The organism is Belliella filtrata (assembly GCF_022549775.1).
GTDB lineage: Bacteria > Bacteroidota > Bacteroidia > Cytophagales > Cyclobacteriaceae > Belliella > Belliella filtrata.
The window spans coordinates 1-43,376 of the sequence record NZ_JAKZGP010000044.1 but is presented as its reverse complement, the minus strand read 5'-3'; the positions used below and the strand labels follow the sequence as shown (position 1 = coordinate 43,376).

35 protein-coding genes and 2 pseudogenes are annotated in these 43,376 nt (G+C 38.0%); 11 read left to right on the top strand and 26 right to left on the bottom strand.

Going from position 1 to position 43,376, the window contains the following annotated elements; genetic code table 11:
• Positions 1–95: 95 nt before the first annotated feature.
• From MM239_RS15020 to MM239_RS14990, 7 genes and pseudogenes are all read right to left on the bottom strand, one after another.
• Positions 96–1,508, bottom strand: a complete 1,413-nt coding sequence (locus MM239_RS15020; RefSeq protein WP_241349073.1) for a PKD domain-containing protein — start codon at positions 1,506–1,508, stop codon at positions 96–98.
• Between the two features lie 269 nt (positions 1,509–1,777).
• Positions 1,778–2,173: a hypothetical protein gene (locus tag MM239_RS15015; protein WP_241349072.1), complete on the bottom strand. Its 396-nt coding sequence runs from the start codon at positions 2,171–2,173 to the stop codon at positions 1,778–1,780.
• Positions 2,174–2,868: 695 nt separating this feature from the next.
• Complete coding sequence (locus MM239_RS15010; RefSeq protein ID WP_241349071.1) at positions 2,869–3,810, bottom strand: PorP/SprF family type IX secretion system membrane protein; 942 nt, start codon at positions 3,808–3,810, stop codon at positions 2,869–2,871.
• 105 nt (positions 3,811–3,915) lie between these two features.
• Positions 3,916–10,899 carry an Ig-like domain-containing protein gene (locus MM239_RS15005; protein ID WP_241349070.1) on the bottom strand — a complete coding sequence of 2,328 codons (6,984 nt, stop codon included), beginning with the start codon at positions 10,897–10,899 and terminating at the stop codon, positions 3,916–3,918.
• A 69-nt stretch (positions 10,900–10,968) separates the two neighbouring features.
• Complete coding sequence (locus MM239_RS15000; RefSeq protein ID WP_241349069.1) at positions 10,969–11,511, bottom strand: phage tail protein; 543 nt, start codon at positions 11,509–11,511, stop codon at positions 10,969–10,971.
• Positions 11,512–12,045: 534 nt separating this feature from the next.
• Positions 12,046–12,376: pseudogene (locus tag MM239_RS14995) on the bottom strand (ISL3 family transposase); the annotation flags it as partial.
• Between the two features lie 242 nt (positions 12,377–12,618).
• Positions 12,619–13,014 (bottom strand): hypothetical protein, encoded by a 396-nt coding sequence (locus MM239_RS14990; RefSeq protein WP_241349067.1) that lies wholly within the window; start codon positions 13,012–13,014, stop codon positions 12,619–12,621.
• 544 nt (positions 13,015–13,558) lie between these two features.
• Between MM239_RS14990 and MM239_RS14985 the strand changes: the two genes are divergently transcribed.
• Positions 13,559–13,894, top strand: coding sequence for a helix-turn-helix domain-containing protein (locus MM239_RS14985; protein ID WP_241349066.1), 336 nt, complete (start codon positions 13,559–13,561; stop codon positions 13,892–13,894).
• A gap of 31 nt (positions 13,895–13,925) precedes the next feature.
• On the opposite strand, the gene MM239_RS14980 is transcribed toward MM239_RS14985, so the two are convergent.
• From MM239_RS14980 to MM239_RS14930, 11 genes and pseudogenes are all read right to left on the bottom strand, one after another.
• Positions 13,926–14,387: a hypothetical protein gene (locus tag MM239_RS14980; RefSeq protein ID WP_241349065.1), complete on the bottom strand. Its 462-nt coding sequence runs from the start codon at positions 14,385–14,387 to the stop codon at positions 13,926–13,928.
• A 283-nt stretch (positions 14,388–14,670) separates the two neighbouring features.
• Positions 14,671–15,405, bottom strand: a pseudogene (locus MM239_RS14975) (hypothetical protein); the annotation flags it as partial.
• A gap of 12 nt (positions 15,406–15,417) precedes the next feature.
• On the bottom strand, positions 15,418–15,735 hold the full coding sequence (locus MM239_RS14970) for a hypothetical protein (protein WP_241349063.1): 318 nt from the start codon (positions 15,733–15,735) through the stop codon (positions 15,418–15,420).
• 293 nt (positions 15,736–16,028) lie between these two features.
• Positions 16,029–16,625, bottom strand: a complete 597-nt coding sequence (locus tag MM239_RS14965; protein ID WP_241349062.1) for a hypothetical protein — start codon at positions 16,623–16,625, stop codon at positions 16,029–16,031.
• A 126-nt stretch (positions 16,626–16,751) separates the two neighbouring features.
• Positions 16,752–17,174 carry a hypothetical protein gene (locus MM239_RS14960; RefSeq protein WP_241349061.1) on the bottom strand — a complete coding sequence of 141 codons (423 nt, stop codon included), beginning with the start codon at positions 17,172–17,174 and terminating at the stop codon, positions 16,752–16,754.
• A 167-nt stretch (positions 17,175–17,341) separates the two neighbouring features.
• Positions 17,342–17,959, bottom strand: coding sequence for a hypothetical protein (locus tag MM239_RS14955; RefSeq protein ID WP_241349060.1), 618 nt, complete (start codon positions 17,957–17,959; stop codon positions 17,342–17,344).
• A 135-nt stretch (positions 17,960–18,094) separates the two neighbouring features.
• Entirely contained in the window at positions 18,095–19,627 is a 1,533-nt protein-coding gene (locus MM239_RS14950) for an RHS repeat domain-containing protein (protein ID WP_241349059.1), read from the bottom strand.
• Entirely contained in the window at positions 19,603–20,427 is an 825-nt protein-coding gene (locus MM239_RS14945; protein WP_241349058.1) for a hypothetical protein, read from the bottom strand. Before MM239_RS14945 ends, MM239_RS14950 begins: the two co-directional genes overlap by 25 nt.
• 45 nt (positions 20,428–20,472) lie before the next feature.
• The gene (locus MM239_RS14940) at positions 20,473–21,021 is read right to left on the bottom strand and encodes a hypothetical protein (protein ID WP_241349057.1); all 549 of its coding nucleotides are present in this window, start codon (positions 21,019–21,021) and stop codon (positions 20,473–20,475) included.
• Positions 21,022–21,071: 50 nt separating this feature from the next.
• Positions 21,072–21,380 carry a hypothetical protein gene (locus MM239_RS14935; RefSeq protein ID WP_241349056.1) on the bottom strand — a complete coding sequence of 103 codons (309 nt, stop codon included), beginning with the start codon at positions 21,378–21,380 and terminating at the stop codon, positions 21,072–21,074.
• 635 nt (positions 21,381–22,015) lie between these two features.
• Entirely contained in the window at positions 22,016–22,675 is a 660-nt protein-coding gene (locus tag MM239_RS14930) for a cyclic nucleotide-binding domain-containing protein (protein WP_241349055.1), read from the bottom strand.
• A gap of 329 nt (positions 22,676–23,004) precedes the next feature.
• Between MM239_RS14930 and MM239_RS14925 the strand changes: the two genes are divergently transcribed.
• Complete coding sequence (locus tag MM239_RS14925) at positions 23,005–23,472, top strand: MauE/DoxX family redox-associated membrane protein (RefSeq protein WP_241349054.1); 468 nt, start codon at positions 23,005–23,007, stop codon at positions 23,470–23,472.
• 214 nt (positions 23,473–23,686) lie between these two features.
• A complete protein-coding gene (locus MM239_RS14920; protein ID WP_241349053.1) occupies positions 23,687–23,965 on the top strand; it encodes a hypothetical protein in 279 nt (92 codons plus the stop codon).
• Positions 23,966–24,030: 65 nt separating this feature from the next.
• On the opposite strand, the gene MM239_RS14915 is transcribed toward MM239_RS14920, so the two are convergent.
• The 6 genes from MM239_RS14915 to MM239_RS14890 all read right to left on the bottom strand — a co-directional run bounded on the left by MM239_RS14915 (position 24,031) and on the right by MM239_RS14890 (position 31,297).
• Entirely contained in the window at positions 24,031–25,416 is a 1,386-nt protein-coding gene (locus MM239_RS14915; protein ID WP_241349052.1) for a RagB/SusD family nutrient uptake outer membrane protein, read from the bottom strand.
• A 91-nt stretch (positions 25,417–25,507) separates the two neighbouring features.
• A complete protein-coding gene (locus MM239_RS14910; RefSeq protein ID WP_241349051.1) occupies positions 25,508–28,690 on the bottom strand; it encodes a SusC/RagA family TonB-linked outer membrane protein in 3,183 nt (1,060 codons plus the stop codon).
• A 1-nt stretch (position 28,691) separates the two neighbouring features.
• On the bottom strand, positions 28,692–30,287 hold the full coding sequence (locus MM239_RS14905) for a TlpA family protein disulfide reductase (protein WP_241349050.1): 1,596 nt from the start codon (positions 30,285–30,287) through the stop codon (positions 28,692–28,694).
• Positions 30,284–30,445, bottom strand: coding sequence for a hypothetical protein (locus tag MM239_RS14900; RefSeq protein WP_241349049.1), 162 nt, complete (start codon positions 30,443–30,445; stop codon positions 30,284–30,286). The genes MM239_RS14905 and MM239_RS14900 overlap by 4 nt, the downstream gene beginning before the upstream one ends.
• Positions 30,446–30,505: 60 nt before the next feature.
• Positions 30,506–30,655, bottom strand: a complete 150-nt coding sequence (locus tag MM239_RS14895; protein ID WP_241349048.1) for a hypothetical protein — start codon at positions 30,653–30,655, stop codon at positions 30,506–30,508.
• Positions 30,656–31,090: 435 nt separating this feature from the next.
• Positions 31,091–31,297, bottom strand: coding sequence for a hypothetical protein (locus tag MM239_RS14890; RefSeq protein WP_241349047.1), 207 nt, complete (start codon positions 31,295–31,297; stop codon positions 31,091–31,093).
• A 424-nt stretch (positions 31,298–31,721) separates the two neighbouring features.
• Here MM239_RS14890 and MM239_RS14885 point away from each other — a divergent pair, with 424 nt between their 5' ends.
• From MM239_RS14885 to MM239_RS14875, 3 genes are all read left to right on the top strand, one after another.
• Entirely contained in the window at positions 31,722–31,982 is a 261-nt protein-coding gene (locus MM239_RS14885; RefSeq protein WP_241349046.1) for a helix-turn-helix transcriptional regulator, read from the top strand.
• A gap of 490 nt (positions 31,983–32,472) precedes the next feature.
• Positions 32,473–33,039 carry a hypothetical protein gene (locus tag MM239_RS14880; RefSeq protein WP_241349045.1) on the top strand — a complete coding sequence of 189 codons (567 nt, stop codon included), beginning with the start codon at positions 32,473–32,475 and terminating at the stop codon, positions 33,037–33,039.
• A gap of 3 nt (positions 33,040–33,042) precedes the next feature.
• Positions 33,043–33,420: a hypothetical protein gene (locus MM239_RS14875; protein WP_241349044.1), complete on the top strand. Its 378-nt coding sequence runs from the start codon at positions 33,043–33,045 to the stop codon at positions 33,418–33,420.
• A gap of 353 nt (positions 33,421–33,773) precedes the next feature.
• Here the strand turns inward: MM239_RS14875 and MM239_RS14870 are convergent, their stop codons facing one another.
• A complete protein-coding gene (locus MM239_RS14870) occupies positions 33,774–34,928 on the bottom strand; it encodes an IS91 family transposase (protein ID WP_241349043.1) in 1,155 nt (384 codons plus the stop codon).
• The gene (locus tag MM239_RS14865; RefSeq protein WP_241349042.1) at positions 34,918–35,754 is read right to left on the bottom strand and encodes a tyrosine-type recombinase/integrase; all 837 of its coding nucleotides are present in this window, start codon (positions 35,752–35,754) and stop codon (positions 34,918–34,920) included. The genes MM239_RS14870 and MM239_RS14865 overlap by 11 nt, the downstream gene beginning before the upstream one ends.
• Positions 35,755–36,456: 702 nt before the next feature.
• Between MM239_RS14865 and MM239_RS14860 the strand changes: the two genes are divergently transcribed.
• The 5 genes from MM239_RS14860 to MM239_RS14840 all read left to right on the top strand — a co-directional run bounded on the left by MM239_RS14860 (position 36,457) and on the right by MM239_RS14840 (position 43,331).
• Positions 36,457–37,419 carry a hypothetical protein gene (locus MM239_RS14860; protein ID WP_241349041.1) on the top strand — a complete coding sequence of 321 codons (963 nt, stop codon included), beginning with the start codon at positions 36,457–36,459 and terminating at the stop codon, positions 37,417–37,419.
• Positions 37,420–38,165: 746 nt separating this feature from the next.
• Entirely contained in the window at positions 38,166–39,287 is a 1,122-nt protein-coding gene (locus MM239_RS14855) for a hypothetical protein (RefSeq protein WP_241349040.1), read from the top strand.
• A 150-nt stretch (positions 39,288–39,437) separates the two neighbouring features.
• Positions 39,438–40,001 (top strand): hypothetical protein, encoded by a 564-nt coding sequence (locus MM239_RS14850; RefSeq protein ID WP_241349039.1) that lies wholly within the window; start codon positions 39,438–39,440, stop codon positions 39,999–40,001.
• A gap of 979 nt (positions 40,002–40,980) precedes the next feature.
• Positions 40,981–42,345: an IS110 family RNA-guided transposase gene (locus tag MM239_RS14845; RefSeq protein ID WP_241349038.1), complete on the top strand. Its 1,365-nt coding sequence runs from the start codon at positions 40,981–40,983 to the stop codon at positions 42,343–42,345.
• A gap of 41 nt (positions 42,346–42,386) precedes the next feature.
• Positions 42,387–43,331: an RNA-directed DNA polymerase gene (locus MM239_RS14840; RefSeq protein ID WP_241349037.1), complete on the top strand. Its 945-nt coding sequence runs from the start codon at positions 42,387–42,389 to the stop codon at positions 43,329–43,331.
• Positions 43,332–43,376 lie beyond the last annotated feature (45 nt).

Below are 43,376 nucleotides of genomic sequence, written 5' to 3'. Positions count from 1 at the left end.
TGCATGTGACTCAGGTTCAGTTATATAGGATTTTTTACGTTCCTTTTGAATAGCCCGAAGATTAATTCTTAAGCATAGTTGTAACAACCTAACAATCAACTTGAAAATTTATGCTCGGAATTGCTGCCTCTTGAAGTTATTGTTGACCCTGCATCAGATGTTATGTCCACATTAAAAGTAGCAGAAGAAGATGTTACATTTGATACACTCAAATTATTCATTCTTGGAACATCTGCTATATATAAATTGACGAAATCAAATTTAGGATCGCAAATACCTTCAGCTGTTATTGTATACTTAAAAACATAATGACCATTAATTAAACCTGTTAAATTTAAAACAGCATCCGATTGACTCAAATTTGGAGTGTTAGGGCCAGAAACTATAGACCAAGATGGAACTCCAGAAGCTGGTGAATTTCCAATTAAAGATGTAGAAGTAGATCCAGGTTGTAAAAAAACATCATCACCAGCAAAAGCTGTTGACGCAGATGGAGAGATTTTAAAGTTTCGACTGTAGGTCTTAATTTCACCACTTTCTAATCCTAAAGTAACAGTGACTACATAATCTCCAGAACTTGAAAAAGATTTATTAAGGATAGAATTTGAAATTGAAGTTGTCCCATCAGAAATAGTCCATGAATACGAAATAACAGGATCTTGAGAATCATTGTAAACAACTCTAAAATCTACAGAATTATTTTCTTCACACAAATTTCCAGAAACATCTATACCTCCACTTAACCAATTAATTGAACTCAGGTATAATTCCAACATATTAGGGTCATTTATATATGGATTACTAGATCCATAAACACCTACTGTATGATCAAAAAAAACAACTCTACCTCTTTCAAGCTCTCTAAAAACTACAGATGGGGAGTCACCACTATTAAACGGAGAAGTCATCAAAACAGTAACTTCTGATATTAAATTTGCAGGAATTCGACCAGGACTTCTACCATAAGCAGACGAGGTAGAAAAATTACTTGGCAAATTATCCGTAATAGGATGAGATAAATTAGAAACTTTGTTAAATGTAAGAATTTGAGTTACACCACTTAATCTTTCTAACAAAATTAAATCATGCATAATGGTGTGTGAGCTTCTTTCAAAAGATAACCATTCACCTCCTAAATAACCTCCACCGCTATTAACAAAATCCATCAAAGCTGTTTGACCAGCAGATGGCATAGGAGTTCCATAAGTTTCACCATTCATATGAACTACAACTTCATAATCATTCAGGGTTTTAGGAATACCTCCATTAACATTAAATGTACCTCCAGAAAATTGATGCTCTAAAAAATCACTGAAATCAACAATCATTCCGTTTGATTCTAAATGACTTTTAAGAGCTGTAACACCAACATGAATGTTGGTCTGATCTTTTAAAATTAAAACTCTTTGGCCATGAACAACAGAAGAATAGAAAATTAATAGAATAAAGCTGAAAAAAATAATTTTTTCCAACTTAGAATTGAATAGTTTAATTTTGAAATTTCTCATATTTAAATACTGTAAGTGGTTGCCTTTTTAGACAGTTTGTAAATATATTTTATGAGTATTCGCAATATTACACGTTATATATGAAGTAGCTTTATTAAGCTCTGAATACTCATCATTAGGGAACAATTCCCTTAAGCAGAATATCAAATTGCTAATCCAATAACCTAATAATTGGCTACGTGCAAGAAAGTGGACAGTCATGTATATTTTATTGAATTGAAATTTGCAAGGTTCAATTGAAACGGAAGTGGGCTCAGCTGGGGAGCAACTCACCAGGGATAAATTGAACCGACGAGAATGGTTGGAAGGTGTTCGGATAACGAATTTCCTGATCCGCTTTCAATTATCAATCTATTGATTGGCAATCCAAAGTAACTGCCATCATCAACAAAGAAATAGTGTGACTCTCTTGGGGGAGAATAGTCTAAAACCAGGATATTTCCTATTTTCCCTCCACTCGAATTAACTCCATAGATATTATAGGTAATGCCTGGGATATTAATTGAACAGGCATCGCCATCAGTCAATGTATTTCCATGAAATCCTACTTCTGTTAAATTTAAAGTACCAGCCTGCCCAAAAGCTTGCATCGGAAAAATGAAACCTATAATTACCAACAATATAAAAAGTGTATAGAGACCATTCTGAAGTATTGAACGTTTCATGTATTTATAAGGACTTTTTGAAGTGCCCCATAAAATCTCTGACGAATTCATAAAATGAAATTTAGTGAGGGAAGAAATATTTGAATTATTTATCGTAAATAACACCATTCCTAAGTCATTTTTCAACTTTTACATGTTTCAAAAACCGTTTTTGAAACACAAAGTCAGAGAAGTCCAATTATGCAGAATTGAAATGCAAAAAGGAAGATTTGAAAAATAGGCTTGTTTAAAAAATTTTTTAATGTGAATTGAAATACTTCTTTAAATCTTGCTGCTTTGTTTACTTTATTCAACTTTTCGTTAGTCAAAAATGAAAAAATCTGAAGCTAGAAGCTTCAAATTTTCAATTGTAGAGTCCCTATACTTTAGCTAAAAAAATTACGGTTTAAAAAGTTTTCTCTTTTGAAAGCGATTCGAAAACCTGTCTGGTTTCGACTCAAACTTTTCTATATGACAATCATTTTGAAAAACCTGCTAGGTTTCTATATCAAATACTAGCTTCAAAAACCTGCCAGATTTCGAACGATGACATTTATCATTACAATCTTTTCTTTAAAATCTGGTAGGTTTCTACATCAAATGACACCTCACTAAAACCTGTCAGGTTTTGAACAATAACATTTATTTTGACTAATCTTATTTAAAACCTGGCAGGTTTCTAATACTACATCTCTTTCTAAAACCTGTCAGGTTTCTTACCAAATCAAAACCTCTCTCCTGTCTGACCGGATGTTTTTCTTGAACAATGGAATCACAGCTAAGAACTCATGTGTAGTATTTGGCAAGAGGTAAGATTTGTTCATTGGCAATTCATAGACATAGCCTATCCTGATCATTGGAAACAAGACTCCAAGCTGGAAATTGTTTGCATAATCGATCCTATGTCCTCCACCTAGCCATATTCTATCCATCATTAATACTTTGAAATTGAACTCAATGTTATCTGGCAAATCTTGCTGTGTTCTATACATGAAGTTTGTTGCCAAAGCCAAGTTTTGACTCAATGCATTCCTGTAGCCCGCTTGGAAGATTCCCACTCTTGGTTTTCTTTCCGTGAATACGTCTCCTGAGTTGATAGCTCCTTTGTTTACATTTGAGACGGCATAGGAAACATAATAATTTGGATGGGTTAGTGCCATACCGATATTGAAATCTAACACTTGCATGTTGGCAAAGCTGTTCAAGTATTGCCCTATAACTGGATCGCTAGCTTGCTCTGTGGTCAGGCTGTTACCGTCTAGCCTCACTTGATTGTAGCTCACACCCATACCCAAACGGATAGCTGTCTTCTCTCCTACTTGAATCCTAGAAGCATAGGAACCTATCATCTCGGTCTCTACAAATGCCCCATATTGATCATGGAGCACATTGAACCCTAAAGCATTCTTATTTGGATCTGCACCTTTGGAAAAGTCTGCAATGTCAAACTCCAAACTCCCAAAATATGTCATCGGAGCTCCTTCAAACCCCACCCATTGATTTCTGATCAAACCACGGAAATTCGACCCTTCATAGCCTGTTAATGCAGGATTGAAATAACTCTGCATGTGGCTAAACTGAGACACATATTTTCTTGATTGAGCAAATGATGACATGCTCATTGTAATTGCAATAAAGAGTAGGTATATTTTTTTCATGATCAATCTTGTTAAACGTTAAATGTTAGGCGTTAAAATGTTGTTGATTGTGAAAAAGAAGGAAGGGATATTTCATCCTTCTTCCTTCGTCTTTCATTATTTCTATTACTTTCTAAATAGATTCAACATGCCCTTTCTCACTTCTCCCGTCTCTTTCACTTCTACTGTCCAGTAGTAAGTACCTGTAGGTAACGCTATGGTTTCAAAGAAACCATCCCATTTGATATCAGGGTTTTGCGTGTAGAACAAGCGCTTACCACTTCTCTCGAACACTTGGATCACCACGCCACTGTAATACCTCAATTCTGGTACTCCCCAAGTATCATTGGTACCATCACCATTAGGGCTGAAAGAGTTGTAAATTTCAATTGCGGAAACTGATTCTCTTGTTCTTTCGATCGTGAACACCTTCTCTATCACATTGCCATCTCTATCTGTGACTCTGATGAGCACTTCGAAGGTTTTCTTCCCTTCTACCCTTGCGGTGGTGTTCCAGTACAAGGCATTGTTGATGATTGCAAAGAAGCTACTTTCATAGGCGCCCTGTACCAGCTCGATGCTATGTACATTATCTACAGGGTCTACCACACTAAGTCCCCCTACCCTAACCTGATAGTTTTTACTATCGGCTCTGAAGGATAAGTTATCCAATAGCAAGTCTTGCGGTGCTGGTTTTGGTAGTACTGTTACCGTCACATTAGCCATCAATTCCATAGGATTTGTGTAGCCTTCTGATAGGTTGATCACTGCTTCGAGTGCGTAATCTCCTCTTGCGTAGATGTTCAATGGTGATAGGTTCCAAGTAATCGGGAATGATAATACTTGACCATCAGCAGTCATCACCCCGATACTTGAAGGTAAAGCTGGTTCCTGACCCCATGCGGTTTCTACATTTGCAGGCTGGAATACCATGTCTATTTCAGAAGCTGTGATTGTTAAATCTGCTGAAACAAAGTTGATGGTATAATTCGCTCCTGCTGACAAGCTTCCTAGGCCTATAGCATAGCTACCAGGCTCCTCACCAACTGCTCTCTGAAGAGAACCAGTTATGGTTGCCAGTTGATCACCATTTACTAATCCTGACACTTGATAAGTCAAGGCTGGATCTTCAACCCCAAATGGTTTGATTTGGCTATCTGCTGTGATTGTTAGCGTTGCTTTTGTCACTTCCAATGCTCCTGCTACCAAAGTGATCTCATAGTTATCATCTTCGCCACCTGTCAAGGTGATTGGATAGGTTCCAACTGCTGAACTTGCTGTTGCTGAGGTGCTGATACTTGGTTCTGTTGTCACTTTGGTATCTCCATTTACTAATCCATCATAGCTGAAAGTCAAGGATGGATTTGCTGTACCATATACCTTGGTCTGATCAGCTGCTGTGATGGTCAATTGGGCTTGCGTGATGTGGAAATCTACTTCATTAAATAAAATGGAATAGTTAGCCCCAGCATCAAGTGATCCTTGCGTAATCGCGTAGCTTCCTACATGCTCTCCTGCAACCCTTACAATTGAACCTGTTAAAATTGCTTCATCATCTCCACTACCGAAACCAGTAGCAGTAAAGGTTAGCATTGGGTCACTTTCTCCGTAAACTTTCCCTTGATTTAGCGTAGGGTTAATTTCTAACACAGCAGGTGTAATGGTCAGGTCAGCTGTCAAAACCAACGACGTGAAGTTGTCACCAGTGATCGTTGCAATAGCCTCCTGTGTTCCTATATCTGTTCTGGTATTGTTATCATAAGCTACAGAAGTGCCTGCTGGTAAAGTGCCAGTGATTTCAAGTGACCTCTCTGTTCCGTCAAAGACAAAACTTCCATCCTCAAAAGTAACACCTGTGATTGTTGCTGGAGTGATCGTCAGATCAGCTGTCAGTACCAAGGTGGTATAATTGCTTCCTGAGATCGTTGCAGTAGCTCCCTGCGTTCCTACATCAGTTCTGGTATTGTTATCATAAGCTACAGAAGTGCCTACTGGTAAAGTGCCAGTGATCTCTATGGATTTCACTGTTCCGTCAAAGACAAAACTTCCATCCTCAAAAGTAACACCTGTGATTGTTGCTGGGGTGATCGTCAGATCAGCTGTAAGCACCAAGGTGGTATAATTGCTTCCTGTGATCGTTGCAGTAGCTTCCTGTGTTCCTACATTTGTTCTGGTATTATTTTCATAGGAGACAGAAGTGCCTGCTGGTAAAGTGCCAGTGATTTCAAGAGATTTTTCTGTGCCATCAAAGACAAAATCACCGTCTTCGAAAGTGATGCCTGTGATTGTTGCTGGAGTGATCGTCAGGTCAGCTGTAAGCACCAAGGTAGTATAATTGCTTCCTGTGATCGTTGCAGTAGCTTCCTGTGTTCCTACATTTGTTCTGGTATTATTTTCATAGGAGACAGAAGTGCCTACTGGTAAAGTGCCAGTGATCTCTATGGATTTTTCTGTGCCATCATATACAAAACTTCCATCTTCGAATGTAATACCTGTGATTGTTGCTGGAGTGATCGTCAGATCAGCTGTAAGCACCAAGGTGGTATAATTGCTTCCTGAGATCGTTGCAGTAGCTTCCTGTGTTCCTACATCAGTTCTGGTATTGTTATCATAAGCTACAGAAGTGCCTACTGGTAAAGTGCCAGTGATCTCTATGGATTTTTCTGTTCCGTCAAAGACAAAACTTCCATCTTCGAATGTAATACCTGTGATTGTTGCTGGAGTGATCGTCAGATTAGCTGTAAGCACCAAGGTGGTATAATTGCTTCCTGAGATCGTTGCAGTAGCTTCCTGTGTTCCTACATCTGTTCTGGTATTGTTATCATAAGCTACAGAAGTGCCTACTGGTAAAGTGCCAGTGATCTCTATGGATTTTTCTGTTCCGTCAAAGACAAAACTCTGATTCTCGAACGTGATGCCTGTGATTGTTGCTGGAGTGATGGTCAGATCAGCTGTCAGTACCAAGGTGGTATAATTGCTTCCTGAGATCGTTGCAGTAGCTTCCTGTGTTCCTACATCAGTTCTGGTATTGTTATCATAAGCCACAGAAGTTCCTGCTGGTAGTGTACCAGTGATTTCAAGTGACTTCTCTGTTCCGTCAAAGACAAAACTTTGATCCTCGAATGTGATGCCTGTGATATCAATTGCTAATACTTCAACAATTGCAGTTGCAGTAGTTGAATTACCATTTGTATCCGTAACTGTAACAGAGATGATATTTTCTCCAATATCATTGCTATCAAAGTCGGTTTGGCTAGCAGTAGTACTTGAGACACCACATGCATCTGTACTTTCGAAAACAAGATCAATTGCATTTATACTTGCACTTCCTGATGTATCAAGCTGGATACTTATATTTTGAGTTGTAACCTCAGGACCAGTAACATCTTCCACCGTAACTATTGCAGTTCCTGTTGCTTGATTGCCATTGTTATCTGTAACTGTTAGGGTCAATGTGTTAGGTCCAACATCGCTACAATCGAAGCTAGTCTGGTTAACCGAAACACTAGCTATACCAAATCCATCAATACTGTTATTATCAACCTGACTGGCTAAAATACTTGCCGTACCATCTACTCCCAACTGAACAGTTAAATCCTGAGTTTGAACCAATGGAGGTCTAGTGTCTACCAGATAATTGTTTGAATCAGTAGCACCTATCCCCGTATTACCCGGCACATCTTGGTAGCCAGTATTGTCCAAGGTAATTAAATTGGTCGCTTGCTCCGTATTTATTGTGGGCGTCAATGTCGCAGTATAAGTAATATTATCATTAGTACTCAAGCTCGTCAAAATCCCATTGGATACTGAGAAATCTGCAAGGGTTAAGCCTGTAACAGCTTCGCTAAATATAATTGTAACTGAAGTTGTTTCTCCTACTGTCAATTGATCATCAGCTACTGTTATGGTTGCAGTAGGTCGCTGCGTATCAATTGCATAATTATTGGAATCTGTAGTTCCTGTACCTGCATTTCCTGAAACACTTTGATAACTTGTATTATCAAGCGTAATCACATTTGTCGGATTATCCACTCCATTGCTCGGCGTCAAGGTTGCTGTCCAAGTGATCCCACCATCGGAAGATGTCAAACCGCTCAAAACTCCATTGGCTACTGTAAAGTCAGAAATTACCAATCCTGTTACTGCTTCGCTGAATGTAATGGTCAAGGTAGTGGTTTCTCCAATTATTAGCTGGGTATCACTTATAATGAGCGTAGCTGTGGGTGTGGTGGTAATCACAGCATAATTATTGGAGTTGGTGATTCCTACGCCTGTATTACCAAAAGAATCCTGAAATTCAGTATTATCTAAGACAATCACATTAGTTGGATCATTCACTCCATTATCAGGAGTCAATAAAGCAGTCCAAGTGATTCCTCCATCAGCGCTACTTAAATCACTTAAGATTCCATTCGCTACAGAGAAATCAGTCAGTGTTAGGCCTGTGACTGCTTCACTAAAGGTGATGGTCACCACGGAAACATCCCCAATAATAAGTTGAGTATCGGCCACTACTATGATTGCAGTAGGTCTCTGGGTATCAATTGTATAGTTATTAGAGTCAGTTGTTCCTATACCTGTATTACCAGCAAAATCCTGAAAACCTGTGTTGTCTAAGGTTATTACATTGGTCATATCATTCACTCCATTATCTGGAGTCAATAAAGCGGTCCAAGTGATTCCTCCATCAGTAGTTAACAAATTACTCAGACTTCCATTTGCTACAAGAAAATCAGCCAGGGTTAGTCCCGTTATTGCTTCACTGAAAGTTATGGTAACCAAAGGTGTATCTCCAATCGCAATTACATTTTCTGCAATTGCGACGGTAGCTGTAGGTCGCTGCGTATCAATTGCATAATTATTGGAGTCTGTAGTTCCTGTACCTGCATTTCCTGCCAGGTCTGTATAGCCTGTATTATCAAGGGTGATAAGATTGACCGTTTGTTGCACATTACTTGAAGGGGTAAATGTTGCTGTCCAAGTGATCCCTCCATCTGAGGAAGACAAGCCAGATAAAGTACCATTAGACACAGTGAAATCATTAGTTTCTAGCCCAGCGATTCTTTCGCTAAACACCACTGTAAGTGTTCCCGTTTGTCCAATTGCATAAGTGGTATTGCTCAAACTCAAACTGGAAACGGTTGGCCTAACCCCATCCACCAAAACTTGAGCTGTACTACCTATTGCATTCAAGGTTAGGTTAGCATTATTATCAGCAAAATCCCTTATTGTCCCACCATTAAGAGAAAGTGTTCCAGCAAGGATTCCATTCAAATCAAGGTCTCCGCTTTGAACGGTATATCTGAATACCAATGCATTGGTACCTGAACCAGAAATGTAAGTTGCTTGTCTTGTTGTAGACCCGATTGTCAGACTGAGCTGGGGTGAACCGTTGACAGTCACTACTTCAGAAAAGTTCAAGGTGAAATCCAAATTTTCACCTATAGCGTACACACCGTCTGATGGTACAGTTACCGAAGATATTACAGGAGCAACAATGTTCACATTGATTAATACTTCATCAGTTGCCGTTAGTGCACCACCTGATCCGGAGAAACCCTGGTCATCGCTGGTGATTGTTAGCGTTGCTGATCCACTGAATCCTGAAGTTGGAGTGAATACCATCCCCTCCAAAGCCACATTAATATTAGTAATTGAGCCTTCAAAAACCATGGTAGAATTATTTACTCCCGTCCCTGAGGTAAAATTTAAACCTGTGGATCCTGATAGTGTTAAAACACCATTGGTGACTGCTAAGGATATTTTAATGCTTGCTCCACCAGCGTCTACATCGCTTACACTAATCGGGTTGCCATTGGCACTTGAAAACACAAGAGCGCTATTCTGATCAACTTGTTGAGTTCCTGGTACTGAATTAACAGGAGCATCGTTCACGGCTGTGACTTGGATGTTAACACTTGCCTGATCAGTTAGCGCTCCTCCTATACCAGAATGGCCATTATCGTTGATAATAATTGTCAATGTTACATCAGAGGTAGCATTCAAGGCTGTGGTAAATATCAAATTACCTGCTGAAATGAAATCATTAATATCTGAAAGACTTCCCTCCAATTCCAAGTTGTCCGAAGAACCTGTTACCGTCACTCCATTTGCTGACGTTGCGGCAAGACTTCCACTATCTACAGTAAAAGTTGCTGTTACTGGATTAATTCCTGAATCAGGATCAGAAAATGAAATTCCTGTTAAAGCCTGCGCTTGATCTTCAAAAACTGAGATCGTCAAAGGCGCAATTACAGAAGGATTTTCATTGACATTTAATACACTTATTGTAAACAGTTTTTCAAAAAACAAACCGCCTGAATCTATCACACGAATACGGATATTATATGAACTTTTAGTCTCAAAATCAAAGACTTCGGCTGTCCTAAGTTCATTCCCTATAATGCTGAATGAACTATTATCCTCATCGCCAGCACCCGATACCAGACTAAATGTAAAAGTATCCCCTATATCTGGATCTTCAGCTGACAACAGCCCTACTAAGGAGCCTACAGCTTCGTTTTCAGCTACACTAGAATTATCCAATAAAATATCTGTTGGAGCGATATTATCTACTGGATCGATAGCAGAACCATAAGTGAAATCATCTATAGCTACAAAAAAATCATCTGCTTCAATCTGAATTTCATCTACATCAAAAAAATCAGGGTCATCTGAAAAATCCTGTACCCCATTGAAGCTAATAGGTTTACTAGCACCTGTCGGAACTCCTTCTTTATATCCTGTAATATAACCATCCAATGATCCAAAACCTCTTTCTTGAATATATATGCTACTAAATTGAAAACCTTCTCCATTATCTCTAGAAATTGTCCAGATAGTCAATCCACCAACTTCTATATTAGTATCAACCAAAACTGTGGAATTGTTTGATCCTGATAATTCTGGAAGATTAGTTAAGAAACCAATATAAGTATTGTTAGTCAAGGTTGCAGCAAATGTAAAACCATCAACTGAAATGGATTGAACTGCACCAATACTAGGCGGATTCTCAAAATCAATTACTATATATTGTGAAAAACCAGAGGAAACCCATGAGAAATTTACAATTAGTAGAGAAATTAGGTAAATAAGTAAAGTTTTTTTCATATAGATGGGTGATATGGGTAACAAACAAAGAAGTCCTGTTCACACATTGAAGTAAACAGGACTTAGGTTTTAAGGCCTACTTGGGTAAATCCCTACTAAGGCGATTACGAAATTGATAGCTAAATAGGGACTTCTGTTATCAAAAGGAATTCCACTACCTGTAGCTGATACTGCTGCTGGGTTTAAAGTTGCATTAGGAGAACTTCCATACGCATTGACATTCACCATAGGGCTTTGCCTATCTATTTGAAATTGTGGTGCTGCTGGAAATCCACCAGCTGGACTTTGAGTAGTTGCAGCCTGATTGCTCACACTGACCATATGATTGTGAGGGGGTAAATTTGAAGTGTTTAAAGTGACCTCTTCCGTACCACCAGCCTGTCCTTGAATAACTGGTGCCAACCCTGGCCCATTACCAAAATGAATTGGCCCTCTACCTCTCAAATCGGGGAGTGCAAATGTAGATTTCCCATCTCCACCATAGGTAGTCCCAATGAGTGCGAATAATGCCTGATACTGAGAAATAGGGAGGATTTGTCCTCCGCAGAATGCCCATCCACGAGGTGCAAAGTCACCGGCGAACATCATGATTTGTCCAATAAATGGTTCCATTTTTTATTAAATTAAAATTGAAAATAAATAAGACTATTGTGGAAATTGAAATCAAATAGTTGGTCAAGTAAATCAAAAGTTTATTAACTGTATCTTAGAATTAAAGATTATATATCACTAGAATTCAATCAAACACAATATTTTAACCTGTAATTTTTATTAAGAATAATTAATTTTAATCGTTGTAAATATTGTAATTAAACAAATAATTAAAAAACTATTTCGACTTTTTTTCACCAAAAAAAAGCACAAAAAAACAAAATACATTTTAACAACTATAAAATATAATTTTAAGATCTCAAAATATAACTACCTAATATTCAGATATAAATACAATACTCTCTTAAATATGAAATGCTCTAGTTAGTGGTCACTAATTTTAAAAATGTAATTCTTGAATGATTCAAATCATTGAGAAAAATGATTTAAAGGTTCATAGCCAGTGTTCATTCTAGTGTTAAACATTATATAAAAATTAAATTAACTCAATCTTTCATCTAACTGCTTATTGGCTTGATTTTCTAGATTCAGGCTCTATGTGGAATATAGTGGGTAGTCGAATTTGAGTTTCCCAGAGATAAAGTAAATCATATTAATGAAATTGGATATATTCCTGTAACCTCTAGCTCTTTTTTTTGCTATTTGAATATATTCCTTCAAGAACACCATTTGTTAAATTAGTTTCTGTGTAAGTAATAATACCAAACCAATGTGTTTGAATTGTCTTAGCCGCTTCAATAAAAGGGAATATACCTGATTCCTTCACTAAATCGCACCAGTATGCCAGGTAAGCTGTGGCTTGTTCTGTGTCCTTGAAAGTCCAGAATTCATTGAACAACTCTTTCAATCTGTAGGCATTGGATATTCCGGAGCATGTTGACCCCTCTAATCCGGAATATCCACTTGATGGTAAATACTGATATAAATTCTTATGACGGCTCACTGATGAAACAGGTAAGAGCCATTGAAGCCCTGAGCGATCAAGAATAGAAAACCGACTTTTCTATCGTGGACGCTTTAGTGGAAAAAAAAAATTAAAGGACGCTCTCTCAAACGTCCTTACTGATTTAAAATAACAAAAGCCATGGATTTCTCCGTGGCTTTGATTTATACTAAATTGTTTTCTATTTCTGTCTTACGTTTAAAATAAAGTTCTAACGCTCCGGGTTCTCTATCCACTATTTGTTCATTATGGTTTTCATTAAAGCATAATTCATAATAGCCCCACATAGCTTCTTTATCGAATGGAAAAATTCCATCATCTTCACTATACAATTTAAAATGCCAACGAGTACTTATTGATGCATCCGTAACTTCAAATAGTTGATAAGGAAAAAAACTTGGCCTGCTCTTTTCGTCTACAAGATACCAAAGCTGTTTTTTAGCCAGTACGATGCCCATTACCAAATATTCCTTTTCTAATTCAAGACCAAAATTGAAGCTATTAGGAACGCTTGGTGGAACATTATCTGGGTCATTGTATTTGCATAAAACTTTCATCACGGAGTAATAAATTTTAAAGTCATCAATAGATATAATTCTCCCATTTTTTTAAGCGTTATAGTGTATTTCTATTCCGTGTGCCGTTTTGTTGGTCATTTTACTCCATCCACTCCAACGTGGGTCACTCAATGATTTTTAATGATTTGACCTGCTGAAGGATTAGACAATATTTCCTTCATTGCCAGCTTCTCTGTGAGATTCGCAGCTGTGGTACCTCAGGTAGAACCTAATCCTAAAGACTTTAACAAGTTCGTACTCCCCTTAGCGGCAACTACTTCAATCTTTGTATCCTATTCTTATACTGTGAGCTCTAAACTCCTCAGCTTTGCGATTTTCTTATCCTGCTTATTTGCGTCTATCTGCTTTAACAATTCATCCCTATTGGTTATAGTGCCCTTCAAGCTTTGTAGCCATTTGTTCATATCAATATTCCATATATTGAATGATTTAATATCCCAACTTTTTTTATTGATTTGTTCCAATACGTTTTGAGCTTCTTCATCTTTGCCACATTATTTAATTTAGTGTAGTTTTCAATACAATTATGAAGTCAATTAGCTTTGGTAAACGGCTCACAGAAGTGAGAAAAGACAAAAAAATGTCGCAGGACGAAGTGGGCAAACTCGTAGGTGTTCACGGTGCTGTGATTGGTAGGTATGAGCGTGATGAAGTAAAACCATCTATTGAGATGGCCACGCAGTTGGCCGAAGCTCTCGAAGTGTCTTTGGATTATTTGGTAGGCTCTACCGATGTACTACTGGAAAAAAGTATTGTAAACCGTGTTCTTGATATACAAAAACTAAAAGAGAGCGAAAAACAACACGTCTTCGCTCTCCTTGATGCTTTTATTAAGCAAACTAAGTTTCAAAGTATTATGTAGTAAAAAAGCCCGATTTAATCGAGCTTTGTGGTTAAATATCAGGTAACTTTTCAGGCTTTAGCCAAAGCGATACAAACTCTTTATCATCATCTATAACTGCAACGCAGTTATTTATAAACTCGACTGCATTACCTTTCTTTTCAGGGTTTCCTATGCACACCCAACCGCTTTGAACATTGATGCATACAGGATATTCATAGTTATCATCATCATTTACTCCATAGGCAAAGCCATAGTTTAAATTATGCTCAACTCGTAAACAGCCCTTTTTATATTCGGGAACTTGGTAGTTTGATTTCATTGATTTGTCTAATCCACAAAAGCCAGTTATTTGAACAATAGTATCATCAATAACCGACAGACTTATTTTGTTTAGTATCAGCTCAAAATCACAACTTTTCACAAATGGCTCCATATCAAAAGAGTATTCTTCTTGAATATATGTTAGAAGTCGTTGCTCTACAGGATGTCCGTATTCAATAATAAATTTCATAACACAACCTATTTAACTGTTTTGAAAAGAAAATGATAGATTGTATTAGTCTGAGGGTTAATGCCTAACTCCCAAACTCCTTGCGAACCATTAAACGTTCCAGGTACTTTGTAATTCATTCCCCCTTTAAAGTATGCATCAGGTACACCCTTACCCTGTTTCATAATATTGGTAATAGTAGAGGGAGAGTTCATATACGGTCTTGAAGCTAAATGCTTAGCAGCAGTCTTCGTAAAAGCATAGTTCCCAGCTTCTATCGCCTTAATGCCCCCCTTAGCGGCAACTACCTCCCTTTTAAAACACCACTGGTAGCCATTCCTCCAATAACCAAGGATTCTATTGAATAATTGGGGTTAATTGCACCTGTGGAAAGAGGTAAATTGTTTGCTATAAACATTTGACCACCTTTAGTGACCCATAGCTCATTTAACAAATCGTTGGTCTTTCCCCACAACCAAGGGATCTTCATTTGCTTTCCAACTACAAGAACTTCTCCAAGTAATATATCTACCTCATTTGGCTCTGGCTCGTAAATACTCGATATTTTTGCAGGATTATTTCTCCTCTGCATTCTCCAGCCTCCCATAACCGCACCTAGACCAACAGATCCCAAACTTAATGTTTCATTTGGAATTCCACCTGAAAATGCACTACCTGAAAACGAACCTAAAGTACCTCCCATAAAGTATGATGCATTTATCCCTAGTCCCGCAGCATTCAATCCTGCAGCAAAGGTATAGCTAGCACCAGCAGTCAATCCACCTGTTAATGCCCCTTTCCCGATTTGGCTTGCAAATTGTCCCCAATCCCAACTATTTCCGGCAGTCAAGCTTGAAGCATAGAATAAGGCACTTTGCGTAGCTCCTGCTGCCATAGCCCCCAGAACAAGTCCTGCCAACTCCCCATCGGGATCAATCATCATCATTGGGTTATTCCCCATTGCTAAATACGGAGAAGCAAATTGATCCTGTGGGTCTACTCCAAACCATCTCACAAGCGCTGGGTCATACTGCCTGGCATGAAAGTCATACTAACCTGTAAGTTCTTCATAATTCTTCCCCTGAAATAAATCTTTCGTCTCTTTATCGCTAGTCCTGACGTTGTTATTGGCTATCAAGCCAAATGGATAATAGTCGATCTGCTGAACGATATAAGACTGTGAAGTCATGATCGTAAAGTCATCAATGAACGCTTCTGACCCTGTATTGGAATCGTTAGATAGGTAAATATAAAAATATCCAGGCTCTTCTGCTACAACTTCTTGAAATAACCTTTCGTGTGGAACATTGGATCCGTCCTCTCTTGCACTATTGGACATTTGCACGAACCCTCCATATTTATAATTCATCTCACGATCAAAAAAGAGATAGTTTAAGTAGGTTGGAGGAGGAAAGTGAGGAAATAGGGTATTTCCTGATCTCTAATTTGATAAGCCTAACCCAGAACTAAAAGCAATTCTTGAAAACTGGAATTACTCCTGACAACTGTAGAGAATCCAGAAATAAAAAAGTCTAACTGCAATCAATCTACACCTAGTGCCATCATTATTCTTCGCTCAGCCGGGGATCGTTAAAGGCTCTCAGCTTCCAATTTGGGAAAATTTATGAAATTCACCTTCTAGAAACGAAAAAGAATAAGGCATTATCTTCTCTTTAAAAGTAACAAAAAAATCAAGCCCAACAATAACAGGTTAATAACCACTATGCAATAAAGTAAAAATAATGGCTTGTCGATATCGTTATCGGTTTCAATTCCATGTTTCCAATCAAGTTTTTTTCTACCCAAATATGATAACTCCATCTGAAAATCATAAAGGATAATCATTCGGTTAGTATGCATCCAATTTTGGTACGAATTCTCATCAAGATCAACTGAAGATGGTTCTGGTAAATACAGGTTACTTAAACCTATGGGATTCGAGAAATTTTTGGCTCCACCGCACTCCTTCAAAACCATATCACCATTTTCTGACTTGTAAAGATAGACCAACCACAAATCGTCCAATTTTAACTTTTCGAAAAATGTAGGAATTAAAACCATGACATCTTCTTTTACTTCTCCCTTAAATGTTTCATATATCTTGAATTGAACTGAATCCGCAGTCAAATCCTTCACCGTACCAATGAAGATCAATTCAGCAACCTCACTGTTTTCCACGTAGTTTACAATAGGACAGTCTATTGCAGATGCTGTCTGGAGAGTAAAAACCAATATCAAAGTAAAAATTGTGTTTTTCATTTCTGTTTATAAAAACCTCTAAAAGCTCATATTCAAAACTTTATTCTTTGGTTTCAGTAAATCTATAAATCTATTCACTAAAAACTTTAACACAATTGAACGTGTCTTTCCTAACTATAAATTGATTCATGTATCCTTTTTTTTTAAGAAATTTAGTGCCCTATTTATAGTCCATAATAGGTTTGTTTGACATTTTTCTAGAAATATACTTCTTTCCGTTCTCAATACTTTCAAACTCTTCTTTGATTTGAAAACAATTTCCATTCTATTCACAAGTTCCTGCTCACAATCAAGATCCTCTTCTTGTTCCGAAACATGAATTTTGTCTGAACAAACAGCATACTTTCCAAAATTGTAATCCAATACTTCCGCATCTAAATGATAAGCATAATCCCCCTCCTCCGTGAAGTGTAACTCAACATATAAACCATCTTCAAGACATGATGCCCAACTTCCTATTAACAATTCTTTGGATAAATTGGCTTTATCTTTAGGTTTACAATTTCCTATTGCTAATAAAATTGAAAGAAAAAACAAATTATTTACCATACCAAATATAATTTTGGGCTCTTAACCAATAATCATAACCATGTCTATTATAATGAATTGAACCAATTATTTGAAACTTCATATACTTAGGACTGTCAAAAAACACCGATACTGTATTTACTGTTTTCCGTGTCAATATCTCTAACTCGTATTGAGATCGCTTTCGGTCAAAATTCTCTTGCTTTAATCTTCAAAACCATGGGGTAAAATATTTCGACAACAATAATCATTCTCACTAATGGATCATTCAATTTTTCTTTATTGTATAAGAACCCCTCAATAAATAATATAGGATTCTCTACATTATTTAATTTGGCAACTATATATTCCTGTATAAAAGGATCTTGCCCTTTTGATTTGGCAAGAGCATACAAATATGCACCATCTTTGTTAAAGTATATCATCGAGTTTAAGTTCGGAAAATCTTCGAGAGTCTTATCTGATTCAGTTTTATCCAAGCCTTCAGCATCTTCAAATGAAAGCAAATCTTTAAAGTCCTCATTTAATTCTGTTGAATCTACAGCTTTAGAATAAAATTTCTTGAGATTTATCAATTCTCCAATATCATAAAATCCTTTATATCTTTCTCCAAAATAGAGATAAATTTCTTTTCGCATTCCCGACTTCTCCATTTCAACAAATGATTTTTCCCCTTGAATACTTTGAAGCTTTTGTTCGAGCATAACACTCTCTCCAATTAAGGCTTCTAAGAAATCATTAATCTTTTGAATTGATCCACTATTTTCTTCAACACTATCTCCTAAGAATAAATTAAATGTTTTCATCAGATTCTTTATTGGTTGAGTATTTTCCTCTCCAAGAACTGAATAAAAACAATCCAACTGGGAATCTGAACGTGACTGCCCTTTACACCCGAAGACCAAATAAAAACTCAATATAAGTAACAAAAACCTCATGATTTACCTATTTATGAAATTGACAGCATTCAGCCACAAACTATGGGAATGTCTATGATAATGTATCCAACTTATCTGATGTGCAGCCCAATATTTGGAATTATCATAAAGTGTAAGTCGGTGGGAAACTCTAAGATCAACATCTCCAATATTAAAAGATTTGGAATCTAACCGAATATCAAAATCTTTATGCTTATACATGTATATTTTCCCAATTTTTTCTCCACTCAGATCACTCCAACCTCCTTTTCCAACTGTAATGGTCGAATAATCAAACAAATCCTGTATTCTAAAACCATCTGGGAATTGTTCATACAAAAATGGAACTTTGCCACGATTGTACAACCGTGCCACTCTAAATCCTTCCACTAAACCTTTATATGGATTTTCACTCAAATCAATCGGACTCCATCCGTTATTCTGAATCTTCCGCAGAACTGCACGATCTTTCAGTCCTTCTATTCCAGCATGTGTTAAATGATTCAACCCTGCAACAGTAGCACCTACAGCAGCACCCCTCCAAAAATCTCCCCCAGTTAATTCGGCTCCAAGCCCCCCAGCCAATGTTGAACCTGCAATTTGCTCAACTGGACTCAATCCATGCGCAGCAGATCCAACTAGAGAGCCAATACTTCCTGCTGCAAAAGAGGATAAACTTGGAGTTAGTCCAAAAGCCGAACCAACCATCATATTTGCTTGGCCATGCATCATTGCTCTTTTAACTTCCCCTGCTACACCTTGACTACCCACTGGCCCCATTATTGATCCAATTCCAAATGACACAACTCCTGAGACAGCTCCCATACCTAGCGATTTGCCAAACTGACTCCAACTCCAATTGTCAAAACCACCTTTGCTGAATGCAACATTTGCTGTATACCCTGCACCACTAATCGCTGCTCCAATTCCCAATGTGGCCAGAAAAGCCAACTCCCCATCGGGATCAATCATCATCACTGGGTTATTCCCCATTGCTAAATACGGAGAAGCAAATTGATCCTGTGGGTCTACTCCAAAATATCTCCCAAGCGCTGCGTCATACTGTCGGGCATGAAAGTCATACCAACCTGTCAGTTCTTCATAATTCTTCCCCTGAAATAAATCTTTCGTCTCTTTATCGCTAGTCCTGACGTTGTTATTGGCTATCAAGCCAAATAGATAATAATCGATCTGCTGAACGATATAAGACTGTGAAGTCATGATCGTAAAGTCATCAAAGAACGCTTCTGACCCTGTATTCGAATCGTTAGATAGGTAAATATAAAAATATCCAGGCTCTTCTGCTACAACTTCTTGAAATAACCTTTCGTGTGGAACATTGGATCCGTCCTCTCTAGCACTATTGGACATTTGCACGAACCTTCCATATTTATAATTCATCTCACGATCAAAAAACAAATAATTTATATATGCCTCAGGAGCATCTCCTTTATCATCCTTTCCAGTCATCAACCCAGCAAGACTGGCATTATTATTTGTACTGGTACGCATTGTAGTGGATATTCCTCCATCTACCCCATTGAAATTGGGTCGCATGCAGTTATGGCCATCAAAATCGCCATAATTGCAGGATCCTTTTTAGCTTCACCAATATCTATATATTTGCCAAAGACTTCCATTCTTACCGTATCACCCGGTAATACAGAAACAGACTTGGCAAGTCCAATATTCTCTCCATATCCTCCCGTCAGGCGCATTGCATAGGTTGATTCTTTTCCTTCTGTATGGTTAAGCATTTCAGCAGAAATCCTAACCATATCATCATAGCCTATAAACTGGCTAGATTCACTTTCAATAGATTCAACTTCAAAGCCAGCAGAAGCAACAAATACACCTGGATCTTCTTGGAGGACAACCCTGGTATTACCCAAGTAATCAACCAAATAATATTGATATTTAAACCCATCATTGGCTCTTACCCGACCTAAATCATGATAAATATCAGTTAAAACCCCGTCTTCAAAAACCAATTCCCCTACGTAATCCAATGTTCTTGTGGGCACATTATCAGAGCTGTTATAATATGAAACATTCAAAAGAGATCCATCACCACCATATGCATATCGGATGTTCTCGCCTGTATCAAATGTGATTTGCACAGGCCTATCCATTAAAGTAAAACTAATACTGGTAATCTTTTTGTTTGCATCGCTTATTAAAAAACCATTGGCATTGTATAGATAGTCTGTTCCAGTGGGATTTCCATCACTAAAACCTTCAGCACTTTGCCCAGCTGGTGCACCGTCGGAAACGGAAGTCAATATATTTCCATTGTATGTATATGACAATAAATCAATTTGTTGTGCGCTACCTGACATATCTTTGTTTCTGGTCAATCCAATATTGTTACCATTGGCACTATAACTTATCCCCTCTTCGGTCTACAATTGATTTGGAATCCAGCTAGTCCCATTATATTCTCTATAAGCAGAACCAGTCAACCTCTTTGGCAAATCATAGGTATAATTGTATGCTTGGATGTTTTGAGATTCATAGTTTCTCCATTGATTTGATGTAATCATACCATCCAATCTAGTTTCATTTGAGGTACCACTTACTTCGTTATAGTCGAGCTTTTGATTAAAAACCAACACATTGTTGGAAAATTGATAGGTGACTTCTTCAAGCCATCCTTGAATAGAATTCGTATTGTTTGTTTGATACAAAAAACTCCCACCATCATTTCTACTATGATGGACAGAATTGATCACGTGTCCAAGCTGGTTGTATTCATAGGCACTCAATAAAACCTCTGGTGATTCATTTACTTGGTGGTAAACCCTCAAGGGTCGACCTGCATGATCATAAGTAAACCTTCGTTGGATAGTTGTAGTCAAGTTTGAGCCATAACTATAGGAAATGATATTTTTTTGAACCTCTCCCGAAAAAGCATATTGATTGGTGGATCGTACTATCCCATCAACACCCATATGGTGCGATGAAACAATTTGGATAGGTTGATAGTATTCATCTTAATAACTTACACTATATTTCCAATCACTATTATTACCAAGATTTTTTTTGTCCCCGTTGACAAGCCCTTTACTCCTGTTTCATATGTGACAGGGGTAAAACCCGTAATACTCTGGAACTCCATATTTGAGCCAAAATTTAATCCTCCAGTATTTTCCAAAAATGAATAATCATCAAAGAATGAAATAGCCAATACATTTTCTATGGTTACATTTGTAGGATAAGATGAATTTAAGCTGTAGCCTACATCATTGTTGGCATAGGATTCAAACCTTATTCCTGTAGAGTTCTCAACTTGGTCTCTTAGAGGCTCCAAGGTTAAATTTTCCTCAAATGTCCCTATTATGATTGGCCTGTTGTGAATATCATATTTTACAAAGGTCCATTCTGGGTTTTGTCTTTTTAAAAAAGAGCGAACTTATTAAACAGACTTGCTTGATTTGCATGCACTGAAATTTAAAAATTCGAGATTTTCAGGCTAAACCCCTACCCTATTCTGAGTTTTTCGATACAATTTTCATTTTAACACTTAGCAACTTCTCCTAAAAAATCCCAGAATATCAAAACCCAATTTTATACAACTGCTTGTATAAAAGCCTGTTTTGTACAACTCCTAAAGGGTGCATCATTGATAAATATGTTTCAAAGGGTTAAATTAAAGAAAAAGCCTAATGATGAAACAGACCTTCTATTTGGGAAAAGAAAATGAAATGATGCGTCATGAAATGGTTGCTTGCTTTGGGAAAATTAAATATCCTTCTGAAGCAACCGCATGGCTAGTCTTTTATAGGTACTATTATTCTTTTGGAAAAAGGGGTAAATTCGTTCGTGACCAACTCTTAGAACTCAACTGTTACCATTGCAAGTTTTGTGGATCATGGCATTTAGGTAGGCAAAGAGCTTATAAATACAACAAAAGACTTAAGCTAAAAAGTAACTCATCATAGCAAGCTAATTCGTATCCTCATTTTTTTGAATACCAAAATTTTTGATCGCCCATGTTAGGATGGCTTTAGAAAGACCATTTTGAGAGACATTCATAAACATGGCCAAATACTTTCTTGTAATATGAAATATAAACGGATTAGTTTTGACCAAAAAATCCAATTTGTCACTTAAAGTATCATGCTCGTGTATTTGCTGGTAATGGCTGTAATCGGATTTGATTACTTTTTTGATATGTTTGCTTAGTTTATCTCGGGCACCATCAACAGACTTCAAAGATTCCATTAAATAGTCAATTGGAATAGCAGTTAGAGACACCTTATTAACAGCAACCCATTCATGAGTATCCACTTTCTTTTTGAAATAGCCAGTTGGGTCAGTTAGAAAAATAGATTGCATCAATTTTATTGATTTGTAAACTATCTTTTGCTCATGGGATAGCGTTCCCAATACAGCACCTTCATGTACAAAGATCAGGTGAGGGACATCCGCATAGGGGAATTTGATTTGCTCTCCTTTTAGAAAAACAACTTGTTTTGCATGTTCAAAGACCTCTCGAAAAGCTGCTCTAAAAAGCAGTCCATGCCTACGAGCGTAAATGCCAATGTCCAATATATATTTTATATTATCACCCAACAATTGATAGCTTAAGTCTATAATTAACATATTAATTTAACAAACTATCAGCAAAAAAAGTAGAACTACAATTTTTTATTTGGGAAATCAGTCCAACAAAACGCCATTTTATCAAACTAGGGAATCAAAACGCCATTTTATCAAACAGCTGACTATCTGCCATTTGTAAAAATTAAAATCGCTTTCTAGCTTTGATATGAACGAAGCACGAAATAAAGCTGCCCGATCCTATGGGAATGGATGCATGAATACCAAGTCCATTCCCCGGCAGTAAAGTTAGGCTACTCCAACAGATGACTAACAAAAATTGATCAAAGGATCGGTAAAAAACTAAGTCAATATATCAACCTCCATGGCACATGAGAAAGGACATGCAAAACATATGGAAAGGTAAGTATTCACCGATCATTGTCCCTGTGATTGCATTTCTAGTCAGCTTGCTTTGGACATATACTGGCCTAGACAAACTGCTAAACTGGAAGAAAAGCTGGAATGCATTTCATAACCAAACTTTCCCTTCCGACTTGGCTGACAGCTTAGCCTATGCTGTACCAATACTAGAGTTGATCTTAGCACTCATGTTGGTCTTCCAACTGACTCGGTGGTGGGGCATGATAGGCTCACTCTTACTCATGACCATCTTCAACACCTATGTAGGTCTTGTCTGGCAGGGAGCATTTCCAAGAGTACCCTGCAACTGTGCAGGATTATTGGAAAGAATGAGTTGGCAAAGTCACTTCTGGTTCAACAGCTGCTGCATAATCATTATCATCCTAGGACTATGGTTCTGGGATCAAAGAAATAACAACTCCGTCAAGGACGCTTGATGCGTTGTTATAAAGTCTACCCTATCTCACAGAGGCTTGGCAGTGAGGCAAGCCTAGCAAAAGGTAGCATGCGGGAATATAGTATGATCGATCTACTAAGGATTCCCAATCCCTGAAAAGGGACACTTAAATTAATTCAAACCACTGGAGCAATCTCAAGATTTGGGATATATGCTCTGGTACAAAATTTACAAAAATGAAAAAAGTAACCTCGTTGCTTCCAGCACTCGGATTAGTGCTCGGAGCAACAATGGCACTGGCTTTTAGCCTGCCACAAATTGAAGATGAACCAAGGTATGGCACGCCAGACAATGGTGTAACATGGTACGATGTGACTGAAGTAGATCACGGAGGAAGTGCAAACCAGTTTCAATGCGACTCCGAAGTATCAGCTACTTGTTTGTATTCAGAGCCTGATTTAGATTTCCCAATCCTAGGTGAGTCCGGAAACTTTGCACCTGGTTCGCAATTAACCCCAATTCCGCCGATGTAAATCATGGATTTTGGAATTTACTATACAGGGGAGCATAAAATCTTGCTCCCCTATTAATAATATCATCAAGGATTCTGCTCCAAATCATTATAATCTAATTCCACTTCAGGAATAGGTAATACATATCGGGAATCCCCTGGGATTAATGTCGCGTTTTTATCACCTATACTTCTTTCAAGGGTCACTGCAAACCTTGGGTCTCTATTTAGTCTCCGAAGATCAGACCACCTATTGGTGCCTCGAAACAACAATTCTTTTCTTCTTTCAATAAGTATTATCTGCAAAGCTTCTTCTTGACTATTTGTCATGTACTCCATGTAATCTGATGTCTCATACCTTGTGACCAACAAGCTATTCAACATACTCATTGCTTCTGGAATTTTGTTAAGTCTGGCTTTAGATTCTGCACTTATCAAGTAAAGTTCATTTATAGCCAATCCACTAAATTTCATAAAAGTCCCAGTGTAACTTCCCTGGAAGTTAGCCCCACCCAATGAAAAGTTCTCATAAAAAAACAACTGCTTTCTCAAGTCCCTTTCATGGTAAGAATTGTATAATGTTGAGTCTACGAATACAAGTTCTGAACTGTGAAATGAATCATTGGCCAATTGTTGAAAGTAGATCACTTCTGGATTATCAAATGGTATGGGATATACATACTGAGGGACGGGCATTGTCGAAGCACTAGCTAAATAGCTATAATCAATCAATTCTGAATTGATTTGAAGAGAAAGATCTGCATACAATTCAGCTTGAACATATTCCTCCGATGCTAAAAACATCCTTGCCAAAAGCGCATAAGCTGCCTGTTTTGAAGGGCGGTTTGGAAATACTGGCTTGTCGGGGAGTAATTCTGCTGCTGCTTTGATATCTGACGCTATTTGATCGTATGTTTCTTGTAGACTAGCTCTCTTTTCCCAATTATTAATGTCAGCATCCAACTTGAGGGGAATTCCCATTCCTTCCGTTTTATCATTCCACGAGTAAAATGGTGTATATAATTGACTCAATTCAAAGAATGCATTTGCTCTGTAGAAAAGGGCGCTACCCATGACCCTGTTATATAACTCTTGTTCACTAGGCTTTGTATTGATTTTTTCAAGTTGTTCTAAAACAATATTTGCATAAAAAACCTGCATATAGGGTAGAGACCAATCAGGAACAAAAGTCACTCCCTCATAGACTTCTTTTCTCCATAAGTACGCATCTCGCTCCCAGTCTTGTCTAAATCCTAACCATCCTGACTCTGTAGTAAAAACATCATCAGAGCTAATCAATGAAATTGAGGGAGAAACATTCATAACAGAAGAATTATCCAAAAGGGCACTTAAATCCATCAGGTTGACGGGGACTACCAAGTCCTTGCTTGGTTTAGAGTCTAGAAATTCTTCACATCCTGGAAGAGTTAGCACAATCAGAAGTTTAATAAGAAAGTATTTTATGTTTTTCATAGCTTATTTATTTAGTAATTTGGTAGCGTCCCTTAATATTACTCTTAAAGGTAGATTAGGCTACAACATTTGATTTTCCAGTGTTAAATTGTTAAAAATCAACCCTTACACCGAAGGCAATGCTTCTTAAAGCCCTCATGCTTTGGAAATCAGGATCAAGCTGATCATCACTTGCTTTCCAGAGTATTCCAATGTTATTAGCATAGCTATATATCTCTGCTCTTTGGAATGGCAATCGTGCGAACTTCCTTCTGTCTAATGTATAGGAAAGCCTAATATCCTGTAGTCGTATGTGATCTCCTTTTTCTACTAACACACTCGAGAACTGATAGAAATAATTCCTGTTTGTGTCAGAACCTTGAGGCATAGATGGGATTTGGGTATGTAATTCATCTCCTGGGTTTTGCCATCTCATTTCAAAATCATTATGGGTAATCCTGCCATTTAGCAATTCAAAATAGTTGACAGAAGGCCTTCTGTAGTAGTAACCAAGTCGGTAACTGATATTAAAGGATAGGTTTAAACCCTTCCAATCAAATGAATTCCTTAATGCACCAAAAACGACGGGTCTTCCTGAACCATGATAGATCAATTCATCTGGAGTAGTTCCAGCAATGATCTGGCTGTAAGCAGTACTGATCTCTCCATCAAGATACCCTAATGGATTCCCATTGTCGGGGTCTAGCCCTGCTGTAGGTAAGCTATAGATGGAAAACAAAGGCATTCCTATTTTGGGCGAAAGAATTGGTCCAAGATACTCCCTAGTATTACTTTCTATTTGGTAACTGGTTACTTTCTCATCCACAAAACTGAGTAAGAAATTGGTATTCCAATTCAGTTTACCTTTTAGATTGTGTGAGTTAAGGTTTAAGTCTACTCCATTTGTTTTGGTATTTGCATAATTCCCCCTGAATTGGGTCATACCAGCACTTGGTGGTATCCTCATGTCTCCTATAAGATCTGTCCCATTCTTCGTGTAGAATTCTACACTACCACTCAAAGTCGAGTTCTTTGTTTCAAAATCTAAAGCAAGATTAAATACACCTATTTTCTCCCATCTAAGTTCAGGGTTTGGGGGATTAATAATTATTGCACGCCTGATTCCAGGAGGAACATCATGAGAAGAACTTATTGCATATATGGCTGTAGTATAAGAGCTCAATGATTTGTCAACGTTCCCGTTATAACCATATGTGGCTCTAAGCTTCAAGTATGGAAGCCACCCTGAATGATAAAAATTCTCTCTACTCACTATCCATGCAAACCCAGTTGACCAAAGTGGAACTCCTCTCATATTGGTCTCAACCCCAAAAATATTTGAAGCATCTTTTCGAATACTCGTAGATAGAACATACTTCTTGTCATAAGTATAAGCTGTATTGAAATACATCGATACAAACCTATCAGTCACACCTGTATGACCTGCACCTGCTCCAATGCTAGAAAGCGAATTGTTGTGGTATAGCCTAAACCTAGTAGTATGATCTACAGGAAGACTTATCCCTAGATCGTCGTTATAACCATAGTATCTCGTGCTGTTGCCTTCAGATTGTAAATCTTTCATCTCGAAGCCTGCCAAAGAGGAAATATTATGCTTCGTATTCCAATCTTTTGAATGTGTCAATTGACCACGTAAGCTGTGACTATACATATTAGCCATTCCCAGATCTAAAATTCCACCTTCAGGTATAGCTAAGAATAGGCTTCCGTCAGCATTTCTTTGAGTAAATCTGTTGACCTGATTTCTAGCATAATAGCTTCCTTCAGGCCTGTGGTTTTTATTGGATGAACTATTCGCCCAATATTGGTACAAAACCTCTGCCTTAAGTCCATTGGCAATATTATATCCTAGGGTAGTATTTACCCGAATATCATTTTGGGAAGAAAGATTCGAGTTCAATCCAATCTCCTCCAATGGTATATAACTCCAGTCAAGCAAGCCTTGTCCTGCAATGCTCTCGATGTACCTTCTGCTATATCCTTGTGTAATAGTGGTCGGATTACCGTTTTCATCGACTAGCCTTTCATAAGGATAAGGTGTTGGTACTTCCGTGCCTGATTCTGTGTAACTATTGGTGTAATACATCCCCAATGACACCTCGAGTCTATTTCTCAAAAGAGACCAGTGGTTTTGTGTATTGAGTGATATTCTTTGTCTCCCGTTTCCTACTATCGTAGCGTCGTTCTTGTCGTATCCCGCAGAAAAGGTATACCGATGTGTGTTTCCTCCACCACTAATATTTAATGCAAGTTGCCGATTGACTGTAGTTCTATAGAAATGATCCGAGAGATCAGAGCGTGAATCTTGATTTGAAAATGCCAACAATCTAGCAGAAGATTCCTCTGGTGAAATTCTCCCTTCCCTTTCTGCGACCAATGTTTCCACGACAGGAGAAAGTGGAGGACGTGCTGCGGCATTAAGTTGGCTGTTGTAAAATCCCCTATCAAACAGCATCTTCTCCACAGAAATCAAGTCATCAAACCCCATGTTGGGATAATACCATAGATCGGGCTTTTCACCAAAAGTAATGTTGCTGTTAAGACTTACTTGAGGTTCCGATCCAAAACGTCCCTTTTTGGTTGTTATGACGATCACTCCATTTCCAGCCCTAGCCCCCCAAATAGATGCAGCAGCTGCATCTCTCAAAATTGTAATGTTTTCTACATCATTGGGGTTGATGTTCTCAATAGGTCCATCATAGGGAAAATTATCTATAACAATCAAAGGCTTGGACTCTGCAAAAATGGTACTCCTACCCCTTATACTAATCGGGTCACTGCCTGAATAAGTATCTCTATTGAATATCACACCTGAAGCCACATCTTCAATCCTTTCAAGAATATTGGTGCTTACTCTCCTATCCACCAATTCGTTGTCAACAAAAACAAATGATCCAGTCGCACGCTCTTTTGGGAGCTGCTGATAACCAGTAGAAACTACCTCTACGGCTTCTAATGAAAGTTCATCCTCTTGCATCAGAATCACCAGTGGCGAGGACTGGGGTACTGCTATTTCTATAGATTGGGTAAGATAACCCAAGAAAGACACTTCTAATTGATAAGTTCCGCCTTCCACCATAACTTCAAATTCGCCATTATCATCAGCAATCGCCCAAACGACTGAGTTTTTCAGCTTCACCATTGCTCCAGGTAAAGGACTCTCATCATTTTCGACAAGCACTGTCCCAGTAATGGATCTTGTTTCCACACCCTGCGCATGGAGTTGAGTGAAAATGATCAGGTATATGCCTATTATGAGTAATATTTTTTTCATCTTATCTGGATTTTGATTTAGGATCATTCTGTAATTCTTCTTGGATCAATTCTATCAATCCTTCTGCTGTTGAGGGAAAATTCCCAACCTTTGCTACATTGCCTGCTCTGTCAAGGAGCATTTGGGTTGGATAAGCGTGTATGTTGTAGTAAAGAAGCAATTCATGTTTAAAGCCGCCAGTGTTGAGGTTAATCACATCCTGAGAAGTGTATTTACCTGATGCGACACTTTTTTGCCATTGCTCAAAAGATTTGTCGGCTGAAATAGATACAATCAATACGTCATCATTGTCCTTAAAATGCTCCTCTACTTTAGAAAGGTGGTCCTGGTAAAACAGGATGCATGCCTGACAACCAGTAAACCAAAAATCAAGCATCACTACTTTGTCTTTATATGCTGATAGCCTCGTTTCGTTGTTTTCCAAACTGGAAAGTGAAACATCTAAAAACAACTTGCCTTCTTGTTGACTATTGAAAAGTTTCTGGAGCTCCTCATGCACCCAAGGAGTTTTTACTTCAGACAAACTCTTAGTAAATACTTCGGTAATGTTGTCAAAAGTGCGATAATAGTTTGATAAGTATTTACCGATCAAGAGCTCCTTAGTCTCTTGAGGGAATTCCTCATAAATTGTTGTTATTGGAGTTTCCTCAACAATTGAACGCATAATGCTATGTTCAAAAAGGTAGTCCATGTAACTGATTGAAGACAACTGTACCGTTTCTTCCATTTCCAATCTATGAAGTGTAGCTAAGCGCTCATGGTAAATACTGTCAAATTTATCAGTATGGTTATAATACCTTTTGAATGCAGAGATCTTTTGAAGGTGCAGGTATCCTTCTAGCTCAACGACCATCCTTGCAATAAAATCATCAGAGAGAATTCCCCTAAAACTATTAATAACCCTCCATCCAGCATGACACTTGTCATTCTCATCCAATACATTAACTATATAGGCTAAAGCCGACTCACTAGAGTCTATAAATTGAAGGTGCTTTTTGATTGAAGAACTCTCAGATACTGCTTTTTTGTATCGTTCTCTGTAATCCTTTGAGTTTAAGAATTTCTCTCTATCTCCTGTATTCATCAGAGGAGGATTTTTATAGGTGTGGTTAGATTTAGCCAATTCCAATTCGTACTGACATCGAAATTTCTCTGCTGATGGGCCATCGAAAAGCATCATTCCACGGTGAAGATCAATAAGTATTCTGACACTGTCTCCTGGATCAACTTGAAATCGATCCATAAAAAAATATTGACCTAGCCCTATACTTAGATAAGAAACATCATTGACAGGTTCACTGGTAAATGAAAATGTTTTTGAGCCAAACCCGCCGTTAAAGAGATTTCCTGATTCAGTATGCACAAATTCTTTCCAAGGCTTTGGCATCCTATTTTGCTTATCAATGTAATGATCCCAAAAAGTGATTTCAAGAGAATCGACAGGTACTTTACTCTTTACCTCCCCATAGATCACTACAGGGGCAGAATCAACTGATTCAGTCAGAGCTGAATCTTGTGCTCGACTAGTCAAGGAACACAGCCAGAGCAAGCAGAGTCCTATTATTTTAATGTTATAAACTATTTTCAAGATTTTCATGATTTTAAATTTTGATGAACTGTATTGTCCCTGGGTACAGGGTCTTTGATGATCAGGATATTGATCAGAGGCCTTTGGCTGCCATTTGGCAGTGGCTTAGGCACCGGACCGAGCTCTTCTCTCCTACCCTTTGGTTTGATTGGTGTTTCTGTAAGCATATTTATTTGGGTTTTAGAAGTGTTAAATGTTTAGCGTTAAGTGTTAAATCGTTAAGCGATCTACTGGAACATTCTTAGCATCTCATCTCCCCGATATTCATCTGGGCAGGCATTGCTTCTTGAGTCTACAAAAAGTCCTGGCAGTACGGACATGGCGTATGAGGTTCGCCACAAACCCAGTTTAGCATCACTTGGTTTATTGTTAAACATATACCCCGTAGCTGCGCAGGCTTTTTTGATTTTAGAATTAAGATTTGAGAACTTGTCCCGATCCTCGGGATTTGGGCTTCAAGTGGTTCGTGTGATTTTAATACGTTAATTGTTAAATCGTTAAACGTTAAGTCCCCGATATTCATTAGGACAGCGCTTAATTCTTCACACTACCCTATCTTGTTTCTTGTTTCTAGCCTCTTGTCTCTTCCCAAAAGGCATACTCTTCCCAGCAAGGAAAAAGACCGAGTTTTTTCCAACGAGATGCAGAAACAAGGAAATACTTCTAGCGGCTAAGAAGATGGGGTTATAGACTTTCCGATGCTGCTCCTGCAGTAGCGATGGGATCGGAAAGGTGCAAGGACATCCATGGCGTATCGACCTTGGAAAAACGTATCTCAGTAGATGCCTTGTCTCGCATGAGGTAAAATAGGTTTAGATAGGGTTCTTTGGCTTGCGCTCAAAGAGGATGTCGAAGGCGGAGAGGCCTGGATCTCCTATTGGTTTGAGGGATTCTGTCTGGTCAGACTGTTGTATTTTTTCAAATTCAGATCTCAAAGCAAACAAGCACAGTCCTACCATTCCGAATAAATCGGAGTAGGGTTTGATGATCAGGTGGCTGTATATTTTGCTCGCTTTCATGAATGGAGTATTCGTGCAAGCCTTTTAAAAAAGTAAAATCTAACCTAAAAAGGGTTAGCAGCTTACTTTCATCTATGCCATAGAGGTTCTGGTAAACCTATTTGTATGCAAGACACAAATTCCCGCAGAGATATTAAGTAAGCGCCAACCCTATAAACACAAATATAGGAGTTTGGCGCATCACTCACACTCGCGGGGATGAAATTTACCAGATTTCTATGGCGAGGCTCGTATGCAATTCATTCTTAAGAATGAATCCAAATTCTGACTTTAATAATTAATTCAAAGATATAAATATTTAACTAAAAGACAAATAAATTTAACTATTAATTATATTTTTATAACCAATGATTATATAATTGCTTGTTATTCAGTTTATTACAATTAGTATATTTGAGTATCGTTTTGTTTAATTTTAAAAAAAGTGGATAAAAAAATATACAGAATTGCAAGTCTACTAGCAGATCATGGTCTTGATAATAAGGATTTGGCAGAATTGATAAATGTTTCTGATACTACAGTAACTAAATGGTGTAAGCATCATGCTCAACCATCACGGGATAATATATACAAAATATGTAAGGTCTTAAAAGTTAATCCGAAAGATCTGGTTGTTACTTTCAATTGGCCTGAAGGCCCTTCAGAAGCTGAAATTTTTCTTAGTGAGAAGAAGAAAAATAAGTAATAACTCAATTAAATAACGCCAACAAAAAGATATTTAAGTAAATAACCAGAGAGTTGTCTGTAATCACCATTTATTTTTCAAAAGCCTCCTTATATGGGGCTTTTATTGTTTTCACCTTGAAAAATACCCTGTTGTTGGTATTTTTTGGCAAGGTCGGAATGGTTATGTTTGGGAATTGGGAAATATCCGCTTGACCCCTCAAACCCGGAATGAATTTGAACAGTGAAAGTGACCTGAATGACCAGAATCTACTTACATTCTGGCGAATGTTGCCCCCCTAAAAAAGGATATTCAGGACATAAAGCAAGAGGGGTACCATTACTTAGATAAAAAAGAAAGTTAGGCTTAGTTAAGAGAATAAAAAACATCCCGAGGATCGGGACGGTCTGACTAATGAGGATTTTGGCCTCGAAATCAGTTCAAATTAAGCAATTTTCTTTGCGTTAGTCAAAACCCTAACAAAAAAAAGACACCTAAAAAAACAAATAATATGGACATTACCATTAACATTTCAAATGACGAGCTTAGTGCTTCGGACAAAAACCTAATAAAGGAATGCTTAGGGCTTAATACTGCAGCCGAACTAAATAAAGCGTTGACTAATTTAACGAAAGCAGCTTTTATGGAATATATGAAAATGTTGAAAGAAAAGGGACTTCCTACCCGAGCGGACGAAGTTCAACAGGAAAGATTGTTTTTTCTTTTGACACATTATTTTCAAAATAGACTACCAAGTGAAAATGAACTGTCATCCATTTTTCAATTGACACAATCTCAAAGTAAAACTTTATTGAGAAACACAAAATCAAGATACAGAACAAAAATTTCAAATTTTATAAAAAACACATTATTTGTTACTTTAAATTCTGCAACACAAGAAAATCCTGGAGACTCATATGAATTTGTATGCACATCACCCACCACTGTTGAAGAGCTTAACTTAATTATTAGCCAAAAAGGACCAACGCTTGAACCAATCCAAAAAATACGCGGACTTGCAAGTAAATATAGCTGTGCAGTTGACACTTACAATTTATTAAAACAAGAACTTTCGTAAATTATGGCTGATTTACTTTCCGCAATAAGCGTTTTTTTAGTTTTTATGACATTTCTTTTAAATTCAATAGAAAAGGAAGTTTCAGATATTCTTTCTACAAGAAAACCAGAAGCAGCTCAAACTGACAAACTAAATAGATACCGAGCAGACTTAAAAAGAATATTCTATTTAAAGACATTGCCTATTTCAATAATCTATTTGATTACCTTTTATATACTTCTACCAGACACAATAAACATTATATCAACAAGCACTCTTAATTTTTGGGGCTTTGATGAATTGAAAACACTTTTTGTTTTCATAGAATTAGGAATACTTGGCTTGACAGTTTACGCCATAATAAAAACATATCAATTGTTGGATAAAATAAGAGAGCTATGACAAATATGACAGATGAAGGAAGGGCAGCTGCCAACATTTAGCCCACTAGCCAAAAGCCCTTGTAAAAAATCCCTGATAGGAGAAAAAATCTATCAGGGTCGTCGATAGTGATCGGGAGGTTAGATGCTACCGTGTGCGTATGGTGTATTGACTGACATCCGCAGGGTGAAGGGTTTGCTAGGTGGAATAGTAGGCTGATTTGAGGGTTTTTGGAATCGGTTATTTTAGTTTTTGGTTGTATTTAGGAGATTTTGTTTTGGTTTGGGCATGACATCCCCCACCCAATATTTTGGGATTTAATTTTTCAGCATGTCTTGGGTCCAACCCTTGATTCCTTGGATCCTGTAATTCAATCAAGAAGAAGTAGGATTGGGTTTGAAAGATTTTTGTTTTCTGGCAGATCTATCCCTAGTATCAAAGATGGTCTCCATTCTTCCGTGATCGCAGCAAGGGCATTTGAAGATATCCCTGCCGTATTTTTCAAGCATTCTGATTTTGAATGGGATGATGACTTTGGGTTTGGCCGGTTGCATGTCGAGTGACGACTTTATAATGGCCATGCGTTCAGTTTTCCCCTGTAGCATCAGGTATCCGAAGTGGCGGATCTTGACAAACCTTTTTGGCAATATATGCTTCTCAAACCGTCGAAGGAATTCTTGATGTGTCAGCAACATCTGTTTGGTTTTGGAACCGTCGGAGTAGTCTTTATACCTGAACTTGATGTGTGATGCACTAACTTCAAGGATTCGGTGTCTGGTGATGGCAATCTTGTGGGTATAGCGCCCCAGATACTCGACGACTCTATCGGGTGAACCGAAAGGAGCTTTGGCATAGACGTTCCATTTTTTGAACCTGATGGCTTTCAGTAAGCTGTTTTTACTTCCAATCCAGCCAATTGAGCTGTCTTTTTCCAACCCCTCCATGAAAATAGCTTTGAACATGCCAGCCATACTTTTCTGAGGAAAAAGAAACCTGTTGTTTTTACGTTTGGCTTCAATCCACCGCTTCCCGTCATATCCTCCAGCACTGACGATGCAGTGGACGTGAGGATGAAAACTTAAATCCTGTCCCCATGTGTGCAGTACCATTGTGATCCCTGGTTCAGCACCTAGGTATTCGGGCATCCTGGCATGCTTGAGCAGGGTTTGGGAAGCTGCCAGAAACAAAAGGTCGAATAGCTTAGCTCTGTTACCCATGAATACTGGATTGAGTTCATGTGGCAGGGTAAAGACGATATGGTAATAGGCGGTAGGTAGGAGTTCGTCCATTCTACTCTCAATCCAGGCATCCCTTTTCATGCTTCCACAGTTGGGGCAGTGCCTGTTACCGCAGGAATGGTATCTATGGGCGATGTTTCCACATTGCTGATCATTGCACCTGCTGAGGTGATACCCTTTTGCAGCCGTATGACAGGCAGCAAGATCGGCGAAAACCGTTCTGCTGTAAGGATTGAAGTTGGAGATGGATTGATGCCTGAACAAGGACTGGAAAGAAACATTAGTTTCCATGACCGAGCAGGTCAAGAGGAGAGACGAGTTTATCCCTGCGCTGCTTGGTCAGATGGAGATAGATCATGGTAGTCTCTATCTTGGAATGTCCAAGAAGCTGCTTGATGGTATGGATGTCCGTACCGGCATCCAAGAGGTGTTTGGCAAAGGAATGCCTGATAGAATGTGCAGAAAAACCATACTGTTCAAAGCCCGCCTGGTTCATGGCCATGCGGATGGCATGCTGTATGGAGCGGTCGTTCATAGCTTTGCCTGGAGTCTGTCCTTCAAAGAGAAAGACTTTCGGCTTGTGTACCCTGTAATATGCTTCGAGTAGAGGAAGCACAGCAGCAGGAAGGATGGTAAACCTGTCCCTACTGCCTTTTCCTGCCACAACTTTGAGCTGCATGTCTGTCCGAGAAATATGTTTCATTTCCAAGAACCTAAGTTCGCTCAGCCTTATACCTGTTCCATAAAACAAAGCAATGATAGCTTTATGCTTGATATTAGCGGTGAATTGGATTACATGGCTGATCTGCTCTTGGGTGAGAATCTCAGGAAGCCTGAACTCCTTTCGGGGATAGAGTGCATGGGGAACAACATAAGGGGAAGGGAGAATGTGTTTAAAAAAGAAGCTACAGCTTTGGGCTGTCATTCTACATTTATCTCTACCCACACCATGTTCTTTTTTAATGTAGTTGATGTAGGAGGCGATGTGATCTTGGGTGAGCTGCTCAGGATTTAGGTGATTGAAATAGGCAAAAATATAGCGCATCTCGGACATATAGTTGCGGATGGTCATGGGAGAATAGGCCTTGGCTTCAAGGAAAGAAGCTAGTTTTAGCAAATACCCCTGAGCGGAATCATTGAGGGCTACGGTGCCCAGCGTGTTTTTTTTGAGTTTTCATGATGAAAGATTTTGATATAACTAAAAATAAGCAGAATTTAGGTAAATCGCTCACCCGTAGGGTGTCAGTTCAACAGGCGTTTGGCTCAATGGCGGGTGACGTGGTTAATTGAACATTCTGCCTCGCATCAACTTTTGTGGTGTATTGACAGTTTAGTGCTCCGAAATCCGCCACTGCGCCAAGCGCCCAAACGTTATAGCACATTAGATCAATGAACCATATAAAGGTTAAATTCAAATGAAAGAGTTTTTAAGGTCATTTTCATATAGAGAAATTCTTTCTTCTTTGTTTGCTGCCTTGATGTTATTGTCGCTTGCTTTTTTATTCAGGAGCCTAAGTTTGTTTGATTCAAAATATATTGTTCTCAGTTTGGTTATTTTAGGTCCGATTCTTCTTAAACATAGGTTTTATCTTTTGGAGCACAAAAGGAGAAATCGAATATTGGGAAGGATGATTCACAATCTAATCACTGTCTTATTTATTTTTCTTTTGATTGGAATCAGTTTGAATTTGGTTAACAAATTTTATCAGATAGGGAGCTATTCAAACTTAATTATTTTATCTGTATTTATAGTTTTCTTGGCAGAATTTGCCTTATCTCTTATAAATCTGATTTTATCAAAGGTTTTTAAATTGTCTTTATGGTAAAGGTTTATAGGTTAATTGGCATTATTATTTTTTCGGCAATTCTGATAGTCTGTTACTTTTTGGAAGTTTCCAAGAAAGAATCTAACCCTGAACAGTACAAAGTTTGGAATGAAGAGTCAACTCTTGATGAAAGCGATTTTTTATGCAGACCTCCATTTTATGAAGGAAAAGCGGCTGCAAGAATTTCTTACAAGTATAGAATATATGAAAAACCAGAGGTAAAGGTGACTGTAATTGTTGATCGATTTAATTCATTTATTCATAAACATCATGTAAGCGATTACTTGATCAGACACGAAGCATATCATTTAAAACTTGCTCATTTTTTTGCAAAAGAGATCAACCAATCTATCAAAGGAAAAAGCCTTACCTATTCCGAAGCCTATCAATATTTTCAAGACAGAATCCAAAGAGACAAGCAATATCAAAAAATATATGATCGAGAAACAAATCATAGCCTCATAAAGCCTAAGCAGAATTATTGGGAATACAAGATTGATTCAATGTTGAACAAATCCATTGACTTTCCAATCTTTCAAGAGACAGAAAATATTGAAGTATATTTCCCAGAGAAACCTAAGATCCTAGTAGTTTCTATTGACGATGAAAAATATAATGGTTATCTACTTGATAAATATGATGTTAAGTTTTGGATAGTTGATATGGAATTTTACAGTAATGATACTCTAACCATTGAAAATTATTTTGTTAATATCCTTCATGCAGGAGGGCTATCAGACATAATTGTAAATGGAAATTTACCTCACCCTAAAGCAATTTTTGAGTCCTATAGCCAAGATACCATAGGAAATGAAATAGTTTTAGACAAATTACTACTAGGAAAAAACACTTCCTTTTGGCTAAGATTTAGATATCCAATAGTAATAGAAAATGAAGAAGTTTATAAAAGAATGGGAGATCAATTCTTCAACTCGCTTGAAGTTATTGATAAATGAAAAATAAACGTGCTATAATTGAGTAGCCCGACCTGAGCCGTTTGGCTCAGGTTGAGGCTCTCACACCACCGTACGTACGGGTCTCGTATACGGCGGTTCGTAAAGCATAGGAATGCCGCTCTTTACACCAACAATCCCTTTCCACTACTTTTAAGATAAGGCTACGCAAAGGCTCCTTATCGAATTTTCACTTCACAATACGTTCAGCCCTTCACCAACTCGTGAGAACTCCTCGGTTTTCCGAAGCTCAGGTCCTGTTGACTACTATGGCCTCTGCTGACTTCTCAGTTTCCATCTCGTGGAGTCTGAGATCTCCCCAGGTAAGGACATATTCCTTCATCCGATTCCTGCGGCATCTACCGAAAAGGGATTATTGGCCACGGGCTTTACAAAGATGTGCTTGCTTACCCTCCCTCTCTGGCCTCCGTATGCCGTTCCTGTTCGTCAGTACCGGATTTTGCAGTCTCGCTTCCTTCACTGTATGCCTCACGGCAACCAGCTTGCGACTTGCTAACAGGCTTCACCAACTTGCCTGCAAGGGACTTTCACCCTCTGGAATAATTTGGTAACTTCGATACCAGATGCCCATGCTGGGCACACACAAAGTGTATATGCCATAAGGGTTTCAGTGGAAATTCAAGAGTTTTACCCCGCTCAAACTTCAGTGTATTTCGACAGGAAACTGCCCCGCAACCCCTTACGGCACATACACTCAACCGTTATGGCTCATATTAAAACCACACTGAATGAACTTAAGAAATAGAATATTAAACTTTGAACACTGGATATCTTCTGACTTTAAACTTCCTGAACCAGTAATATATCAACGAGAGTTATTGAAACTGTTCTCAGAAAACAAAGACGCTTTTTTTTATTATAGAAATTGGTTGTTTACTTTACTTCTTAACCGAGACGAGCAAGATGCACTTGCCGAATTCAAGAATATTTTAGATTTTAAAGTTGGCACCCCAAAACACGACCTACTATTAAAGCATTTCCTAGAGAATAACTCATCTGAAATCTTCTCTCAAAAAAGGCTGAATGCCTTTGAAATTGCATTGCAAGCACCCAATACAGATTTAAACCAAAATACTTGTTTTCTTTATCAACAATATTACGAAATAGAAATTATATTCCTTATTCTATACTCATTCATTACTCTAAATGATAAGGATACAATTGAAACAGACCTAAATAATTTTAGAGACAAAAACGGAAATTTGAGAAAGGGTGTATTGATAGACAATCTAAAATCCAAACTAAAACCTTATCCTCTTACGCATAAAATATTTGAAACTGCATACAATTCAAAAATTAGAAATATTATTGGACACAATAACTATAAAATTGTTGGAGATACAATTGAATCGTTAGAAGATAACACCATCAAATTGAGTAAAGTTGAAGTTTTTAAGTCAATTTACTCAATACAAAGCCTCAATAATTACCTACTAAATTATTTTTCAGGCAAGAGCATACCAAATAATGATTTGCAAAATGCCGGGATATTAGGAATGGCTTTTGGTTTAGAAGGTGAATTACCAGTCCTCAACATATTTCAACTAAGTTGTTTTTTTCATTTAGGCGATTTTCAATGGGCTGATAAAATAATTTTCAGCATACGCAATAACGAATTACAGGCAGACTTTGGATTTCAGTCTCCAATGATAGGACCATACTTTGAAGAGTTAGAGCAAGTATGGTTTAATCCTTTAAGAGAAAATAAAAAGCTAAGAATTTATCTAACACCAATAGTTCCAAGAGATGAAGAAGTTGATTTTATCACCTTAGACGTTGGAGAATTTATTGTTACAGAAGACGGGAAACCAATAGATTTAGAATATGAAATCAATAAATACGAGCCATAACACGGGTTTTGCGTCAGGCGGGGTGACGTGCAAACTTGGAGCTTTATGCTTCTATTCAAGTTCAGTGCTGGTTGATAGTTTTGTGCTCCGAAACCCCGCCCGAACGCAAAGCCCGAAAACGTTATGTTCCAGCTTTAAAAAAACAAGCCATTGAATTGGAGAAAAATTGATGAAAATTGGAAGGAGTTTGAAAAGGAGTTCAATCTTGACGTAAAGAGATTGAATAAAAACTATTTTCATGGATATCAGGATTTTTATAAAGCGACTGAATATTTTGAAGGGTTTAAAGTGTTTTATGAAAACAGTATAAATAAGTCGAACAACTTTGGTTCATTATTAGGAAATTCAATGCGTATCCTTGTTCCGATTAAAACAAGTCCACAACTAAGAATATCAATTAAAAAGAAGTCCACAATTAGAAGATTATTAGGGGATGGTAATGGGGATGAAATAAATAGTGATGATTTTCAAGTTGATAAAGAATTACCAATCGTTGAAATAAAAAAAATATTTGAAAGATTCCCGAAGACTGAAATAACAATTAAGGAATATGGCAAATATGGCAATGAAAAAATAAAAAAAGACCAAGAGGTCTTGAAAATTGAAATTAATAATCAGCCAGAATCTTTTGAAGAGCTAAAAGCAATTCGTGATTTTACTCTGTTGATTTTGAGTTCATTAATAACGATTGGAAGACTAAAAGCCAGAACATAATCGAGTAGACGGCCTCGCCAACCGTTAAGTTGACGAGGTGCGCCTCTCACACCACCGTACGTACGGGTCTCGTATACGGCGGTTCGTAAAGCATAGGAATGCCGCTCTTTACACCAACAATCCCTTTCCGCTACTTTTAAGATAAGGCTACGCAAAGGCCCCTTATCGAATTTTCACTTCACAATACGTTCAGCCCTTCACCAACTCGTGAGAACTCCTCGGTTTTCCGAAGCTCAGGTCCTGTTGACTACTATGGCCTCTGCTGACTTCTCAGTTTCCATCTCGTGGAGTCTGAGATCTCCCCAGGTAAGGACATATTCCTTCATCCGATTCCTGCGGCATCTACCGAAAAGGGATTATTGGCCACGGGCTTTACAAAGATGTGCTTGCTTACCCTCCCTCTCTGGCCTCCGTATGCCGTTCCTGTTCGTCAGTACCGGATTTTGCAGTCTCGCTTCCTTCACTGTATGCCTCACGGCAACCAGCTTGCGACTTGCTAACAGGCTTCACCAACTTGTCTGCAAGGGACTTTCACCCTCTGGAATAATTTGGTAACTTCGGTACCAGATGCCCATGCTGGGCACACACAGCACCTACCCAAAAGGCGGGGTTTCGTGTTCCAAAGACAGCTTAGTGGTCAATCAAACATTAATTTTTTCAAATCAAGTTTTGTGGTAAAAGTCCCGCCCTTCGGGTAGCTGCAAAACGTTGTGTGTAATTCTCCCTACTTTTAAAAAGTTGATTTCGTAAGCTAACGTATGAGAGCATCATGGCAAGATTTTTTGTAAATTACTATCCTCTCAGCAAGGCCGATTTTAGAAATGTTGCCCTCGAGTAATCGAAGAGCACGGGCGCAATTCTGGTTGGGATGCTTGCGATGATTTCAGTGGCGGATTTGTCTTTAAAAGTCAGATACCCCGTTCAGAATATTTTCTAGCCAAAAGCACATCCCCTGAGAAAATTATCTATTCTTAATCAAATGGAACAGGAATCTATCTCCATGGAAGTCGTCAATCCGCAAGCTGCGGGAATTGACGTCGGCAGTCGCTCCCACTGGGTAGCAGTAGGTCAAACCGAGCATGATGTTCGGGAATTTGGGGTATTCAACCAGGATTTGTTTGCTATGGCAGATTGGTTGAAGGAAAGGAATGTGAGGACTATAGCAATGGAAAGTACAGGGACCTATTGGCAAAATCTCTATGCCGTATTACTTTCACGGGGATTCCATCTGATACTCTGTAATGGTAAGTTCACCAAGAATATCAAAGGAAAAAAGAGTGATGTCATGGACTGTCAGTGGATCCAAAAACTACATACATTGGGGTTATTAACTGGAAGTTTTTTGCCTGATGGACAGACAGAGGAGTTAAGAACTTACTGCAGACACAGATCAAATTTACTTCATTCAGTTGCTGCAGCATCAAAGAAAATGCAGAAATATCTAAGGCTATTAAACTTCCGATTGGATGTAGTTGTAAATGATATATGTGGGCTTACTGGACTGCTGATCATCAGAGCAATCTGTGAGGGCAAAACAGATCCAAAGAAGCTGGCTTCACTCCGACATGGGAATTGCAGAAAGAGTGAGGAAGAGATAGCAGCGGCCTTACAGAGTAATGGAAGGAAGGATTACCTTTTTGCTCTAAAACAGGAGCTGGATACTTATGATCATCTTCGAATGAAAATTAATGAATGTGATAAAGAAATAGAGAAAAAGCTGAATGAAATTATCGATTCGGATGACAATAAGCGAGAACACTACCTCGAATCAAAACCCCATAAAAGAGTCAATAAGAACACTCCAAAAGACATTGATCTAAATCTAAAAGCGTATCAGATGTTTGAGGGAACAGATCTTTTGGCAATTGAAGGGATGAGCTTTTCTACGGTTTTGGCATTGATGAGTGAAGTAGGCATGGAAGGGATCAAGAAGTTTAAAACAGCCAAGCATTTTGCTTCATGGCTTAGGCTTGCCCCAAACAATAAAGTAAGTGGTGGCAAAGTATTGTCTAGTAAAGTGCCAAAAGGGAGCAACAGACTTAAAATAGCCTTAAGGAATGCTGCAAATGCCATTGGAAATTTGAAGGATTCAACACCCTTGAGGGACTTCTTTCAGAGGATAAGCTTTAGAAAAGGTAGAGTATCTGCTATCAGCGCCACAACAAGAAAGTTGGCTGTGATTATCTGGAACATGGTCGTAAAAGGAATTCCATATGAAAATCCGGAAGGCTATCTTTTCTTGGATCAAAAAAGAAAGTTGGGATTAGTTAATAGAATAAAAAAACAAATTGATAAATTCGGTCTGACTAATGAGGATTTAGGCCTCGAAATCAGCTCAAATTGAGGGGTTTAATAGAGTTAGTCAAAATTTAAAAAACAAACTAAGTGACAGAAGAAAAACTTATTGAACTAGGCTATTTACCTAAAGAATTACCACCAGGATTTATAACGGAATCACTGTCTCGAAACTTGACAGAAGTAAAGTCTAGGTGGACAAACTTTGAGACTTCTGAAACTGAAAGGTTTGAAGATGAAAGTAGGTCAATTTGGAATCAAAGAAAAGCCGATTTCTACTCAAAGTACGGCTCTTCGCAGTGCGTTGCTTTCTCAATTTCGAAAGGAAAACTTGCTCGGAGGGTTTTAAAGATCCCAAATCCCAAACATTATATTACCGTTTCTGAGTTGATTTCTAATAATTGGGAGTTGTATCAAGCTTTATTTGATAACTCTCCCTTTTCAATGAGCTATCCAGTAGAAGAAGCTGAAAACTCAAAACGAGCAGTTAAAACATATAGTGCTGGAGTGCCAGTACTTAGAAATGAAATCTTAAAACGATCAGCAAGAAAATTGATACAGGTTAAAGTTGATATCTCTAATTTTTATCCCACAATCTATACCCATACAATTCCTTGGAGCATTTTGGGTAAAGAAACGGCAAAAAGACTATTGAAGACTTCAAAAACAGAATTAGCCGAATTAATATCTGACGGGAATTCTGAAGCAATTAACTACTTTAACGCTGACAAACTTGATTCTGCAGTTCGTGCTTGTCAAGATAGGCAATCAATTGGAATCCCGATTGGCCCTGACTCTTCACATATAGTATCGGAACTAATTGCTTGCCAAATAGATGGAATGATACAAGAAAAATTCAGTATATTGGACGTTGAAGCCGTCAGGTTCTATGATGACTATTACATATTCGTAAATACGTTGGATGAAGCTGACAAAGTTATAAAAGGTCTTCAATTAACCCTACTTTGTCAAGTTAAGAAAAGAGGTAAAGAATTGGCAAAGGACGGCATCCTTGCTTATCTTTACCTCAGCTAAATATTACTATTGTAAAACTAACAAAAAAGGCCGCTATATTAAATA

Coding starts and splice junctions, on each gene's coding strand:
- MM239_RS14845 (WP_241349038.1), top strand. CDS start 40,981: ATGGAACAGGAATCTATCTCCATGGAAGTCGTCAATCCGCAAGCTGCG.
- MM239_RS14925 (WP_241349054.1), top strand. CDS start 23,005: ATGAGAAAGGACATGCAAAACATATGGAAAGGTAAGTATTCACCGATC.
- MM239_RS14915 (WP_241349052.1), bottom strand. CDS start 25,416: ATGAAAAACATAAAATACTTTCTTATTAAACTTCTGATTGTGCTAACT.
- MM239_RS15015 (WP_241349072.1), bottom strand. CDS start 2,173: ATGAAACGTTCAATACTTCAGAATGGTCTCTATACACTTTTTATATTG.
- MM239_RS14910 (WP_241349051.1), bottom strand. CDS start 28,690: ATGAAAAAAATATTACTCATAATAGGCATATACCTGATCATTTTCACT.
- MM239_RS14930 (WP_241349055.1), bottom strand. CDS start 22,675: ATGTTAATTATAGACTTAAGCTATCAATTGTTGGGTGATAATATAAAA.
- MM239_RS14880 (WP_241349045.1), top strand. CDS start 32,473: ATGGACATTACCATTAACATTTCAAATGACGAGCTTAGTGCTTCGGAC.
- MM239_RS14905 (WP_241349050.1), bottom strand. CDS start 30,287: ATGAAAATCTTGAAAATAGTTTATAACATTAAAATAATAGGACTCTGC.
- MM239_RS14940 (WP_241349057.1), bottom strand. CDS start 21,021: ATGGGTGTTGATGGGATAGTACGATCCACCAATCAATATGCTTTTTCG.
- MM239_RS14900 (WP_241349049.1), bottom strand. CDS start 30,445: ATGCTTACAGAAACACCAATCAAACCAAAGGGTAGGAGAGAAGAGCTC.
- MM239_RS14985 (WP_241349066.1), top strand. CDS start 13,559: ATGAAGTCAATTAGCTTTGGTAAACGGCTCACAGAAGTGAGAAAAGAC.
- MM239_RS14950 (WP_241349059.1), bottom strand. CDS start 19,627: ATGCGACCCAATTTCAATGGGGTAGATGGAGGAATATCCACTACAATG.
- MM239_RS14860 (WP_241349041.1), top strand. CDS start 36,457: ATGGTAAAGGTTTATAGGTTAATTGGCATTATTATTTTTTCGGCAATT.
- MM239_RS14970 (WP_241349063.1), bottom strand. CDS start 15,735: ATGAATTATAAATATGGAGGGTTCGTGCAAATGTCCAATAGTGCAAGA.
- MM239_RS14960 (WP_241349061.1), bottom strand. CDS start 17,174: ATGGTAAATAATTTGTTTTTTCTTTCAATTTTATTAGCAATAGGAAAT.
- MM239_RS14890 (WP_241349047.1), bottom strand. CDS start 31,297: ATGAAAGCGAGCAAAATATACAGCCACCTGATCATCAAACCCTACTCC.
- MM239_RS15020 (WP_241349073.1), bottom strand. CDS start 1,508: ATGAGAAATTTCAAAATTAAACTATTCAATTCTAAGTTGGAAAAAATT.
- MM239_RS15010 (WP_241349071.1), bottom strand. CDS start 3,810: ATGAAAAAAATATACCTACTCTTTATTGCAATTACAATGAGCATGTCA.
- MM239_RS14870 (WP_241349043.1), bottom strand. CDS start 34,928: ATGGAAACTAATGTTTCTTTCCAGTCCTTGTTCAGGCATCAATCCATC.
- MM239_RS15000 (WP_241349069.1), bottom strand. CDS start 11,511: ATGGAACCATTTATTGGACAAATCATGATGTTCGCCGGTGACTTTGCA.
- MM239_RS15005 (WP_241349070.1), bottom strand. CDS start 10,899: ATGAAAAAAACTTTACTTATTTACCTAATTTCTCTACTAATTGTAAAT.
- MM239_RS14855 (WP_241349040.1), top strand. CDS start 38,166: ATGAACTTAAGAAATAGAATATTAAACTTTGAACACTGGATATCTTCT.
- MM239_RS14895 (WP_241349048.1), bottom strand. CDS start 30,655: ATGTTTAACAATAAACCAAGTGATGCTAAACTGGGTTTGTGGCGAACC.
- MM239_RS14980 (WP_241349065.1), bottom strand. CDS start 14,387: ATGAAATTTATTATTGAATACGGACATCCTGTAGAGCAACGACTTCTA.
- MM239_RS14965 (WP_241349062.1), bottom strand. CDS start 16,625: ATGAAAAACACAATTTTTACTTTGATATTGGTTTTTACTCTCCAGACA.
- MM239_RS14955 (WP_241349060.1), bottom strand. CDS start 17,959: ATGAAAACATTTAATTTATTCTTAGGAGATAGTGTTGAAGAAAATAGT.
- MM239_RS14875 (WP_241349044.1), top strand. CDS start 33,043: ATGGCTGATTTACTTTCCGCAATAAGCGTTTTTTTAGTTTTTATGACA.